The organism is Kitasatospora sp. NPDC088264 (assembly GCF_040685715.1).
GTDB lineage: Bacteria > Actinomycetota > Actinomycetes > Streptomycetales > Streptomycetaceae > Kitasatospora.
Genome location: NZ_JBFBIR010000002.1, coordinates 56036 through 112144, shown reverse-complemented (window position 1 = coordinate 112144; position 56109 = coordinate 56036). Strand labels below are relative to the sequence as shown.

General features: G+C 70.9%; 52 protein-coding genes, 3 tRNA genes, 1 other RNA gene and 1 pseudogene (2 of these 57 only partly in view). 26 read left to right on the top strand and 31 right to left on the bottom strand.

Going from position 1 to position 56109, the window contains the following annotated elements; all coding sequences use genetic code 11:
* From pelF to AB0O82_RS02405, 10 genes are all read right to left on the bottom strand, one after another.
* Positions 1-328, bottom strand: partial view of a GT4 family glycosyltransferase PelF gene (pelF, locus tag AB0O82_RS02450; protein ID WP_350876425.1) — the 5' portion only. It extends 1187 nt beyond the left edge of the window; only the first 328 of its 1515 coding nucleotides appear in the window; the start codon lies at positions 326-328; its stop codon lies beyond the left edge, outside the window.
* Between the two features lie 114 nt (positions 329-442).
* Complete coding sequence (locus AB0O82_RS02445; RefSeq protein ID WP_363579760.1) at positions 443-2794, bottom strand: hypothetical protein; 2352 nt, start codon at positions 2792-2794, stop codon at positions 443-445.
* 799 nt (positions 2795-3593) lie between these two features.
* Positions 3594-4487, bottom strand: a complete 894-nt coding sequence (locus AB0O82_RS02440) for an RNA polymerase sigma factor SigF (protein ID WP_363579759.1) — start codon at positions 4485-4487, stop codon at positions 3594-3596.
* Between the two features lie 144 nt (positions 4488-4631).
* Positions 4632-5414, bottom strand: a complete 783-nt coding sequence (locus AB0O82_RS02435) for an RNA polymerase sigma factor SigF (RefSeq protein WP_244293642.1) — start codon at positions 5412-5414, stop codon at positions 4632-4634.
* A gap of 338 nt (positions 5415-5752) precedes the next feature.
* Positions 5753-6046: a Dabb family protein gene (locus AB0O82_RS02430; RefSeq protein WP_063348630.1), complete on the bottom strand. Its 294-nt coding sequence runs from the start codon at positions 6044-6046 to the stop codon at positions 5753-5755.
* A gap of 92 nt (positions 6047-6138) precedes the next feature.
* The gene (locus AB0O82_RS02425) at positions 6139-6303 is read right to left on the bottom strand and encodes a hypothetical protein (protein WP_167745863.1); all 165 of its coding nucleotides are present in this window, start codon (positions 6301-6303) and stop codon (positions 6139-6141) included.
* A 452-nt stretch (positions 6304-6755) separates the two neighbouring features.
* Positions 6756-6842, bottom strand: a tRNA-Ser gene (locus AB0O82_RS02420).
* A 93-nt stretch (positions 6843-6935) separates the two neighbouring features.
* Positions 6936-7463 carry a tRNA adenosine(34) deaminase TadA gene (tadA, locus tag AB0O82_RS02415; protein ID WP_363579758.1) on the bottom strand — a complete coding sequence of 176 codons (528 nt, stop codon included), beginning with the start codon at positions 7461-7463 and terminating at the stop codon, positions 6936-6938.
* Positions 7464-7514: 51 nt separating this feature from the next.
* The gene (locus AB0O82_RS02410) at positions 7515-8051 is read right to left on the bottom strand and encodes a tRNA adenosine deaminase-associated protein (protein WP_363579757.1); all 537 of its coding nucleotides are present in this window, start codon (positions 8049-8051) and stop codon (positions 7515-7517) included.
* Between the two features lie 291 nt (positions 8052-8342).
* Positions 8343-8579 (bottom strand): hypothetical protein, encoded by a 237-nt coding sequence (locus AB0O82_RS02405; RefSeq protein ID WP_063348632.1) that lies wholly within the window; start codon positions 8577-8579, stop codon positions 8343-8345.
* Between the two features lie 164 nt (positions 8580-8743).
* On the opposite strand from AB0O82_RS02405, the gene upp reads away from it, so the two are divergent.
* Positions 8744-9379, top strand: a complete 636-nt coding sequence (gene upp, locus AB0O82_RS02400) for a uracil phosphoribosyltransferase (protein WP_350876411.1) — start codon at positions 8744-8746, stop codon at positions 9377-9379.
* Positions 9380-9456: 77 nt separating this feature from the next.
* On the opposite strand, the gene AB0O82_RS02395 is transcribed toward upp, so the two are convergent.
* Both AB0O82_RS02395 and AB0O82_RS02390 read right to left on the bottom strand, forming a co-directional pair.
* Positions 9457-10137 carry a LytR C-terminal domain-containing protein gene (locus AB0O82_RS02395; RefSeq protein WP_363579930.1) on the bottom strand — a complete coding sequence of 227 codons (681 nt, stop codon included), beginning with the start codon at positions 10135-10137 and terminating at the stop codon, positions 9457-9459.
* Positions 10138-10390: 253 nt separating this feature from the next.
* A complete protein-coding gene (locus AB0O82_RS02390; protein ID WP_063348635.1) occupies positions 10391-10687 on the bottom strand; it encodes a type II toxin-antitoxin system VapB family antitoxin in 297 nt (98 codons plus the stop codon).
* A gap of 202 nt (positions 10688-10889) precedes the next feature.
* On the opposite strand from AB0O82_RS02390, the gene AB0O82_RS02385 reads away from it, so the two are divergent.
* Positions 10890-12455 (top strand): helicase HerA-like domain-containing protein, encoded by a 1566-nt coding sequence (locus tag AB0O82_RS02385; RefSeq protein ID WP_363579756.1) that lies wholly within the window; start codon positions 10890-10892, stop codon positions 12453-12455.
* Positions 12456-12486: 31 nt separating this feature from the next.
* On the opposite strand, the gene AB0O82_RS02380 is transcribed toward AB0O82_RS02385, so the two are convergent.
* Positions 12487-13653 carry a hypothetical protein gene (locus tag AB0O82_RS02380; protein ID WP_363579755.1) on the bottom strand — a complete coding sequence of 389 codons (1167 nt, stop codon included), beginning with the start codon at positions 13651-13653 and terminating at the stop codon, positions 12487-12489.
* A 264-nt stretch (positions 13654-13917) separates the two neighbouring features.
* Between AB0O82_RS02380 and AB0O82_RS02375 the strand changes: the two genes are divergently transcribed.
* A complete protein-coding gene (locus AB0O82_RS02375) occupies positions 13918-14436 on the top strand; it encodes a YbhB/YbcL family Raf kinase inhibitor-like protein (protein ID WP_363579754.1) in 519 nt (172 codons plus the stop codon).
* A 542-nt stretch (positions 14437-14978) separates the two neighbouring features.
* On the opposite strand, the gene AB0O82_RS02370 is transcribed toward AB0O82_RS02375, so the two are convergent.
* Complete coding sequence (locus AB0O82_RS02370) at positions 14979-15944, bottom strand: YafY family protein (RefSeq protein ID WP_363579929.1); 966 nt, start codon at positions 15942-15944, stop codon at positions 14979-14981.
* A 123-nt stretch (positions 15945-16067) separates the two neighbouring features.
* Between AB0O82_RS02370 and AB0O82_RS02365 the strand changes: the two genes are divergently transcribed.
* A complete protein-coding gene (locus AB0O82_RS02365; protein ID WP_363579753.1) occupies positions 16068-17597 on the top strand; it encodes an MFS transporter in 1530 nt (509 codons plus the stop codon).
* 133 nt (positions 17598-17730) lie between these two features.
* Here the strand turns inward: AB0O82_RS02365 and AB0O82_RS02360 are convergent, their stop codons facing one another.
* Positions 17731-18366, bottom strand: coding sequence for an HhH-GPD-type base excision DNA repair protein (locus AB0O82_RS02360; protein ID WP_350876398.1), 636 nt, complete (start codon positions 18364-18366; stop codon positions 17731-17733).
* Positions 18367-18711: 345 nt separating this feature from the next.
* Here AB0O82_RS02360 and AB0O82_RS02355 point away from each other — a divergent pair, with 345 nt between their 5' ends.
* Together AB0O82_RS02355 and AB0O82_RS02350 are read left to right on the top strand one after the other, a co-directional pair.
* The gene (locus AB0O82_RS02355; RefSeq protein ID WP_363579752.1) at positions 18712-21114 is read left to right on the top strand and encodes a terpene synthase family protein; all 2403 of its coding nucleotides are present in this window, start codon (positions 18712-18714) and stop codon (positions 21112-21114) included.
* 140 nt (positions 21115-21254) lie between these two features.
* Positions 21255-22052 (top strand): VOC family protein, encoded by a 798-nt coding sequence (locus AB0O82_RS02350; RefSeq protein WP_363579751.1) that lies wholly within the window; start codon positions 21255-21257, stop codon positions 22050-22052.
* A 172-nt stretch (positions 22053-22224) separates the two neighbouring features.
* On the opposite strand, the gene AB0O82_RS02345 is transcribed toward AB0O82_RS02350, so the two are convergent.
* A complete protein-coding gene (locus AB0O82_RS02345) occupies positions 22225-22911 on the bottom strand; it encodes a winged helix-turn-helix domain-containing protein (protein ID WP_363579750.1) in 687 nt (228 codons plus the stop codon).
* A 182-nt stretch (positions 22912-23093) separates the two neighbouring features.
* Between AB0O82_RS02345 and AB0O82_RS02340 the strand changes: the two genes are divergently transcribed.
* The gene (locus tag AB0O82_RS02340; protein ID WP_363579749.1) at positions 23094-23255 is read left to right on the top strand and encodes a hypothetical protein; all 162 of its coding nucleotides are present in this window, start codon (positions 23094-23096) and stop codon (positions 23253-23255) included.
* Positions 23252-24025, top strand: a complete 774-nt coding sequence (locus tag AB0O82_RS02335) for an isocitrate lyase/phosphoenolpyruvate mutase family protein (RefSeq protein ID WP_363579748.1) — start codon at positions 23252-23254, stop codon at positions 24023-24025. Before AB0O82_RS02340 ends, AB0O82_RS02335 begins: the two co-directional genes overlap by 4 nt.
* Before the next feature lie 7 nt (positions 24026-24032).
* Here AB0O82_RS02335 and AB0O82_RS02330 read toward each other — a convergent pair whose 3' ends face one another.
* Positions 24033-24785, bottom strand: coding sequence for a TetR/AcrR family transcriptional regulator C-terminal domain-containing protein (locus AB0O82_RS02330; RefSeq protein WP_363579747.1), 753 nt, complete (start codon positions 24783-24785; stop codon positions 24033-24035).
* A gap of 215 nt (positions 24786-25000) precedes the next feature.
* Between AB0O82_RS02330 and AB0O82_RS02325 the strand changes: the two genes are divergently transcribed.
* Together AB0O82_RS02325 and AB0O82_RS02320 are read left to right on the top strand one after the other, a co-directional pair.
* Entirely contained in the window at positions 25001-26524 is a 1524-nt protein-coding gene (locus tag AB0O82_RS02325; RefSeq protein WP_363579746.1) for an MFS transporter, read from the top strand.
* Between the two features lie 109 nt (positions 26525-26633).
* Positions 26634-27341: a helix-turn-helix domain-containing protein gene (locus tag AB0O82_RS02320; protein ID WP_363579745.1), complete on the top strand. Its 708-nt coding sequence runs from the start codon at positions 26634-26636 to the stop codon at positions 27339-27341.
* 1 nt (position 27342) lies between these two features.
* Here the strand turns inward: AB0O82_RS02320 and AB0O82_RS02315 are convergent, their stop codons facing one another.
* On the bottom strand, positions 27343-27759 hold the full coding sequence (locus tag AB0O82_RS02315; RefSeq protein ID WP_363579744.1) for a VOC family protein: 417 nt from the start codon (positions 27757-27759) through the stop codon (positions 27343-27345).
* Positions 27760-27924: 165 nt separating this feature from the next.
* Here AB0O82_RS02315 and AB0O82_RS02310 point away from each other — a divergent pair, with 165 nt between their 5' ends.
* Positions 27925-28884 carry an aldo/keto reductase gene (locus AB0O82_RS02310; protein ID WP_363579743.1) on the top strand — a complete coding sequence of 320 codons (960 nt, stop codon included), beginning with the start codon at positions 27925-27927 and terminating at the stop codon, positions 28882-28884.
* 65 nt (positions 28885-28949) lie between these two features.
* Here the strand turns inward: AB0O82_RS02310 and AB0O82_RS02305 are convergent, their stop codons facing one another.
* Positions 28950-29441 carry a hypothetical protein gene (locus AB0O82_RS02305; RefSeq protein WP_363579742.1) on the bottom strand — a complete coding sequence of 164 codons (492 nt, stop codon included), beginning with the start codon at positions 29439-29441 and terminating at the stop codon, positions 28950-28952.
* Positions 29442-30404: 963 nt separating this feature from the next.
* Here AB0O82_RS02305 and AB0O82_RS02300 point away from each other — a divergent pair.
* A complete protein-coding gene (locus AB0O82_RS02300) occupies positions 30405-31553 on the top strand; it encodes a TerD family protein (protein ID WP_363579741.1) in 1149 nt (382 codons plus the stop codon).
* 93 nt (positions 31554-31646) lie between these two features.
* On the opposite strand, the gene AB0O82_RS02295 is transcribed toward AB0O82_RS02300, so the two are convergent.
* Together AB0O82_RS02295 and AB0O82_RS02290 are read right to left on the bottom strand one after the other, a co-directional pair.
* A tRNA-OTHER gene (locus tag AB0O82_RS02295) sits at positions 31647-31737 on the bottom strand.
* Positions 31726-32175 (bottom strand): DUF4241 domain-containing protein, encoded by a 450-nt coding sequence (locus AB0O82_RS02290; protein ID WP_363579740.1) that lies wholly within the window; start codon positions 32173-32175, stop codon positions 31726-31728. Before AB0O82_RS02290 ends, AB0O82_RS02295 begins: the two co-directional genes overlap by 12 nt.
* 222 nt (positions 32176-32397) lie before the next feature.
* On the opposite strand from AB0O82_RS02290, the gene AB0O82_RS02285 reads away from it, so the two are divergent.
* From AB0O82_RS02285 to AB0O82_RS02275, 3 genes are read left to right on the top strand one after another with little or no spacing between them, the layout of a single operon-like run.
* Positions 32398-33603 carry an AAA family ATPase gene (locus AB0O82_RS02285; protein ID WP_363579739.1) on the top strand — a complete coding sequence of 402 codons (1206 nt, stop codon included), beginning with the start codon at positions 32398-32400 and terminating at the stop codon, positions 33601-33603.
* Positions 33604-33641: 38 nt separating this feature from the next.
* On the top strand, positions 33642-34535 hold the full coding sequence (locus AB0O82_RS02280) for a hypothetical protein (RefSeq protein WP_363579936.1): 894 nt from the start codon (positions 33642-33644) through the stop codon (positions 34533-34535).
* A complete protein-coding gene (locus tag AB0O82_RS02275; RefSeq protein ID WP_363579738.1) occupies positions 34438-35154 on the top strand; it encodes a hypothetical protein in 717 nt (238 codons plus the stop codon). The genes AB0O82_RS02280 and AB0O82_RS02275 overlap by 98 nt, the downstream gene beginning before the upstream one ends.
* A 65-nt stretch (positions 35155-35219) precedes the next feature.
* On the opposite strand, the gene AB0O82_RS02270 is transcribed toward AB0O82_RS02275, so the two are convergent.
* The 8 genes from AB0O82_RS02270 to AB0O82_RS02235 all read right to left on the bottom strand — a co-directional run bounded on the left by AB0O82_RS02270 (position 35220) and on the right by AB0O82_RS02235 (position 43981).
* Complete coding sequence (locus AB0O82_RS02270) at positions 35220-35780, bottom strand: peptide deformylase (protein WP_363579737.1); 561 nt, start codon at positions 35778-35780, stop codon at positions 35220-35222.
* 100 nt (positions 35781-35880) lie between these two features.
* Positions 35881-36984: a UDP-N-acetylmuramate dehydrogenase gene (locus tag AB0O82_RS02265; RefSeq protein WP_363579736.1), complete on the bottom strand. Its 1104-nt coding sequence runs from the start codon at positions 36982-36984 to the stop codon at positions 35881-35883.
* Between the two features lie 11 nt (positions 36985-36995).
* Positions 36996-38039, bottom strand: a complete 1044-nt coding sequence (locus AB0O82_RS02260) for a serine hydrolase domain-containing protein (RefSeq protein ID WP_363579735.1) — start codon at positions 38037-38039, stop codon at positions 36996-36998.
* 2 nt (positions 38040-38041) lie between these two features.
* Entirely contained in the window at positions 38042-39346 is a 1305-nt protein-coding gene (locus AB0O82_RS02255; RefSeq protein WP_363579734.1) for a UDP-N-acetylglucosamine 1-carboxyvinyltransferase, read from the bottom strand.
* A gap of 2 nt (positions 39347-39348) precedes the next feature.
* Entirely contained in the window at positions 39349-40089 is a 741-nt protein-coding gene (locus tag AB0O82_RS02250; protein ID WP_363579733.1) for a hypothetical protein, read from the bottom strand.
* A gap of 68 nt (positions 40090-40157) precedes the next feature.
* Complete coding sequence (locus AB0O82_RS02245; RefSeq protein WP_363579732.1) at positions 40158-40361, bottom strand: hypothetical protein; 204 nt, start codon at positions 40359-40361, stop codon at positions 40158-40160.
* A 104-nt stretch (positions 40362-40465) separates the two neighbouring features.
* Positions 40466-41782, bottom strand: a complete 1317-nt coding sequence (locus tag AB0O82_RS02240) for a helix-turn-helix domain-containing protein (RefSeq protein WP_363579731.1) — start codon at positions 41780-41782, stop codon at positions 40466-40468.
* An 801-nt stretch (positions 41783-42583) separates the two neighbouring features.
* Positions 42584-43981, bottom strand: coding sequence for a DnaB-like helicase N-terminal domain-containing protein (locus AB0O82_RS02235; protein ID WP_363579730.1), 1398 nt, complete (start codon positions 43979-43981; stop codon positions 42584-42586).
* Between the two features lie 357 nt (positions 43982-44338).
* Between AB0O82_RS02235 and AB0O82_RS02230 the strand changes: the two genes are divergently transcribed.
* The 3 genes and pseudogenes from AB0O82_RS02230 (at position 44339) to AB0O82_RS02220 (ending at position 46782) form a co-directional block, all read left to right on the top strand.
* Positions 44339-44914, top strand: a complete 576-nt coding sequence (locus AB0O82_RS02230; protein ID WP_363579729.1) for an XRE family transcriptional regulator — start codon at positions 44339-44341, stop codon at positions 44912-44914.
* Between the two features lie 335 nt (positions 44915-45249).
* Entirely contained in the window at positions 45250-45552 is a 303-nt protein-coding gene (locus tag AB0O82_RS02225; RefSeq protein ID WP_363579728.1) for a helix-turn-helix domain-containing protein, read from the top strand.
* 11 nt (positions 45553-45563) lie between these two features.
* Positions 45564-46782, top strand: a pseudogene (locus AB0O82_RS02220) (tyrosine-type recombinase/integrase).
* 164 nt (positions 46783-46946) lie between these two features.
* On the opposite strand, the gene AB0O82_RS02215 reads toward AB0O82_RS02220, so the two are convergent.
* Both AB0O82_RS02215 and AB0O82_RS02210 read right to left on the bottom strand, forming a co-directional pair.
* Positions 46947-47888 carry a DUF4365 domain-containing protein gene (locus AB0O82_RS02215; protein WP_363579727.1) on the bottom strand — a complete coding sequence of 314 codons (942 nt, stop codon included), beginning with the start codon at positions 47886-47888 and terminating at the stop codon, positions 46947-46949.
* Between the two features lie 322 nt (positions 47889-48210).
* A tRNA-Ser gene (locus AB0O82_RS02210) sits at positions 48211-48295 on the bottom strand.
* 110 nt (positions 48296-48405) lie between these two features.
* Here AB0O82_RS02210 and ffs point away from each other — a divergent pair.
* From ffs to AB0O82_RS02170, 8 genes are all read left to right on the top strand, one after another.
* Positions 48406-48496, top strand: an RNA gene (ffs, locus tag AB0O82_RS02205) — signal recognition particle sRNA small type.
* A 91-nt stretch (positions 48497-48587) separates the two neighbouring features.
* The gene (locus AB0O82_RS02200; protein WP_363579726.1) at positions 48588-50768 is read left to right on the top strand and encodes a DNA polymerase III subunit gamma and tau; all 2181 of its coding nucleotides are present in this window, start codon (positions 48588-48590) and stop codon (positions 50766-50768) included.
* A gap of 121 nt (positions 50769-50889) precedes the next feature.
* On the top strand, positions 50890-51228 hold the full coding sequence (locus AB0O82_RS02195; protein ID WP_063348649.1) for a YbaB/EbfC family nucleoid-associated protein: 339 nt from the start codon (positions 50890-50892) through the stop codon (positions 51226-51228).
* 181 nt (positions 51229-51409) lie between these two features.
* The gene (gene recR / locus AB0O82_RS02190; protein ID WP_363579725.1) at positions 51410-52009 is read left to right on the top strand and encodes a recombination mediator RecR; all 600 of its coding nucleotides are present in this window, start codon (positions 51410-51412) and stop codon (positions 52007-52009) included.
* The gene (locus AB0O82_RS02185; RefSeq protein ID WP_363579724.1) at positions 52002-52751 is read left to right on the top strand and encodes a DUF5063 domain-containing protein; all 750 of its coding nucleotides are present in this window, start codon (positions 52002-52004) and stop codon (positions 52749-52751) included. Before recR ends, AB0O82_RS02185 begins: the two co-directional genes overlap by 8 nt.
* 424 nt (positions 52752-53175) lie before the next feature.
* The gene (locus AB0O82_RS02180) at positions 53176-54456 is read left to right on the top strand and encodes an aspartate kinase (protein WP_063348651.1); all 1281 of its coding nucleotides are present in this window, start codon (positions 53176-53178) and stop codon (positions 54454-54456) included.
* The gene (locus tag AB0O82_RS02175) at positions 54453-55532 is read left to right on the top strand and encodes an aspartate-semialdehyde dehydrogenase (RefSeq protein WP_363579723.1); all 1080 of its coding nucleotides are present in this window, start codon (positions 54453-54455) and stop codon (positions 55530-55532) included. Before AB0O82_RS02180 ends, AB0O82_RS02175 begins: the two co-directional genes overlap by 4 nt.
* 392 nt (positions 55533-55924) lie before the next feature.
* A protein-coding gene (locus AB0O82_RS02170; RefSeq protein ID WP_363579722.1) for a SigE family RNA polymerase sigma factor crosses the window boundary here: on the top strand, positions 55925-56109 show its start. It continues 361 nt past the right edge of the window; the window shows 185 of its 546 coding nt (coding positions 1-185); the start codon lies at positions 55925-55927; the stop codon falls past the right edge of the window.

Here is a 56109-nt window from a genome sequence, read left to right as displayed (position 1 = left end):
CGGCGAAGCCGTACAGCTCGGTGCCGAAGTGGGTGGTGTAGACCGGATCGAGGATGGAGTGGAGGAAGCGCTCGTACGCGTTGAGGAAGCGCCGCATCTCCTTGCCGCGGGGCGGTCCGGCCTCGGAGGCCGGACCCCACAGCGGTGCGGTCGTGACCGACCGCACGTTGGCGGGCAGTTCCCAGGCCAGCGGTTCCTGGCCGGTACCAGTGACGGCGATGACGTCGAAGTCGACGTCCGGCATGCCTTGAACGAGCTGGTCGCACCAGACACTCACACCGCCGTGCTGGTGCGGATACGTCCCCTCGGTGAGCAGGGTGACGCGCATCTCCTGTCCCCCCTCCTGTTCCTTGCTTCGGTGTCCGGTCTGGGTGGCCGGAACGGGACCCGAGGCAGGGCCGGACCGGGCGACCGGCCCGGCCCCGCCATCGGGTGCTGCGGGCTACCGGTTGCCGGAGCGTCCGGTGGTACTGGTGCCGAGCGAGGCCGCCCCCCCGGTGGCCTTACCGCTCTTGGCGGCAGCGGCGGTGCCGCCGCTGCCGTCGGTGGCGACGCCCTTGCCGGGCACCGGGGTTCCGCTACCGGGGACCAGGGTCGGGGCGCTGGTACGACCGGTGTCGCTCGGGCCCACCGGGACGGGAGTGGCGACGCCCTGCGGGACGACCTTCTTGTCCGCCGGGGCCGGGGCCGGGACGGACTTGGCCGCGACGCCGGGGGCGACGGCGGCCGGGGCGGCCGGGGTGCCGGCCGAGGGGAGCTGCAGGGAGACGCTGCTCTGCAGGGTGCCCGGGGACACCCAACCGGAGAGCGTACCGGCGTAGGACGAACCGAAGGCGGTCGATCCGATGACCAGCTTCTGAGAAGTTCCGGTCGGCATGGTGGCCTGGACCTGAACACCGGCCGGAGCGTTGACCGTGATGGTGTTGCCGACCCGGTAGCCGGTGACCTGGCCGGCCGAGATGGCCGAGTTCCAGGCGGCGCGGCGCTGGAACTCCAGGCCGATCTCGCGCTCGCCGAGGTTCACGATCGGGGTGTTGTCGGCGTGCAGCGACCGGTAGGTGCCGAGGATCTTCTCCAGCACCGGGTAGAGGATCCGGTCCTCGGACAGGTTCGACTGGTGGATGAAGTGTGGCCGCGGGTCGTTGCTCAGCACGTGCCCGAGGTCGATCCGGGCCTCCAGCGGCACGATGTACGACTGGAATCCGGTGTTGGCGTCCAGCGGCTGCGTCAGGCAGGTGGAGTTGGCGTTGTTCTCACAGACGCCGCTGCCGCCGTTGGCCTTGCTGGTGTAGATCCAGTTGTACTCGTCGGCCTCCTCCTTCGCCGTGCCGGCGTTGTAGAAGACGTTCATCGGGTAGCGCGGCACGGTCAGCGTGGACGAGCCGACGGTCCGCTGGGCGGGCTCGCGGGAGGCGTCGCTGCCGGTGAACTTGATGCCGTTGGCGGCCAGCGCCGGCGCCAGGTTCGGGTTGTCGCTGGTCTCCTGCGGGGCGGTCAGCAGACCGGAGTGCTCGCCGGTGACCAGGGCCTGCGGGTCGACCTTCAGGCCGTTCTTGGCGGCCCAGTCGAAGTTGTCCTTGATCTGGCCCGAGATGGTGTTCTGGTCGGTCCAGACGGTCTTGCCCGAGGAGTCCTTGGTGCAGCGCCACGGCACCACGGTGACGTCCTGGACGCAGCCCAGGTACGGGTGGGTGTAGGTGTGGTTGACCCAGCGGTAGCTGTTCTGGTCGGCGATCATCTGGTTGGCCGTGGGGTCCACCGTGGTCTGGTGGTCGGCCTTCCAGTCCTCGCTGCCGCCACCGTTGAACACCATGTCCAGGGTGAAGTTGTTGGCGGTCTGCCACTGCTTGAGGTGCTGGGCGTCGTCCGGCGTCATCCGGATCGGGCTGGCCGTGTCCGGGGTGCCGGGCGGGCAGGTGACGTCGCCGGGGGTGCACTTGAGCACGGTGTCCCAGCGGTCGTCGGCCAGGAAGACGTCGTCCACGTGGGCCGCGAAGTAGTTGCGGTCGTAGCCGAGGTGGACGCCCTGGGTGATCCAGTCGACCATGCCGCGGGCCAGCAGGCGGTACTGCTGCTGGTACTGGTTGTAGACGAACGTGACGACCAGTTCCTTGCGGCCGTCGTGGGTGTACTCGCCGACCAGCGAACCGCGCGAGGTGGTGCTCGGGATCGCGGCGTCGACCAGCGGGACGAACGAGGCGCCGGCCGGCAGGTTGGCCAGTGGCGTGGCCAGGTAACCGTAACTCTCGCTGACGGTCGGGTCGTTGTCCTCGAACGGAACGCTGCCCTTCAGGTACCCGAACGGGCCCGAAGTGCCGGCCGTGGTGGTGGCGCCCTGGAATCCGTCCAGCGTGCCGTAGTAACCGGGATTCACCGCGTAGTTCAGCCCCACCGCAGGACTGGCGAACGTGTACGCGTCGATCTGCCGGATTCCGAATGCGGCTTCGTAGCCCGCGATGGCCGTCATCTCGGCCGCACTGTTGGGGAAGGGGTTTTCGTTGGGAAGGACGATGCCCTGGTACTTCCCGCGGGGCTGGCCGTTCACCGTGTCGCTGAGGAAAGCGGAGTTGATGATGGGACGGTTGGTGTCGTTGAGGTTGACGACCTTGTACGGGGTGCCCTGGTTCTTGAGTTCGGCGGTGATCGCCGCGACCGACGGGCCTCCGTCGTCGATGACCAGGATGGTGAGGTCGATCCTGGGCGGCGTGTCGCCGTGGGCCAGGGTGGTCTGCAGGCCGCTGGCCAGCAGAACTGCCGCCGCGCACGCGGCAACTCTTCGGGTCGCTCGACCCATGGTGATCCTCCCCTTGGGTAGGCGCCTCGCTGCTCAGCGCTCGCCTGCCCTGTAGCTGTTCGCGGGCAGCAGGCTGCCCGGCGCCCATCCTGGTCGAGGGGGGCCTCTGCGAGGGACCAATTGGGCGAGAGTGCAGCGAACCTGTTACCAACGTTCATGGCGAAGCCATGAAGGCGCCGATTGTGACCGGAACCGGACCGGCCATGCAAATAATGAATTGAGAATGAAAAAGCGGAAGCTGAGAGCTACACCTGGTTACCGCCCGTGCGGCTTGGGCGGACCACCGGACACCTACACTGTCGTCGTCGCGCATGACACTCTTGCACATCTTGCCGACGCCTTGGGCAGGTTCATGCAATATCGGGCACCGCTGTGCCATGTGACAGTCCGAATATGCAATGGAGGTGCTCGTGCGGCCGATCGGCGGACCGAGTCCGGTGCAATCGGGGCCGGGCGGAAAGCGGTGCCGGAACCGGTCGAACGGCGCTGGTCGGGCGCAGTCCCGGACTGCGCGGTGCGCTCAACGACCGTGATCCCGACGGCTATTGGACGGTCGACGGGCGGGCGCCGCGGCCCTGTGCAGTGATGGCCTGAACCATGTCATTACCGACGAGTTCGGCCCGCTGCGCGCACGCCGTCGGCGCCGACCGCGGAACCGTCCTCGCCGACTACCTGCGCACCGTCGAGCGCGCCCGTCGAACGCGCCACCGCAGTGGCCGGCCCGGGCGATGGACGACGCCGTCCTGGCAGGCTGACGCGCAGCCTGCCAGGACGGCGACGGAGGGCTTCCCTGGGCTTGTCAGCCCTCGCTGATCAGGCCCTCACGGAGCTGGGTCAGCGTCCTGGTGAGCAGCCGGGAGACGTGCATCTGGGAGATGCCGATCTCCTCGCCGATCTGCGACTGGGTGAGGTTGCCGAAGAACCGCAGCATGATGATCCGGCGCTCGCGCGGCGGCAGCTTGGCCAGCAGCGGCTTCAGCGACTCCCGGTACTCGACGCCTTCCAGCGCGAGGTCCTCGTAGCCGAGCCGCTCGGCCAGCGGTCCGTCGCCGTCCTCCTCGCTGGGGCTGGAGTCGAGCGAGCTGGCGGTGTACGCGTTGCCCACCGCGAGGCCCTCGACCACGTCCTCCTCGCTGACCCCGAGGCAGGTGGCCAGCTCGGCGACGGTGGGGGAGCGGTCCAGCCGCTGGGACAGGTCGTCACCGACCTTGGTGAGCGCCAGCCGCAGCTCCTGGAGCCGCCGGGGCACCCGGACCGACCAGCTGGTGTCCCGGAAGAAGCGCTTGATCTCGCCCACCACGGTGGGCATCGCGAAGGTGGGGAACTCCACCCCGCGCTCGGGGTCGAACCGGTCGATCGCCTTGATCAGGCCGATGGTGCCGACCTGGACGATGTCCTCCATCGGCTCGTTGCGGCTGCGGAAGCGCGCCGAGGCGTACCGGACCAGCGGCAGGTTGAGCTCGATCAGGGTGTCGCGGACGTACGTGTGCTCCGCGCTGCCCGGTTCCAGGGCGGCCAGCCGCAGGAACAGCGAGCGCGACAGCGTCCGGGTGTCCAGCCCGGAGCCGGGCGGCGCCTCGGGCCCGGGCGGCGCGGCGGCCGGGACCCGCTGGAGCGGGATCCGGTCCTCGGCGACAGCCGTACCGTTGGCCTGACCAGCGTGGATCTCCGCAGTGCCCAGCTCTCCGGACATGCGCCCACCCCCTTGTGACTGACAGTTGAACGGGGGCCGTCGCACGGAGGTTCCCGGCGGGGGCCCTCCCCCTCCATACCGGAACACGGTCCACGGCAAACCCGAACGTCGCAAGATGTCACGCGAGGGTAACGCGCTGCAATCTCAGTCTTCCCAGGAGTTGCCGGTCCGAAGCCTCGTCAGGATGCGGGAGAGCAGCCGCGAGACGTGCATCTGGGACATCCCCAGCTCGGTGCTGATCTGCGACTGGGTCAGGTTGGCGAAGAACCGCAGCATCACGATCCGCCGCTCCCGCTCGGGCAGCTGGACCAGCAGGTGGCGGACCATGTCCCGGTGCTCGACCTCGGCCAGCGCGGAGTCCTCGTAGCCGAGCCGGTCCAGCAGGGCGAGCCCGCCCTCGTGCTCCTGCGCCGCTTCCAGCGAGGCCGCGTTGTAGGCCCGCCCGGCGTCCAGGCAGGCCCGGACGTCCTCCTCGGGGATCCGCAGGCTGGCGGCGATCTCCGGCACCTTGGGGGCCCGGCCGTGCAGCACCGTCAGCTCCTCCATCGCGCCGCTGACCTGGACCCACAGCTCCTGGAGCCGGCGCGGGACGTGCATGGTGCGGACGTTGTCCCGGAAGTAGCGCTTGATCTCGCCGAGGATGGTCGGCAGTGCGTAGGTGGGGAACTGGACGCCGCGGGTGGGGTCGAAGCGGTCGATCGCGTTGATCAGGCCGATGGTGCCGACCTGGACGACGTCCTCCATCGGCTCGCTGCGGCTGCGGAAGCGGGTGGCCGCGTAGCGGACCAGGGGGATGTTCACCTCGATCAGGGCGGCCCGGACCCGCTCCCGCTCGGGGGTGCCCGGGGGCAGCTCCGCGAGCCGTTCGAACAGCACCCGGGTCAGCGTCCGGACGTCCACCGCGGGGCGGCCGCCGGGGCCGCGCAGACCGTCCGGGCGGAGCTCGCCGGCCGGGCTGATGATCGACGCCAGTACCTCGTCGGACACGTCACCCCTCCCTCAGTCGATAACGAAGGGCCCTGCGGATCGGGTGTCGCGGCTGCTTCACCACCTCGCCATGTCCGGCAAAACCGGTCATAGCATCACAAGGCGGGCGCAGGTCGGGCAAGCACCCGGCGGAGGTGTGTTGGTGCGGGGTCGGGGCTTCACCGGGCTTCCCGCCCAGGCGCCGCACGGATCGTTCCGGGGCGGAGCAAGGCGCCCCGTCCGGTGGCCGGACGGGGCGCGGCGGGCCGTCCGAGGGACGGACCCGGGTGCCTCGGGTATCAGACCTCGATGTCGGCGATCACCCAGGTGGCGAATTCGCGCCACTGACCGGCCGCGGCCTGATGGGCCGGGTGGGTCAGGTACGCGTGCAGGGCGTCGCGGTCCTCGACCAGGCTGTTGATCGCGTAGTCGTGGGCGATGTCCCGCTCGGTGGTGTTCCAGCCGCACTCCCACTCGCGCAGCTCGGGGATCAGCGAACCCAGCTCGGCGAACGCCTTGGCGCCGGCGAGCGCGCGCTCGTCGTCCTTGCGGACGCCTTCGTTGAGCTTGAACAGGACCAGATGCCGGATCACGATTGCCGCTCCTCGCGGACGGGGACAGAGGGTCCCGCACACCGTAGCCGGTGCGCCGGGGCGGGACGACGGGCCCTACGCGACCGGACGGCTCACTTGATCAGCCCGGTCATGAAGGTGCCGACCGCCTTGGCCGCGTTCGAGATGCCCTCGAAGCCCAGTTGGACGAGCTGGGCGGAGCGGGCCGGCGAGCTGATGATCGAGTAGAGGACGAAGATGAGCAGGAGGGCCATGCCGATCTTCTTCGCCTGCGCCATCGGGTGTCGTCCTCTCCTGCTGTGGGCCGCCGCCATCCGGGTCCCCGAGCGGCCCTGCGGAAGCAGCTTATCCATCGGACGGGCTATCAAGTGTGCGACGCGTTCGCCCGGCGGGACGAAGGTCCCCGTGAGTGGGGCCTTTCTCCGGATGCCCGGAAACGTCCCGGGCGGCAGGATGGGAGACGTGCCGAGGATCTGGCAGGAATCCCCGGTGCGTGGATCCGGAGTTCCCCGCTGTGGGACCGGGCGCCGCGGCTTCCCCCCGACGCGGCGCCGGTTGTGGGACTCCGCCGGGGGAGCGGTCGTCCCCCCGAGCCGCTCCCCCTTTCCAGGCTCCGTACTCTCCGGGCGTTGGTGGTCATCAGCCCGGAGTACGGAGCCCTTTTCGCGTTCGAGGGTGCGCGGAAACGCCGAGGGCCCGTCCGGATCGGACGGGCCCTCGGGCTCTACAGCGGTAGCGGTGGGATTCGAACCCACGGTGGAGTTGCCCCCACACACGCTTTCGAGGCGTGCTCCTTTGGCCGCTCGGACACGCTACCGAGGGGAACTCTACCGGACGGGTGGCGCGGTCACGAAATCCGTATGGCCGGGCGGCCGACGGGGGAGCCGGCGGCGGAAGTCGGCGCCGGACGTCAGCGGTGGGACTCGAAGAACTCGCGCAGCTGCTCGCCGCACTCGTCGGCGAGGACGCCCCAGACCACCTCGGGGCGGTGGTTGAGCCGGCGGTCGCGCATCACGTCGAAGAGCGAGCCGGCCGCGCCGGCCTTCTCGTCGAGGGCGCCGTAGACCACCCGGTCGATCCGGGACAGCACGATGGCGCCGGCGCACATCGTGCAGGGCTCCAGGGTGACGACCAGGGTGCAGCCGCTGAGCCGCCACTCCCCGATCCGTTCGGCCGCCTGCCGGATCGCGACCACCTCGGCGTGCGCGGTCGGGTCGCCGACCGCCTCGCGCTCGTTGTGGCCGCGCCCGACCACCTCGCCGCCCGGGCCCAGGACGAGCGCCCCGACCGGGACGTCGCCGGTGGCCGGCGCCAGGGCGGCCTCGGCGATGGCGAGGCGCATCGGCGCCGCCCAGCGGTCACGGACCGGGTCGGGGCGGTCGGGGGCGGGCAGCGGGGCGATGCGGGGGACGGCCTGCGGGGCGGATGCGGACTGCATGGCATCCAGTGTCGGGTATCCGGCGGTGGGCACCGGCCTGGTCACCGCCCGCTACCGGACCGCCTCCAGGACCTCGCCGCAGCCGAGGGCCTCGGCGATCTCCTCCAGGGCGTCGCCCGGGACGGCGCCCTCGCCGCTGAGGGCGAGCAGCTCCTCGGCGGCCAGGCCGAACTCGGTGAGCAGGTGGGCGTCGCCGAGCGGGCCGACCGGGACGCCGCTGCGGGCGTCCTCGTCCTGCTCCTGCGTCTCCTCGTCCTCCTCCAGCTCGACGACCAGGTGGTCCAGGTCGCCGAACTCGCTCTCACCGGCCTGGTCGACCAGCTCGTCGGTGAGGACGGAGCCGTAGGAGCTGCGGGCGGCGGCGGCGCCGTCGGACACGAAGATCCGCGGGTCCTCCTCGCCGTCCACCCGGACGATGGCGAACCAGGCGTCCTCCTGTTCGATGAAGATCAGGACGCTGTCGTCGTCCTGCGTGGAGTCGCGGGCCAGTTCGGTCAGGTCGGCGAGGGTTTCGACGTCGTCGAGCTCCGTCTCGCTCACATCCCACCCGTCCTCGGTGCGAGCAAGCACTGCAGCGAAGTACGCCACCAGGGACACTCCCAAGATCTCGGTCTCGGCTGTCGGCGCGCTCGGGCAACGCGAAAATCTGGCCGCCCCCGCGCCAGAGGCGGTCCGCTCGTTCGGACCGTCCCATCGGAATCGTGACAGAAAGCCCGCCCTTGCGGGGGGTGTTCGGCAGCGCGTCTTTGCAGGTCGTGTCGGAAGGTCCGGCCGGCGGCCGGTGTGGCGCCGGCGCCACCGCCCGGGGCCCGTCGGATCCGGACCGGCCGGTCGGCGGAGCCGCGGGGGGAGCCGCGCCGGAACCGCTTCGGATGCTCGTCAGATCCGGAAGGTTCGCATCCGCATGGCTTCGCGCATCCGCCGTTCCTTGGTCCGCCGGGGCTGGACCCGCTCCCGGAGTTCGCGGGCCTCGGTGAGCTCGCGCAGGAAGACGGCCCGCCGCCTGCGGCGGTCCGCCTCGGTCTCCGGGGGGTCCTGTGGCGGGCCGGGGCGATTGCCCGACCGGCCTGCGGGCTCGTCCGCCGAGCCGTCCCCGGCGTTCGGGTTGCTCGTCATAAGACGTGACATTCCCAGATCAGCCCGGTTGATACCACAGGAGGCGCTTCCGTCCGGACATTCGCGGGGCGCCACGGCGCGGCACGGCCGGGTGCACCCCGGCGACGGGGCGGTCGGCACGCGGCGAGTCGTACAGGCGTGCAGACCCGGGCTAACCTCGATACATGCGTCTCCACGTCGTCGACCACCCCCTGGTGGCCCACAAGCTCTCCACCCTGCGCGACGAGCGCACCGACTCGCCGACCTTCCGTCGCCTGACCGACGAGCTGGTGACCCTCCTCGCCTACGAGGCCACCCGGGACGTCCGCACCGACGAGGTGGAGATCACCACCCCCGTGGCGGTCACGCTCGGCACCCGCCTCAGCTACCCCCGCCCCCTGGTCGTGCCGATCCTGCGCGCCGGTCTCGGCATGCTGGACGGGATGACCCGACTGCTGCCGACCGCCGAGGTCGGCTTCCTCGGCATGGTGCGCAACGAGGAGACCCTGGAGGCCTCCACCTACGCCACCCGGATGCCGGACGACCTCTCCGGCCGCCAGGTCTACGTGCTCGACCCGATGCTGGCCACCGGCGGCACCCTCGTCGCGGCGATCAAGATGCTGATCGAGCGCGGCGCCACCGACGTCACCGCCGTGGTGCTGCTGGCCGCCCCCGAGGGCGTCGAGGTGATGAAGCGCGAGCTGGCCGGCCTGCCGGTCACCGTCGTCACCGCCGCCCTGGACGAGCGGCTCAACGAGAACGGCTACATCGTGCCCGGCCTCGGCGACGCGGGCGACCGCCTGTACGGCACCGCCGGCTGAGCGAATCCCCCGAACGGACGAGAGCCCCCCGGCGCGGTGCCGGGGGGCTCTCCTGTTGTCGCGCGGGACGACCGGCCTCAGCAGCTGCCGGTGGCGGTCGGGGTGGGGGACGGCTTGGTCGCGAGGGCGAGGGCGGCTGCCGCCTGGGTCTCGTCCAGCAGGGCGTTGTAGCTGTCGCCGACCACGAAGTCCACGGTGCCGTCGGTGCGGGCGTCGGCGGTGGTGGTGGCGCCGGCGATCTGCGAGCCGAGCAGGGTGGCGGCGCCGGCGCCGGCCGGGCCGGCGATCACCTGGGCGGTGCCGGGCACCTTCTTGTCCAGTTCGGCCGGGGCGTTGCCGACCTTGCCGATGGTGAAGCCGCGCTTCTTGAGCTCCTCGGCGGTCCGGCCGGCCAGGCCGCCCTTGGTGGTGGCGTTGTAGACGTTCACCGTGACGCCGGCCGGCTGCGGGATCGCGTGCGGGTCGCCCGGGGCAGCGGGGGCGCCGGAGGCGGTGGGAGCACCTGGCGTGGCGCCCGGGGAGGGGGCGGCCAGCGGCTTGCCCGACGGGGTCACGCAGGCCTGGGCGGAGGAGTTCTTGTTCTTCCCGCTGAAGATGTCGTAGAGCTGGACGCCGCCGAGGCCGATCAGGGCCAGGGCGAGCAGGCTCGCGAGCCCGGAGATCACCTTGCGGCTCTTCCTCGGGGGCCGGCCGAGTCGTGGATAGGCGTTGCCGGTGACGCGGTACTGCTTCCCCTTGAGGCCTTGGGGAGTCAACATGCTCACGGTTTGTCTCCCCCTCGTGCCAGGGCGGGGTCGGGATGACGGATCGGCTGGTGCGGGTGGATCCCGTGGTGCGGGCGGATCCCCTGGTCGCGGCCGTAGTCAGCAGCGTAGTGCCGTCAGGCTGCGAAGGTACTAAATGATCATCATCTGGAGTACGCCGGTACCCGAAAGGAGGTACCCGGGTACGCGCGGACCGCCCTCCGCCGGATGGCGAGGGGGCGGTCCAGGAGCCCGTGCAGAGGGTCCGTCATTCCATTTCGAGGACCCGGGCGTGCAGCACCTGGCGCTGCTGCAGCGCGGCCCGCACCGCCCGGTGCAGTCCGTCCTCCAGGTACAGGTCGCCGCGCCACTTCACCACGTGCGCGAAGAGGTCCCCGTAGAAGGTCGAGTCCTCGGCGAGCAGGGTTTCGAGGTCGAGTTGCCCCTTGGTGGTCACCAGCTGGTCGAGCCGCACCGGGCGTGGGGCGACGTCAGCCCACTGGCGGGTGCTCGTCCGGCCGTGATCCGGGTACGGCCGCCCATTGCCGATGCGCTTGAAGATCACACGGAAAGCCTACCGTTTGGGCGGCGGATGGCGCAGCCGCCGCGACGCCGCCACGCGCTCGGGTGTGAGCTGCGGGAGGGCGATTGCGGCTGTTTGATGGGAAATGTCGCGAACATCGCCCGGTTCCGATCGGGACACGGCCCGCCCGGGACCGGGTTCCGGGCCCGCCCCGCCTCCCCGCACCGCCCAGGAGAGTGCCCCGATGTCCTCCGCCCCCACCCCGCCGGCCGTCCGGGAGATCGCCGACGGGTACGCCTTCACCGGGCCCGCCCTCGACCTCGGCGCGGTGCTGCTGGACGGCACCGCCTACCCGGACGCCCAGGTGTGCATCCCGCTCGGGGTGCTCAACCGGCACGGGCTGGTCGCCGGCGCCACCGGCACCGGCAAGACCAAGACCCTCCAGCTGATCGCCGAACAGCTCTCCGCCCAGGGCGTGCCGGTGTTCCTCGCCGACGTCAAGGGGGACGTCTCCGGCGTCGCCGCGCCCGGCGCGCCGAGCGAGCGCACCGCCGCCCGCGCGGCCGAGGTCGGGCAGCAGTGGACCCCGCAGGGCTGCCCGGTCGAGTTCTACTCGCTCGGCGGCCAGGGCGCCGGGATCCCGATCCGCGCCACCGTCACCAGCTTCGGGCCGCTGCTGCTCGCCAAGGTGCTCGACCTGAACGAGACCCAGGAGTCCTCGCTCAGCCTGGTGTTCCACTACGCCGACACCAAGGGCCTGGAGCTGTACGACCTCAAGGACCTCACCGCCGTCATCGCCTTCCTCGCCTCGCCCGAGGGCAAGGAGGAGCTGAGGACCATCGGCGGCCTCTCGTCGGCCACCGCCGGGGTGATCCTGCGCGCGCTCACCGTGCTGGAGAACGAGGGCGCCGGGGCGTTCTTCGGCGAGCCCGAGTTCGACACCGCCGAACTGCTGCGGACCGCCCCGGACGGCCGGGGCGTCGTCTCGGTGCTGGAACTGCCCGCCGTCCAGGACCGGCCGCGGCTGTTCTCCACCTTCCTGATGTGGCTGCTCGCCGACCTCTACCAGGAACTGCCCGAGATCGGCGACCTGGACAAGCCCAAGCTGGTGTTCTTCTTCGACGAGGCGCACCTGCTGTTCAAGGGCGCCTCCAAGGCCTTCCTGGAGGCCATCACCCAGACCGTCCGGCTGATCCGCTCGAAGGCCGTGGGCATCTTCTTCGTCACCCAATCCCCGCGCGACGTCCCCTCCGACGTGCTCGCGCAGCTGGGCAACCGGGTGCAGCACGCGCTGCGCGCCTTCACCCCGGACGACGCCAAGGCGCTCAAGGCCACCGTCTCGACCTTCCCGCGCTCCTCCTACGACCTCGGCGCGGTGCTCACCTCGCTCGGCACCGGCGAGGCCGTGGTGACCGTGCTCTCCGAGAAGGGCGCGCCGACGCCGGTCGCGGCCACCCGGCTGCGGGCGCCGCAGTCCCTGATGGGGCCGATCGAGGCGGGCGCGCTGCGGGCCGTCGTCGACGCCTCGCCGCTGACGGCGCGCTACCGGGACGCGATCGACCGGGAGTCGGCGTACGAGAAGCTGGCGGCGCGGGCGGCGCGGGCGCCCAGGCCGGAGGCCGCCGCACCGGCCAGGGCGCCGAAGGAGCGGGAGCCCGCCCCGCGGCGGGAGGAGCCGAAGGGGGCGGGCGGGCTGCTCGATTCGCTGCTCAGCAACCCGACGGTGAAGTCCCTGGCGCGTTCGGCCGGGAAGCAGCTCGGGCAGGAGATCTCGCGCAGCCTGTTCGGGACGTCCAAGCGGCGGCGGTAGCGGCCGGGCCCCGCACGGTGGGGGTGGGCGCCTAGCCGGCCAGGGCGGCGCCGATCCGGTCGAGCGAGGACAGCCGCATCAGGCCGTAGTTGTAGAACTCCACCTCGGGGACGCCCAGTTCGCGCAGGGTGGCGATCTTGGCGGCGAGGTTCGCCGGACCGTCGCAGTCCGAGGCCATCGGCCGCAGGATCACCGCCATGTCCTGGGGGCGGACGCCGTGCAGGGCGAACGCGGCGATCTTCTCCCGGACGGCCTCCGGGGTCTTCGCGTAGCCGAGCGTCTCGATCTGGTCGGTCGCCTTGGCGAGCGCGGGCAGGTCGATGCCGGACAGCCAGCCCTTGCCCGGGCCGGCGCCGTCCATGAAGCTCAGCCGCATGCCGTGGCGCCGGGCCTCCTCGGTCAGTTCGGCGGCCAGCGTGGTGACGGTGGTGGTGGCGGCGTCCAGGTAGGCGGCCAGGGCGCCGTCCGCGAGCGCGCTCAGGTCCGCGGGTTCGGCGGCGGCCGCCTCGTCGGCCAGCCGGCGGCGCAGCTCGGTGCGGACGGCCTCCGCGACCTCCTCCGCCGGGACGCCCGCGCGGGTGGCGGCGGCGCGGCAGTGCGGGCAGAAGCAGATGCCGAGCAGCGCCTCGGCGCCCGCGCCCAGCTCCTCGAAGTAGCGCTCGTGGTGGTAGCCGTGGCGCAGACCGTGGAAGTGCAGGGACTCGGCCCGGATCGCGTCCACGCCGTACCGGGCCAGCTCGGTGACCAGGGTCCGTGCGTACTCCCGGACCTCCGGGTGGGCCGGGCAGAGCTCGGTGAGGTGGCGGTCGCCGAAGGCGTTGGCCGGGGCGCAGTCCGGGTGGGTGAAGCCGAGCCGGTCGTTGTGGCAGAACACCGTCCAGGCGTGCAGCTTCAGCCCCCGGCGGCGGGTCTCGGCGGCGGCCTCGGCGAAGGGGTCGCGGTCGCCGATCGCGGTGGAGGGCACGGGCGCCAGCCGACGGCCCTGCCAGCGGGCCGGATCGGGGCGGAAGTAGGCCGCGCCCGGCTCCAGGTAGCGGATCACCCGGCGGGGGTTGTGCGGGAAGACGTCCCGGGCCTCGTGGTAGACCGAGGCGAGGGTGACGCCGCCGACCCCGGCGCGGTCGGTGAGGTTGCCGAAGAAGGTGTCGGCGCCCTCGTCGAGCAGGTCGGTGGCGAAGGCGAGGACGGACGACTCCACGGTGCGGCTCCGGAGCTGGGGGCGGGTGCGCTGTCCACGCTAGCCGCAGGCGCCTGATTGGTCTATACCTGGCAATTCGAGCGGACCGGGCCCGAACGAGGGGCGGCCGGATCGGGGCGGCCGGACCGGACGGGCCCCCACTACAGTGAGCCGTGTCCGTCAGGCCGTGTCCGACAGTGCGTGCCCGTCGGACCGTGTCCTTCAGCGTCCTTCAGCGTCCTTCAGCCCGAGGCCGTTCACGGCCCGTTGAGAGGTGACCACCCCATGAGCGTTCGTCCGCCGCTGCCGTACGACTTCCTGCCGCAGGTGCCGTCCTTCCCGCTGACCAGCCAGGACATCACCGACGGCGGCACACTGGCCGGGGAGTTCAGCCACGCCGGAGGCAACCGGTCGCCGCAGCTGGCCTGGTCGGGCCTGCCCGAGGGCACCCGGAGCATCGCCGTCACCTGCTACGACCCGGACGCGCCCACCGGCTCCGGCTGGTGGCACTGGCTCGCCCTCAACCTGCCCGCCGACACGGTCGAACTGCCGCGCGGCGCCGGCTCCTCGGACGACGACCTGCCCGGCGCGGCCTCCTTCCACGGCCGCAACGACTTCCCCGGCCACCAGTACGACGGCGCCGCCCCGCCGCCCGGCGCCCCGCACCGGTACGTGTTCGCGGTGCACGCCCTGGACGTCGAGAAGCTGGACGTCTCCGCCGACACCCCGGCGGCCCAGATCGGCTTCCACCTGACCTTCCACACGCTGGGGCGGGCGCTGCTCACCGCCGAGTACGGGGTCTGAGCACGGGGGCCACGATCCGGTCGAGGTCCGGCGGCTGCCCGAGGAGGCCCGGTCGGCCGGTCGCAGGGCCGTGGCCTGGACGGTCGGGCCGGCCGGGGAACCGGCCCTCCTGGTGGTGCCGGAGCAGCACCTGGCGCCGGCCGGATCCTGGCCGCCGGTCCGGCTGCCGTTCGACGGCGAGGTGGTCGTGGCCGCGCCGCAGGGGGAGTGGCGGGTGCCGCTGTCCGGCGTCTCCTGCTCGCCCGACCACCTAGGGCTGCTGCCGGGCGGCCGGGTGCTGCTGGATCGACGCGGTCGACCGGCGGTCGACCACCCTGCCGTGCCTGGTCCGGCTGCCGGTCGGCTTCGCGGTCCACGGCGGTCAGGGCGTCTTCTTGTCCAGCAGCGGCGAGTTGACCTGGTACCAGCTGATCGGCGAGGAGTGGAAGCAGACCCGGCGCCGGCAGCTGAGCGTGCCCGGCGCGCTCGACCGGGTGCGGGCGCACGGCCGGGACGGCGCGCTGTGGTTCCGCGCGGGGGACTGTCTGGTACCGGATCGAGGCCTAACCGTCTACGCGGGTGGCCCGGTCGGCGCGGGCGGCCAGGGTGCGCAGGTGGGTGATCAGCTCCGGGGGCTCGTGCACGTCGAACTCGCAGTCCAGCGTCAGCAGCCGCACCGCCGTCCACTCCAAGGAGTCCGTGCGGGAGCGCAGCCGACAGCGGTGCTCGTCGATCGGCTCGATCTCGGAGTCCCCCCGGTCGAAGTGCCGTCGGACGTTCGCGGCCGGGGCGTGCACGGTGGCGATCACGGCGCGGGCCGGTGACTGGCGGCGCAGCTTGCCCGCCACGTACGCGGCGGCGTCCTCGGCCGGGAGCGGGCGCGGGGTGAAGTGGGCGCCGGTGGCGCGGGGTTCGCTGAGCCGGTCGACGCGGAAGAGCCGCCAGTCGTCCCGGTCCAGGTCGTAGCCGACCAGGTACCAGCGGCGGCCGGCCGAGACCAGCCGCTCGGGTTCGACGTTGCGCCTGGTCTCGGCGCCGTCGCCGGCCCGGTAGGCGAAGCGCAGCCGTTCCCGGTTGGTGACGGCGCCGGCGAGCACGGTGAGGTCGTCCGGGTCGACGGTCGGGCCGTCGCCGGTGAGCAGCGGCACGGTGGCGGTGTTGAGCGCGCCCACCCGGTGCCGCAGGCGGCCCGGCAGCACCTGGAGCAGCTTGCCGAGGGCGCGGACCGAGGCCTCCTCGATGCCGACCACCGCGTGCCCGGCGGCCGCCCGCAGTCCGACCGCGATGGCGACGGCCTCCTCGTCGTCCAGCAGCAGCGGCGGCATCGCCGTCCCCGCGACCAGCCGGTAGCCGCCGACCGCGCCCATGGTGGCCTGCACCGGGTAGCCGAGGTCGCGCAGCCGGTCGATGTCGCGCCGGATCGTCCGGGGGCTGACGCCGAGCCGTTCGGCGAGTTCGCTGCCGGGCCACTCGCGCGGGGTCTGCAGCAGGGACAGCAGGTTCAGCAGCCGTGCGGGGGTGTCCGTCATGCCGTCCAGGATGCCGGACAACTGGGACAGGATCTGACCTATATGCCCCGTACCCTCGTGGACGTGCCGACGAGCAGTGCGAGCAGCGCGAGCAGGACGAGCAGGACGAATGAGGAGTACCGAATGAAGACCGCGGACGCGGACCGACGGAGGTGGATCGCGCTGGCGATCGTGATGGTCGCCTCCTTCATGGACCTGGTGGACGTCACCATCGTCAACATCGCCATCCCCAGCATCCAGGAGGACACCGGCGCCTCCTTCAGCGCCATCCAGTGGGTCACCGGCGGTTACGCGCTGGCCTTCGCGATCGGGCTGATCACCGGCGGCCGGCTGGGCGACATCTACGGCCGCAAGCGGCTGTTCCTGATCGGCATCGGCGGGTTCACCGTGGCGTCCGCGCTGTGCGGCCTGGCCTCCGGCCCCGAGATGCTGGTCGGGATGCGGGTGCTCCAGGGCGGCACGGCGGCCATGATGGTGCCGCAGGTGCTGTCGATCATCCACGCGACCTTCCCGGCGGAGGAGCGCGGCAAGGTGTTCGGCATGTTCGGAGCGGTGGTCGGGCTGGGCGCCGTCTCCGGGCCGCTGATCGGCGCGCTGCTCACCGAGTGGGACCTGTTCGGCCTGGCCTGGCGCCCGATCTTCCTGATCAACCTGCCGGTCGGCATCGCCGGGCTGCTGCTCGGGCGCCGCTTCATCGACGAGTCGAAGGCCGAGCGGGCGCTCAAGCTGGACCTGGTCGGGGTGGCGCTGGCGAGCGTCGGCCTGCTGATGCTGATCTACCCGCTGACGCACGGGCGGGAGGCCGGCTGGCCGCTCTGGGGCTACCTGTCGATGGCCGGCAGCCTGGTGGTGTTCGCGCTGTTCGTGGCGTACGAGAAGGCCAAGACGCGGCGGGACGGCTCGCCGCTGGTCGAGCTGTCGCTGTTCCGGGTGAAGAGCTTCGCGGCCGGTATCGGCGTGCAACTGGCCTTCGGGGTGGTCTGCGGGATCTTCTTCCTGGTCTGGACGCTGTACATGCAGCTGGGCCTCGGCTGGAGCCCGCTCAAGGCCGGTTCCACCGGCATCCCGTTCTCGCTCGCCGTCTCGGCCGCGGCCGGGCTGTCCGTGCAGAAGCTGGTGCCCCGGTTCGGGCGCCGGGTGCTCCAGACCGGCGCGCTGGTGATGGCGGCGGGTGTGCTGACGTACATCTGGGAGGCGGACCGGTACGGGACGGCGATCGCGCCCTGGCAGATGGCGCTGCCACTGGTGGTGATGGGCCTGGGGATGGGCCTGATCGTCGCGCCGATCACCGACGCGATCCTGGCGGAGGTGCCGCGCGCGCACGCCGGTTCGGCGTCGGGGCTGATCAACACCGTCCAGCAGATGGGGAACGCGCTGGGGCTCGCGCTGGTGTCGGTGGCCTTCTTCGGGGCGATGGACGACGTGGTCGCGCCGGAGGCGATGGGCACCGCGTTCGGCGGGGCGTTCGTCCACGCGATGTGGTGGGTCGCGGGGGCGCTGCTGGTGGTGTTCCTGCTGATGTTCGCGCTGCCGCGGCGCAAGGCGGTCGCGCAGGCCGACGCGGATGCGGTGGGTGCGGGGGATGCGGGGGATGCGCAGGCGACGGCGGGTGCGGCGGATCCGACGGACGAGCGGGAGCCCGTCCTGGCCTGACGGGCACTGGTGAGGGCCCCGGTCGCGCGGTGCGACCGGGGCCCTCGGCGCATCCTGGGAGGGCCGTGGACCGTACGGCGGTGGACTCCTCGGCGGCTCGGCAACGGCTCCCGGCCGGCCGGGCGATCGGCTTTCAGCGCGCCCCGGCCGTGCTCACCGCCGTCGTCCGGGGCGTGGTCTTCGCCGCGGACTTGGCCTCCTTCGCGGCGCGCTTCATCTCCTGCTTGAACTCCCGGACCAGGTCGAGGGATTCGGGCCCGGTGATGTCGGCGACCGAGCGGTGCGCGCCCTCCTCGCCGTACACGCCGGCCGCCTCGCGCCAGCCCTCCGGCCGCACGCCGTACTGCTTGCCGAGCAGGGCCAGGAAGATCTGCGACTTCTGTTTGCCGAAACCGGGCAGGGCGTTGAGGCGGCTGAGCAGCTCCTTGCCGGTGCGGGTGTCCTTCCAGAGTGCGGCGGCGTCGGCGTCGTACTGCGCCACCAGGAACTGGCAGAGCTGCTGGACCCGTTTGGCCATCGCGGCCGGGTAGCGGTGCACGGCGGGCTTCGCGGACAGCAGGGCGACGAACTCCTCCGGGTTGTACACGGCGATCTCCCGGGCGTCCAGGTCGTTCCGTCCGAGCCGCTGGGCGATGGTCAGCGGACCGGTGAACGCCCATTCCATCGGCACCTGTTGGTCGAGCAACATGCCGACGAGCGCGGCCAGCGCACTCCGTCCGAGCAGTTCGTCGGCCTCGGGCTGCTGTGCGAGCCGGACGGTGACGTTCATGGGCTTGCCCTCCTCGGAGTTGACGTCGGGTCGGCGCCCAGTCTGGTGGACGGGGCGGGGGCGGGGGCGGTCAACACGCCCGTAGCAGGGGAAGTCTTGGAGTTCCAGGGCCTTGGCGCAGCTGGCTTGTTCGTTGGCGGAGCGACCGCCTGGGATACCAGCTCCGGCGGTCGGGAGAGCCGACGGAATACTTTTTGCCCGCTTCGGGTGGCGAGGAGGCGGGCGGCGCGGGCGGGCTGGAGGGAGGTAGGTCATCTTGTATGACTGTTTCTGTTGCGCCGGTGCGGCGACCTGCCGGCGGGTCATTCTTGGTGCAATCGACGCGTCCAGAAAGGCTCGCCCGCCGTGACCCAGCCGTTCGAACTGCCGTCCTTCTACGTGCCGCACCCGGCACGCCTCAACCCCCACCTGGACGAGGCCCGGGCCCATTCCTCCGTCTGGGCACGGGAGATGGGCATGCTGGAGGGCTCCGGCATCTGGGACCAGGCCGACCTGGACGCCCACGACTACGGTCTGCTCTGCGCCTACACCCACCCCGACGCCTCCGCCGAGGCGCTCTCGCTGGTCACCGACTGGTACGTGTGGGTCTTCTTCTTCGACGACCACTTCCTCGACATGTTCAAGCGCACCAACGACCGCGAGGCCGGCAAGGCGCACCTCGACCGGCTGCCGCTGTTCATGCCGGCCGACCCGGCCACCCCGATGCCGGAGCCGGAGAACCCGGTCGAGGCGGGCCTGGCCGACCTGTGGCGGCGCACCGTGCCGGTGATGGGCGAGGACTGGCGGATCCGCTTCGCCGAGAGCACCCGCAACCTGCTCAACGAGTCGCTCTGGGAGCTCGCCAACATCAACGCCGGCCGGGTCTCCAACCCGGTCGAGTACATCGAGATGCGCCGCAAGGTGGGCGGTGCGCCCTGGTCCGCCCAACTGGTCGAGTACGCGGCCGGCGCCGAGGTCCCGAAGGAGGTCTCCGGCTCGCGCGCGCTGCGGGTGCTGATGGACGCCTTCTCGGACGGCGTGCACCTGCGCAACGACATCTTCTCCTACCAGCGGGAGGTGGAGGACGAGGGCGAGCTGAGCAACGGCATCCTGGTGCTGGAGAAGTTCCTGGAGTGCTCCACCCAGGAAGCCGCCGAGGCGGTCAACGACCTGCTCACCTCGCGGCTCCAGCAGTTCGAGAACACCGTGTTCACCGAACTGCCCGTGCTGTTCGCCGAGACCGGGCTCGCTCCCGAGGGCCGCGCCCGGGTGCTGGCGTACGTCAAGGGCCTCCAGGACTGGCAGTCCGGCGGCCACGAGTGGCACATGCGCTCCAGCCGGTACATGAACGGCGGTGGTGCGGCGGCCGGTTCGGGCGGCGGCGTCGCGGCGGGGACGGGCGGCGCGCTGCCCGGCACCGGCAACTGGTGGGACCCGTTCGCGATCGGCGGGGTGGGCACCTCGGCGCTGGACATCCTGCGCAGCGGGGCGATGGGCGGCGGTGGACCTGCGGCCGGTCCGGCCGGTTCGGGCGGCCCGGGCGGCGTCGGACCGGCCGTTCGGCGGGCCCGGTCGCACGGCCACGTGCCGTACCAGGCCGTCGGGCCGTCCCAACTGCCGGAGTTCAAGCTGCCGTTCGAGGCCACGCTGAGCCCGCACCTGGACGGCGCGCGGGACCGGGTGATCGAGTGGGCCGCGCGGATGGGCCTGCTGGAAGAGCAGCCCGGCATCCCCGGATCCGGCATCTGGGACGCCGAGTCCATGCGGGACTACGACCTCCCGCTCTGCGCGGCCGGCATCCACCCGGACGCCACCGCCGACCAACTCGACGTCTCCTCCGCCTGGTTGGCCTGGGGCACCTGGGCCGACGACTACTACCCGGTGGTCTTCGGCCGCACCCGCGACCTGGCCGGCGCCAAGCTCGCCACCGAGCGGCTCCCGCTGTTCATGCCGGTGGACGGCAGCCCCGCGCCCGAGCCCGCCAACGCCCTGGAACGCGGCCTCGCCGACATCTGGGAGCGCACCGCCGGCCCGATGACGGCCGACGCCCGGCGGAAGTTCCGCCAGACCGTCGAGGACATGACCGCGAGCTGGATCTGGGAGCTCAACAACCAGGTGCAGAACCGGATCCCGGACCCGGTGGACTACCTGGAGATGCGCCGCGCCACCTTCGGCTCCGACCTCACCATGAGCCTGTGCCGGCTCGCCCACGGCCAGGTCGTGCCGCCCGCGGTGTACGAGCACGGCTCGATGCGCTCGCTGGAGAACTCGGCCGCGGACTACGCGTGCATGATGAACGACCTGTTCTCGTACCAGAAGGAGATCGAGTACGAGGGCGAGGTGCACAACGCCGTCCTGGTGGTGCAGAACTTCTTCAACTGCGACTACCCGTCGGCGGTCCGGATCGTCGACGACCTGATGCACTCCCGGCTGGACCAGTTCCAGCACGTCGCGGGGAAGGAACTCCCCGTCCTGTACGACGACTTCGCGCTGGAGCCGGAGGCGAGGGAGCTGCTGGACGGGTACGTGGAGGAGCTGGAGAACTGGCTCGCGGGCATCCTGGTCTGGCACCGGGACTGCCGCCGGTACCGCGAGGAGGACCTGCTGCGGCACTTCGGCGCGGAGCGGGAGCTCAAGGCGGGGGCGGCGGTGAAGGAACTGCCCGGGCCCGCCGCCTTCCCGGTCGGCCCGACCGGCCTGGGCACGGCCTCGCTGCGCCTGCCGCGAGCCGGTGCGGCCCCGGCCGCCGGGGTGGCGGCCCTGGGCTGACCGGCGGGCGGACCAGCCCACGGCGCACCCGTGCGGGCCGATCCCGCGCGGGTGCGCCCGGTACTGGCTAGGGTGGCCGGACGGGGGCCGGGTGCGCTCCGGATCGCGGGCGCACGTCGCCAGGCGAGAGGGCGGAAGAGATGGCAGCGCCACCTGAGGGCACGCCCTGTTGGGTCGACGCGATGTTCACCGATCCGGAGGGCGCGAAGGCGTTCTACGGTGACGTCCTGGGCTGGACCTTCGGCGAGAGCTCGTCGGAGTACGGCAACTACACGCAGGCGTACTCGGACGGCAAGGCGGTCGCCGCGATCGTGCCGTCGATGCCCGGCGCGCAGGCGCAGTCCGCCTGGTGCCTGTACCTCGCCTCGCCGGACGCCGCCGCCACCGCCGGGCGGATCCGCGCCAACGGCGGCGAGGTGGTCATGGGGCCGATGCGGATCGGCGACTTCGGCACCATGGTGATCGCCAGGGACCCGGGCGGGGTCGTGTTCGGCGTCTGGCAGGGCGACCGCCACCAGGGCTTCGAGAAGCAGGGCGAGCCCGGCGCGTACAGCTGGGCCGAGGTGGTGACCCGCGAGCCCGCGAAGGCGGACGCGTTCTTCCCCGCGGTCTTCCCGTTCGGCGTGAAGCGGATGGACGCCGAGGACTTCGACTACCGGATGTTCCAGGTCGACGGCCGCCCCGTGCTGGGCCGGATGGGGGCGGAGGGCGACTTCCTGCCACCCGAGGCGCCCTCGTACGTGAGCGTGTACTTCGCGGTCGACGACACCGACGCCGCGCTCGAACGGCTGCGGGCGCGCGGCGGCACGGTGCACTTCGGGCCGATGGACAGCCCGTTCGGCCGGTTCGCCGCTGTCGGCGACCAGCAGGGCGCGGCCTTCGGGATCATCGACCTCGGCCGGACCTCGGGCGAGCCGCCCGAGGTTGCGGACGCCTGAGGGGGGAGCGGGAGGAACTCGTCGAGCCGCTGGACGGGTATCGCGATCTGCCGCGCTGGACGGGGCGAAGTCGACGGCTGAGGTCGCCCGGGGCCGAGGGGTGTCCGGGGCCGAGGAGCGTCCGGTCCTGAGGTCCGGCTGATGCCGAGGCCCGCCCCGGCGGGCCGATCGCTCAGAGCTCGACGCCGAGCAGCTCGCGCAGTGCGCGGTCGCCGTCCGGGGTGACCCGCAGGGCCCGGCCGGAGCCGATCCGCTCCACCCAGGACCGGTCCAGCGCCGTCCGGCAGAGCGCCGCGCCCAGCGCCCCGCCGAGATGGCTGCGGCGCTCCGTCCAGTCCAGGCAGCTGCGCACCACCGGCCGCCCGCCCCGGCGGCCCGCCCGCTCGGGCAGCTCGATCGCCTGCGCGGCCAGCCAGGCCCGGCCGCGCCCGGTGACGGCGAGCCCGGCGTCGTCGGTGAGCAGGCCGCGGGCGAGCAGCGCGTCCGCGACGGCCACGCCGAGGCGGCCGGCCAGGTGGTCGTAGCAGGTGCGGGCGCGGGCCTCGGCGCTCTGCCGGGTGGCCTCGCGCAGGCCGTGCGGGGTGGGCCGGCCACCCTGGCCGGCGAAGGCGGTGAGGTCCTCGATCAGGGTGGCGACCTCCGGGGTGGCCAGCCGGACGTACCGGTGCCGCCCCTGCCGCTCCTCGGCCAGCAGCCCGCCGGCGATCAGCCGCGACAGGTGCTCGCTGGCCGTGGACGGCGCGACGCCCGCGTGCCGGGCCAGCTCGCCGGCCGTCCAGGCGCGGCCGTCGAGCAGTGCGGTGCAGAACGCGGCGCGGGTGGGGTCGGCGAGCAGGGCGGCGAAGGCGGCGAGCGACATGCCTCCATGGTCGCCCCGGCACGGTTCGGCGCGGGCCGAACCGTCGGCGTCGCGGGGCGGGGCGGGGCGGTCGGGGGCGGCGCAGTTTGGCGCGGGCCGAACCGTCGGCGTCGCGTCGCGGGGCGGTCGGGGGCGGCACGGTTCGGCGTGGGCCGAAACGAGCCGGAGCCAGGATGGCCGGTATGGGCGATCCCACGGTGTTCTCCCGCTGCGGCGAGGTGACCGCGGCCCCGGACGACTCGCCGGGCACCGGCTGGGGCTTGCGCCGACTCGTCCACCACGTCGTCGGGTCCGCGTTCTGCGCGGGCGCCGTCGGCGACCACTCCCCGGAGGTGACCCGATGACCCCCTTCGCCGCCCTGCACCACCGCCCCGGCCGGCCGCTGCTGCTGCCGAACGCCTGGGACCACGCCTCGGCAGCGGCCCTCGCCGCCGAGGGCTACGCCGCGATCGGCACCACCAGCCTGGGCGTGGCCGCCGCCGCCGGCCTGCCCGACGGCGTGGCCGTCACCCGCGCGGAGACCGTGCGGCTGGCCCGCCGGCTGGGCCGTAGCGGGTTCCTGCTGAGCGTGGACGCCGAGTCCGGGTTCAGTGACGATCCGGAGGAAGTCGCCTCCCTGGCCGTCGAGTTGGCGCAGGCCGGGGTGGTCGGCATCAACCTGGAGGACGGCCGGGCGGACGGCACCCTGGCGCCGTCCGCCGTCCTCGCGGCGAAGATCGCGGCGGTGAAGGCGGCCGTGCCGGAGCTCTTCGTGAACGCCCGTACCGACACCTGCTGGGCCGGGCGCCACGACCCCGGGCCGGAGACGGTCCGCCGCCTGGAGGTCTATCAACAGGCGGGCGCGGACGGCGTGTTCGTCCCGGGGCTGGCCGATCCGGCCGCCATCGTGGCGCTGGTCGAACGGCTGGCCGCCCCGCTCAACGTCCTCTGGACGCCGACCGGTCCGGGCTTCGCCGAGCTTGCCGCGCTGGGGGTGGCCCGGGTCAGCCTCGGCTCGCTGCTGTACCGCTCCGCGCTGGCGGCGGCGGTGGCCACGGCGGCGGCCGTCGGTGCGGGCGATGAGGTCGGTCCGGTGCCGGGCTACGCCGAGGTCCAGGAGCTGAGCAGGAAGTGACGATGCGTCATCTGCCGGGTCGGTCCTGCCGGGTGGCCTCGATGCCGGCCAGGATCAGTCGGACGCCGTTGGTGAAGCCGCTGTCGCGGCCACCGTCGGTCGCTGAGCCGACCTCGGTGGTGTAGAGGTGGTGCAGGCGCGGGAAGTCCCGGGTGGCCTCGATGACGGCGGGCACGAGCTCGTCCATCCAGCCCTGCTCGTCCCGGCCCTGCCGGGCCAGCGCGCTCAGCCAGGCGGCCTCCACGCTGGCCGTCCCGATGACGTAGCCGAGCAGGGCCCCCATCGCGTCGTTGGCCTCCGTCGGGGTGAAGCCGGCCGCATCCAGGAAGGTGAGCAGGGCCTCGGAGAGGCGCATCCAGTTGGGCCCGAAGTAGACCAGCCCCAGGTCGCCGATCACCGACACCATCCACGGGTGGCGCAGGACGACCTCACGCGTGCTGGCCGCGCACTCGGCGAGGGTGGTGCGCCAGTCCGCCGGGTCCGTGTCGGTGACCGTGGGGATCCAGATCTTGCCGAACACCTCGTCGACGACCAGGGCGAGCAGTTCGTCCTTGTTGGCGACGTGGGTGTACATCGAGGTGGCGCCGGCGTTGAGGCGGGCGCCGAGCTTGCGCATGCTCAGGGCCTCGATGCCGTCGCCGTCCAGGATGGCGAGGGCCTCCGCGACGATCTGGGTCCGGCTGAGCGCGGGCTGCTCGCGCCGGGGGCGCTCGGGGCGGCTCCACGGTGTCCCGGGCACGCCCTTCGACCTGGCCGTCATCCGGCCCTCCTCTCGGTCTTCGCCCGCCTGTGCTCGGCTCGGCTGTTCCGTTCAGCATAAGCCGCACCGCACACTGTTCGGCTTTGCGAACAGTGTGCGGTCTCCGTACAGTGTGCGGAGCGGAGCGCGCCGCCCCCGTGGGGACGGGGTGCGGCGTGCCCGCGACGACTTCTGTCCGGCTGCGGCCGGCGCGCTCACTTCGAAGGGGGACCGCGGTGGACCGTCAGCCGCGTCGCTGGCTCATCCTGGTCGTGCTCTGTCTCAGCAGCCTGGTGCTGGTGGTCGACAACATGGTGCTCACGGTGTCCATCCCGCCGATCGCGGAGGACCTCAAGGCCGGGGCTCAGGACATCCAGTGGATCATCGACTCGTACATCCTGGTCTTCGCCGGGCTGCTGCTCACCTCGGGCAGCCTCTCCGACCGGTTCGGCCGGCGGAAGGTGATGATCATCGGGCTGGTGCTGTTCGGCGCCGCCTCCCTGGTCGCGGCCGTCGCCGACAGCCCCGGCCAACTCATCGCCGGACGCGTGCTGATGGGCGTGGGCGGAGCCCTGGTCATGCCGAGCACGCTCTCCATCCTGATCACCGTCTTCGACGACGAGGAACGGCCCAAGGCGATCGCCGCCTGGAGCGCGGTGGCCATGATCGGCCTGGTCGGCGGGCCGGTGCTCGGCGGTGCGCTGATCGCGCACTTCTGGTGGGGCGCGGTCTTCCTGCTCAACGTGCCGGTCGCGGCGGTCGCCATCATCGCGGCGGTCGTGCTGATGCCGGAGTCCAAGGGGCCGTGGCGTCGGCCCGACCTGCCCGGCATGGTGCTCTCGATGGCCGGGATGACCGCGCTGGTCTGGTCGATCATCGTGCTGCCCCGGGACGGCATCACCAGCCCCGGCACGCTCGGCACGCTCGCCGTCGGGGTGCTCGCGCTGGCCGGGTTCGCCGTCCGCCAGGTCCGGACCGACTCGCCGATGGTCCCGCTCGGGCTGTTCCGCAACCGGGTGTTCACCGGCGCCAGCTTCTCGCTCGTCCTGCTGACCTTCGCCACCGGCGGCCTGATGCTGGTCCTCACCCAGTACCTGCAGTTCGTGCTGAAGTTCTCGCCCACCGACACCGGCCTGGCGTTCATCCCGCTGGCCGTCGCCTCGCTGGTGTTCAACGCCGTCGGTGCCACGCTCGGCAGGAAGGTCGCCCCGCGGGTGCTGACCTCGGTCGGCATGCTGGTCATCGCGGCCGGGTTCGGGCTGCTGGCCACGCTCTCGGTCGGCGACGGCTTCGTCAAGGTCGCCTTGGCCATGCTGGTGCTGGGCGCCGGCTCCGGCCTCGGGATGCCGGCCGCGTCCAACGCGCTGATGGGCGCGATCCCCGGCGAGCACGCCGGCGTCGGCTCCGCGCTCAACGACACCATCCAGCAGTCCGGTTCCGCGCTGGGCGTGGCCATCCTCGGCGCCGTCCTGTCCAGCACCTACACCGGCGCGATGCCCACCGACGCGCCCACGGCGGGGAAGCACGCGATCACCGACGCGCTCGCCCTCGCCGCGAGCACCGGGGACGGCGGACTGGCCGCCGCCGCCCGCGACGCGTTCAACACCGCGGCCTCCGTCACCTTCACGGCGGGCGGGATCTCCGTCCTGGCGGCCGCGGGGCTGACCCTGGTGCTGATGCGGGACGGCCGGAAGGCCGCTCCGGTGGCGGGCCCGGTGGAGGACGCGGCGGAGGCGGAGGTCGTCCAGCGGGTGGGCTGAGCCTGCTCGCCCCGGCCCCGCCCGCCCCGTGCGGCCGGGGCCGTCGGCGTGCCGCCGGTGTGTCGCCGCCCCCCGGCGACCCCCGGCGGCGGTGCGTAGCCTGGGCCCCATGTCCCCCGAGTACGCGGAGCGGGCGTCGAAGCTGCCGGGAGCGGTCGTGTGGAGGCGCCGGGCCGTCGGGAGCACGGGCGGCGGCGCGGCCGGGCTCGTCCTGCCCGACGGCTGCATGGACCTGCTCTGGACCGAGGGCCGGCTCCTCGTCGCCGGGCCGGACACCCGCGCCTTCCAACTCGGACCGGGGCTGCGCGGCCCGTGGGCGGGCGTCCGCCTCCCGCCCGGCGCCGCCCCCGCCCTGCTGGGCGTGCCCGCGTACGAACTGCGCGACCGGCGGGTCGACCTGGCGGACCTCCGGCCCGGCGCCGAGGTGCGCCGCCGTGCCGGACGCATCGACGCGGCGCCCGACCCGGTCGTGGCCCTGGAGGAGTTGGCGCTGCGCCTGGCGGCCGACGCGCGGCCGGTGGACCCGCTCGTCCTGGCGGTCGCCGATGCCCTGGCGGCCGGCCGCTCGGTCGCGGCGACCGCCGAGGCGGTCGGCCTCGGCGCGCGGCAACTGCACCGCCGCTCACTGACCGCCTTCGGTTACGGCCCCAAGACCCTGGCCCGGATCCTCCGCTTGCAGCGCGCCCTCGCGCTGGCCCGCTCCGGCGTGCCCCTCGCCGAGACGGCGGCCCGGACGGGCTACGCCGACCAGGCCCATCTGGCGCGTGACGTACGGGAGTTGGCGGGAGTGCCGGCGACCGTCCTGCTGCCCCGTTGACTCAGTCCGCGGCGTCCGGCAGCGGCGCGAACAGGTCGACGCCGTTGCCGTCCGGGTCGTGCACCACGGCGTACCGCTGGCCCCAGAAGGCGTCCCACGGCTTCAGCTCGCCGTGGTACCCGGCGCCGACCAGGTCCTCGTAGACCGCGTCCACCTGGGCGGGGTCGGCGCACCGGAACGCCAGTGCCGTCCGGCCGCCGCCCGCCGGCGGACGCCAGTCCGGGTGGAACGAGCGGATGGTGGAGTCGGGGTCGAGGGCCAGGCGCAGCCCGCCCGGCAGCACGGCCTCGACGTGCGGCTCCTGCTCGGCCCCGTCGGGGAACGCGAGTCCGAGCCGCCGGTAGAAGGCGATCGAGGCGGCCAGGTCCGAGACGGCGAGGCCCACGACGGCGAACTGCGGTGCTGGTGTGCTGTTCATGCCCGTCACGGTAGGCGGCGCCCGGACGCCCCGTCTTGAACGAATCGGACGGTCTCCCGGCCGGTCTGCACACTGGCCGAGTCGGGCATGACCGGGGTAATGATTCCGGTGACCCGATCCCGGCGCGCACCACCGTTGCCGACGACCCCCTGGGAGGGATGACTGATGCTGTACCGCAGTCTCGGAGTTGACGGACCGAAGGCCAGTGCGCTGTGCCTCGGCGCCATGACCTTCGGCACCACCGTGGACGAGCAGACCGCGACGGCGATCCTGGACCGGTTCACCGAGGCCGGCGGGACCTTCGTCGACACCTCGAACAATTACGCCTTCTGGGCCCCCGGCGGGACGGGGTACGAGAGCGAGGAACTGCTCGGCCGCTGGATCGCCCGCCGGCGCAACCGCGACGAACTGGTGCTCGCCACCAAGGCGGGAGCCCGCCCGGTGCCCGAACTCCCCTTCCCCGCGCACATGGAGGGGCTGTCCGCCGCCGCGCTGCGCAGTGCGGCCGAGGGCAGCCTGCGTCGGCTCGGCACCGACCGCGTGGACGTCTACTACGCCCACGTGACGGACCCGTCCACCCCGGTCGAGGAGACCCTCGGGGCCTTTGCCGAGCTGGTGGCCGAAGGAAAGGTCGGCCGGCTCGGCTGCAGCAACCACAGCGCCGCGGACCTGGCCGCCGCCAACGAGCTCGCCGAGCAGTGGAGTTGGCCCGGCTACCGGTGCGTCCAGCAGCGCCACAGCTACCTCCGGCCGCGGCCGGACGCGGACTTCGGCATCCAGAAGCACGCCGACGAGGAGCTGCTGTCGTACGTCGCGCGGCGGCCGGAGCTGCTGCTGCTGGCGTACTCCCCACTGCTCGGCGGCGCGTACTGCCGGCCCGACCGGCCGCTGTCCGAGAAGTACCGGTGGCCGGTGGTGCAGGCCCAGTTGGCCGCCCTGGCCGAGGTGGCGAAGGAGACCGGGGCCACCGTCAACCAGGTGGTGCTCGCCTGGCTGCTGGGCCACCCGGTGCCGACGATCCCGGTCGTGGGCGCCAGCTCCGTCGCCCAGCTGGACGAGAGCCTGGCCGCCCTGGACCTGGTGCTCGACGAGGACCAGCGCCGACGGCTGGACACCGCGGCCTGACCGCGGCGTCCGCCTCGAACCGGCTGCGCGCCGTCAGTCCTGAGCGCCGTCAGCCCTGCGCGCCGTCAGCCCTGGGCGCGGACCGCCCGCCACCGGTTGGCGGTGGTCTCGCTCACCGTGTAGAAGAACTCCGACTTGAACTCGGCGCCGTCACTGAGCGCCTCCACCCAGCTCATCGGCCAGTTCCGCCGGCCGTAGTGCTTGTGCACGACCCGGGTGAACGCGGACAGCACGCCGCGCAGCCGCTTCCGGTCCACGTCGAGCAGCTCGACCAGGGACGTGTAACTCACCCGCTCGCCGGGCTGCTTCGCCAGGATGTCGAGCACCCCGGTCACCGCCTGCACCGAGTCCAGCGGATCGGCCGTCAGCCGGCGCAGATCCTGCACGGTCCACTCGACGAACGGCCACTCGCCGTCCTCCTGCGGACCCCCCTCGGCCGGCGCCGCCACCGCGGGCCCCGCAGCGGCTCCCGAGAGCTCCGCGAGGAACGCGTACACCTGCGTGACGTACTGAGCCGGCACCGGCACCGAGATGAACTGCTGGTTGTCCTGCGTCATGTTTCTTCCCCTCCTGCGTGTCGCCTGTCTGGCGGCAGGACAGATACTTGCACGTCATGTCTCCATGTGTCCATGTACTAACCTGGACTAATTCCGGGACTAATGGATCGATTAGTCTCCCTCGCGGCGTAGCGCGGGAGGGCGGAAGCCGCTTCCGGCACCGGTCGACCGGTCGGAGCCGTGGAACCGGCGAGGGCCCGGACCGTGTGAGGCGGTCCGGGCCCTCCGCGTGGGCGGTCCAGGTCAGTGGAGGACGTCCGGGAAGTTGGTGGCGTCGTCGACGAAGTACACGGCGTCGTGGTCGAGGTCGACCGCGAGCCCGAACGGGGCGCTGGCACCGGGCGGGGGCCCGCTCGGTGCCGCCGGGGCGGGGCCCGGGCAGCTTCGCCGGGTCGATCCGGGCGAACACGCCGACGGCGCTGTCCGGGTCGACCTGGACCAGGGTGGTTCCGGTGCCCTGCTGGTTCTGTGCGTTGTTGAAGTTGCTGATGAGGACGTTGCCGCGGCGCAGACCCGCCCCCAGAACCTCGTGCGCGAAGAGTGAAGCCTCATAACTCAAAGTCATGCAGCAGTCGAACCGCCCGGCGCGCGGAGTTCACCCAGTGGTGTCCCCGCACCGCAGAACGACGAAGGCCCGGACCGTCGAAACGGTCCGGGCCTTCTGCCGGCGGAGGATACGAGATTCGAACTCGTGAGGGGTTGCCCCCAACACGCTTTCCAATTCTCCCGAACGCCGTCCGCCGGGGTTCACACCTGTCCTGAACTGCAGCTGGGCCAACCGCTGGGCGGCGGCTGAACCCTGCTGGACGGGGGTGAATGAGACCAGAAATGGGACCAGGGGACCTCCGGCGCCCATCGGTGCGGGAGACCGGTGAGTACCAAGGAGCCGATCCCTGGTTGGTCGTTCTCCTGCATGATCGAGCCACTGCCGCCACCATGGACGGATCACCACAGGAGGCTCAGATGGCCATCACGCTGCCCAAAGGCGCGAACGCCCCCCTGCCCGGCGCCCATTGCCTGGTCACCGTCGCGGCTTCGGGTGTGCCGTTCGACGTCTCCGCCGTGCTGCTCGGGTCCGACGGCAAGGTCCGCGGCGACCACGACCTGGTGTTCTACAACCACCGGTCGCAGGACGGCGTGACGGTGACCGGGCGCACCGTCACGGCGGACCTCCGACACGTCCCCGCCTCGGTGGAGCGCATCGCCGTTGTGACGAGCATCGACGTCGGCCACCCCGCTGCCCGGTTCGACGCCGGGGGCACCCCGCGCGCCGACGTCGAGTGCGGGTCCACGCGGCTCAAGTTCGTTCCGCCGCCGATGGACGGCGGGGAGACCGTGGCGGTCCTCGTCGAGCTGTACCGGCGCCAGGGCGAGTGGAAGGTCCGGGCGGTCGGACAGGGCTGGGCCAGCGGGCTGGCGGGCTTGGCGGCGGACTTCGGCATCGTCGTTGACGACCCCGCCCCCGCCCCTGCTTCGCCCCCGCCCGTGCCGCTCGGCAAGGTCACCCTCGTCAAGGGCGGCCAGGCCACGATCAGCATGCGCAAGGACGATCCGTCCCCCGTCGTCACCGCCAGCCTGGAATGGAACGGCGGCAGCGCGAACCGCCGCCGGGCCGGTGCCGACCTCGACCTCTACGCCCTCCACGTGCCCCGCAGCCTCGTCACCCCCAAGGGCCCCAGGCCGAACAGGTCCGAGGAGGTCGTGTACTACCGGCAACTCGGCTCCCCCTCCGCACCCCCGTACATCGCCCTCGACGGTGACGCTCGCACACCCGGGCGCGAAACCGTCACCATCCGCCGACCCGACCTCCAGGGCTACGTCCTGATCTGCGCCTACAGCGCGGTCGAGAACGGCACCGGCTCCTTCAAGTCCTACGGAGCCAGGGCTGTCGTCACGGACGGCCGCGGGTCCACTGTCACCGTCCCGCTGTTCAACAACCGCAACCTGTCCTACTGGGTCGCTATCGCCCTCATCGACTTCACCGCTCCCGGCGGCATCGAGATCCGCCACGTCGAGAAGTACAGCGGCAACCACCAGGAAGCCCGCCCGATGCTGTACTCCAACGGCAACTTCCGCATGAGCACCGGCCCGGTCGAGTTCAAGACCAAGTGAGGGAAGCGCCCGCCCACTCCAGCTGACACGGCGCCCGGAGGCGGAAAACGACGAAGGCCCGGGCCGCGTGATGCGGTCCGGGCCTTCTGCCGGCGGAGGATACGAGATTCGAACTCGTGAGGGGTTGCCCCCAACACGCTTTCCAATTCTCACGAACCCTGTCCGCCTGGGTTCACACCCGTCCTGACCTGGGACGGAGTGCACTGCCGAGTGGAGTCTGAACCGGGCTGGACGGGAGTGAATGAGACCGGAACTGAGACCATGATCTGGCGTTGGCGTTGGTTGCCTGGCCCTTGCTCAGGGCGAGCGTCCACTCCACGGTCGGCTTGTCGCTCACCTGCAGCCAGGAGGCGGCGACAGGCTCATCCACAGCCTCGGGGAACTCGGCTCGGGTGATCTCGACGACGGAGAGAACGATCGAGTAGGTGCCTGGATCCACCTCAGCGGTGAAGGGATCCACGTCGCTGAGGCCGATGAATGGGTCGCAGGCCGCGACCTTGCCCGAGGGCAGGGAGAGCGTGGCCTCGGGCCGTACCGCCAATGTGGCCGTCATGCCTTGGCTGCGGTCGTACGAACTGCCGGCTGTGAACAGGCGCACCACATCAGGGGCAGCAAGAGGCATCGGGGCTCAACCTCGCAGGTAGGAACGGATGGCTGGCCGGTCGGTGCTTCAACAGGACTGATCCCTTGGACACCGGAACGCATGTCACCTCTGTCCCCAGGTTGCTCGCCCTGCTGGGTCAACCTGTGACAACACGGGGTAGTCAACCAGCTGCGCGTGGGCACCCACCTCTGCCATGATGCCTAGCCAGGCGAGCAGTCCGTCAGTAACAGGGGTGGCGTAGTGTCCGGCACACCAATCGCATGGTACGTAAAGAGCATCGAAGTAGATGGGCTTGGGGGACGCAGCGAGACCTATCAGCAGAGTCTCAATCCGGACGTTAACGTATTCTTCGGCCTCAACGGGTCGGGCAAGACCACCCTGCTTAAAATCATCCATGCTGCCCTGAACGGAGAGATCTCCCCGCTAATTGGGGCACCCTTCACGCGAGCGACAGTAAAGATCGAGATCCCGGAGGATGGTGCGACAATTGAGCGAAGCATTGTCGTGCCAGATTCCGAGGCCCTTTCGGCTGATTTTAGGCGCGCACTACCGGCAAGCATTCGAAACCGTCGCGGAGCGTCACCGCGGTACGAATCACTCCTCAAAGAGGTTTTTGACTGGGAAACGTCAGTCTTTGCACAAGATCGCAAAGCAAGGGGCTTTTATTCAAACCAGCCACCGGGGGGCGTCCACTCGTTTCGGCATCGGTACCTACCGACATCACGGTTGATTGACATGCGGGAGATGCAAACTCCAGTCGGCCCGGAGTGGTCGTTTGACGAGTATTTCGCAGATTCAATTCAGCGACTTTGGGCCTCTTATTCCACAGAAGTCCTCACTGGCGTCAGAAAGGCTCAGGAGGATGGGCTGGGTCGCATCCTCACGGGCGTCATCTCACCATCAGAGGTATCTCATCCGGCCAAAGAACTCGATCCAAATCAAGCGTATCTTCGCGTAGCAAGCTTTCTCAAGCGCAGGAAGACAGAGCGGCTTGTGCAGAGCGAAGACGAGTTCCTGCGTCGATTCTCTTCCGACTCTGCATTCAAGCGAGTGGTTATTGATATTAACGAGGTGGAAGAACAGATCGAGTTGGCGCTGGAGCCGCGGACGAAGCTGGAGAAGCTGGTTCAGGGGCTAATTTCCGGACCCAAGCAAATTGATTTTGGCGACACCCAGATCCGCGTAATTGCTGCAGACAGCAGGGAAATATCGCTAGATCGCCTTTCGTCCGGAGAGAAGCAGCTTATCCGAATCCTAGTCGAGACTCTCGCCGCCCGAGGGCGTCCGATCATCATCGATGAGCCAGAATTGTCGATGCACATTGACTGGCAGAACGTGCTCATTGAGTCGATCCAAACTATGGACTCAACCGCCCAGGTGATCACTGCAACGCACTCGCCCGAGATTATGGCAGAAATCGACGACGAGAAGATCTTCCGACTTTGACTAGACTCCTCCACACTGCCGGCGGAACGATACGCCAGATGCAGATGTCCAGTATTCAGGTTTTCGTTTACGTCGAGGGGACCAACGTAGACGGGTACGTTCACGGAACCAACTGTGACCGAGCGCTCGGGCCCATGCATATTACATACCGTGTGGTTCCAGCCAAGCAACTCCCTGGCGACGCAGGGGGAAAGTCAAGGCTCGTCAACTATTTTTCATTCCTTCGCGAGAATGGGGCGCTGTCAAGCATTTTTAAAGGCAAGGCAACTGTCGCCCTATTCTTTATGGATAAGGACGTGGATGACAAATGCGGAAAATTGCTTGAATCCGACAATGTAATATACACGAAATTTTACGATGTTGAGAATCACGTGTTTCACGAGGGTGATGTCGCAGCGGCCGTAGCAGCAGCATGCAGCCTGCCTCCAAACTGGTGTCGTGACGAGTTCGGAACCTGCGGTGCTTGGCAGAAGAAGGTGGCTATGGGGTGGCGCCAGTGGACGGCGCTTTGTTTTGCCGCGCAAGCGACGAACTCAAATAAGGAAGCAAACTATGGTCGCCCCTCTCCGCTAAATCCTGTGGCGCATGAGATCCACGACCCGGCTAGCGCGGAAAGCTATGAACTGAAGGCACACAAAGCTGCTCGGGCTGCATGTGATGGTTCCTGTGACGACTGGCATGCAGCGCGCGAGTATGTAGGACAGGCATACGAGACCGGACGCTGGGATGAAGTTTTCAAAGGGAAGTGGTACGCCCCTATCCTGGAGAAACAGGTTCTCGCTAGGGCTCCACACCAAGTCGACAGTAAGCATCTAGCCGCTTCGCTGGTACGCCATGTCGCACAGACTATGCGGTTCGACGGGGATTGGGCGGAGTCGGTACAACAGACAGTCCGCCGTGTTGTTACGGCCTGTGGAGTTACAGCGACTTGACGGGCGCAGACTGAGCCCTCGGCGGAGTTGCAGCGCCGGGGCTTCGGTGAGCGAGCGATGTCACCTCAGTGACGACCTGTCCCCGAAGCACGGTCAGCTCGGGGACACCGTCGGCAACCCAGTCGGAGTCCTGACGATCGCCTTCTCGCCGGATGGCACGTTGCTCGCTACGGGAAGCAGTGATGGGACGGCGCGCCTTTGGGATGCAGCCAGTCGAACCCTGGTTGCGGAACCGATCAACGGGCACGACTCTGGCGTCTCCTCGGTGCACTTCTCATCCGATGGGCGGCTCCTCGTTACTGTGGGGAGGACGATCTGTCTGTGCGATCTCATGGATACCGAGTGTCCAAGGAAGGTCGGCAAGCCCTTTTCAAGCGCTCTGACAGCCAAACCAGCACTATCTAGCGACGGGAACCTGGCAGCCGGGCACGCGAACGGCGCTGTACAGCTATGGGATCTGTCCACCCAGACGAAGCTCGGCGGGGCACTACGAGGCCACGCGGACGCTGTCACAGCTATCGCGTTCTCTCCCGATGGCTGTCTCCTGGCCAGGGCCGGGCGCGATATTCAGCTTGAACCACTAGGCAGCCGCCGAACTCGACCGGACGGGGGTGAATGAGACCAAGAATAAGACCAGGCTGCTTGCCGTCCCGGCCTGCGGCGGGCGCTCAGATGCTTTCTCTGCTACTGCTCGTACGCCCAGGCATGGCCCGTCTGCCGGTACTCCTCGACCGGGATCGGGTGGACGTCGGGGCGCATGCGGTCGGTGTAGAGGAGGCCGTCGAGGTGGTCGATCTCGTGGGCGACGAGGCGGGCGAGGCCGAACTCATAGGTGGCGGTGGTGATGACGCCGTCGAGGGCGGTAGAGGTGACATCCATGCGGAGCGGGCGGGGGACCATGCCCCGGACGTCGAAGAAGCTGAGGCAGCCCTCGTAGCGTTCGTCGGTCTCGTCGGAGATGACGGTGATCTTGGGGTTGAGCAGGATGATCGGCTCGGCGCCGGCAGTCAGGGGTCGGACGAGGGCGGCAGCGCGGGGGATGCCGATCTGTGGGGCGGCGAGGCCCATGCCCTTGGCGAAGGTGTGGGCGCGGCCGATCTGCTCGGCGGCGGCGAACAGTTTGCCGATCACGGCCTGGGCGGTGGCGCGTTCGGCAGGGAGGTCGAAGGGTTCGGCGAGCTGGTTGAGGATGGGGGTGCCCTGCTGGACGACGCCGAAGGACTGCATCTGCTGACTGGGTCGCATCTCGATCACCTGGTCTTGTGGGTCTGTCGTGGGTTGTCGGCGGTGGCGCGAACGGCCATTCGAGGCGGATACGGGCGTGTCGCGGCTGATCGTCAGTGGATCAGGCACTGTGCTGGTGCTCGTCGTCGTGGCGGCTGACGGTGGTCTGCAGGGGTACGGTCTCAGCCGTCGGCGTCCAGGTGCCGACCGCCACCGGTTCGGGCTGCAGTGCGATCCCGGTCGCGATCTCGACCTGGGCCGAAAGCTCGGTGAGGGCCTGGGCGAAGCCCGTCGCGGTCGCTCCGTCGTGGGCGGTGAGCGTGAGGGTCCGGCGTTCTGAGCAGCGGATGCCGTCTGCGATCTTGTAGCCGGGGCGGTAGCCAGTGTGCTCCAGTAGCCAGCCGGCGCTGGCTCGGAGCTGTCCGTCGCTGTCGGTGTGGGTGGGGCATCCGGCGGCGGACAGGCGGGTGGCCTGGGTGGCGGTGACGGGCGGGTTGAGGAAGACCGATCCGGCTTGGCGGGCGGTGGGGCCGTGGGGGTCGAGGAGAAGTCCGCGGCGGTGGCGGTTGGCGAGAACGGCGGCCGTCACCTCGGCGACGGGCGGCCGGGTGCCAATGGAGGTGCCGAGTTCGTCCGCGAGCGGCTGGTAGGTGACGGGGGCGGCCGATGAGCGGGTGAGGTGGAACGTCGCCGTGAGGACGGTCCAGCGGCCGGGGTTGCTCTTGAACCTGCTGTCACGGTGGCGCAGGCGGCATGCCTCGGCGGGCAGGGTCCGCATACGGCCCATCTCCCAGTCCCACACCGTCAGGTGGTCGAGGGTGTCGGAGATCTGCTGACCGTAGGCGCCGGCGTTCTGAACGGGGGCCGCCCCGGTGGTGCCGGGTATCCCGGCCAGGCACTCGATCCCGGCCAGGTGCTCGGCGGCGGCCCAGGCGGTGAGGTCGGTGAGCGGGTGTCCTGCCTGCACGGTGACGTCGACCGTGGTGTCGTGCACGCGGGTGGCGGTGATGCCCCGGGTGTTCATGACTACGACGGTGCCGGGGTGTCCGGCGTCGGAGGCGATGACGTTGCTGCCGTGGCCCAGCACCAAGGGTGCCTGTTCGTGGCGCTGCCCGATCGTCCTGACGGCGTCGGCCCAGTCAGCGGGGATGGAGATCGTCAGAACGTGCTCGGCGGGGCCGCCGAGCCGCAGGGTGGTGAGGGACGCGAGCCAGGTGCTGGGCACGGTTGGCCCTCCTAGGGTTCGTCGGTGATCGCCTTGAGGGCGAGGGCCCGCAGCGGGGCGAGGCGGGTGCGGTTGTCCTGGTGGTGGTAGACGGCGTTGGTGCAGATGGCCAGGTAGCGGCCGGTGGCCGGGGCGAGATAGAGGCTGGTCCCGGTGAAGCCGTGGTGGTAGGCGACCCTGCCCTCGTCGGCGAGGATCCAGGCCAGGCCACGGTCGAGGCCCGGCTCGATCTCGGCCTGCGGCTGCATGCTGGCGGTGAGCCAGCGGCCCAGGGGCCAGCCGGTGGCGTGCGAGGACAGCAGGTGGGTGGCGAAGGCGGCGAGGTCGGCCGGGGTGGTGAACACCCCGGCATGGCCGGCGACTCCGCCGAGCAGGGCGGCGTTGTCGTCGTGCGGCATCCCCCACAACCGGGGCCCGCCGGTCAACCGCTGCTCGGTCGGGGCGACCTGGGCGGAGCGGGGCACCGGTCCGTAGGTCGTGCTGGTCATGCCGAGGTCCTGCCAGAGCTCGGCCGCCAGCTCGTCCAGGCGTCGGCAGCGGTAGTGGGCCAGGGCCAGGCCGAGGAGGATGAAGCCGCGGTTGATGTAGTGGTGTCCGGCTCCGGGGTCGGCGATCAGCGGCTCTCCGCAGATCAGGTGGGTAAGCGGTTCGGTGCGGTTGCGGTACTGGTCGAGGCGGGTGTCGGCCCGCAGGCCGGAGGTGTGGGCCAGGACCTGGCCAACCGTCACCTGGCCGCCGGGTGCATCGGCGGGGATGCCAGTCAGCAGTTCGCGGATCGGGGTGTCCAGGGTGAAGCCGTCCATGAGGGAGGTGCCGACCAGCGGCCAGGTGGCCAGGACCTTGGTCAGCGACGCCACGTCGTACACCGTGTCCGGCCCCGGCCGGGCGTCGCCGCACTCGGGGGCGACGACGCCGGAGGCCAGGTAGCCGGGCTCGGTGTCGAAGGTGCCGTGGGCGATGACTCCGCCGGGCACGGTGCCGTCAGCGGTCATCAGGTCCAGGCACTCGCGCAGGTCGGCGAGCGCGTTCGGCTTCCACGGCACGGTGTTGGTCACGGCTACTCCTGGTCGATCGTCAGGTCGGCACCGAGCGCGGCCAACTTCGGCAGCAGGCTGCCGTATCCGCGCCGCAGGTGATACATCCCTCGGATCGTAGAGGTGCCCTCGGCGGCCAGGGCGGCGATCACGAGAGCGGTCACCGCCCGGATGTCCTCCCCGGCCACGTCGGCACCGGTGAGGGCGGACCGGCCCCGGACGGTGATCACCGAGCCGGTCGCGTTGACCGCGGCGCCGAACGCGGCCAGGGCCAGCAGGTGGGAGTCGCGCTGAGTGTAGATCCGCTCGTCGATGCGGGAGGCGCCCTCGGCCTGGGTGAGAAAAGCGGTCAGCTGGGGCTGCACATCGGTCGGGAAGCCCGGGTGTGGGCCGGTGGCCATCTGTACCGGCCGCGGCCCGGCCGGGGTGCTGACGGCCGTTCCGCCGTCCAGCGGGTCCAACTGAATGCCGGCGTCGGCGAACACCGAGACCAGGCCGTCGGGGAACGCGGCGGCGGCGAACCCGTCCAGGTGGACGCCGCCACCCGTGATGGCGGTGGCCAGGGCCAGGGTGGCGGCCTCCAGCCGGTCCGGCGGCACGGTGAACACCCCGCCCCGGATGCGGTCGGTGCCGGTGACGTTCAGGGCCTTCCTGCCGCGCCACTCGATGCCGACGCCGGCCTGCGAGAGCAGGGCGGCGGTGTGGGTGACCTCGGGCTCCACACTGGGGTTGAGGATCGCGGAGGTGCCCGGGGTACGGGCGGCCAGCAGCATCGCGGTGACCGTCGCACCCAGGCTCGGCCCCCACGAGCGGGTCTCGGCGTCGGTGATGAACGGCAGCCGCTTGCCGGTGAAGCGGGCCCGCACCTGGCCCCGGTTCACCTCGACCTCGGCCCCGGCGGCTTCCATCGCGGCCAGGTGCCGGTCGATGTAGCGGGCGCAGAAGGCGTCCCCGCCGGGGGTGGGGAAGGTGACCTTGCCGGCGCGGGCCAGCAGGGCGGCTCCCATCACTGCGGTGGTGCGGATGCGCCGTCCGAGGTTGTCCGGGATGACGGGGAAGTAGGAGTCGGCCGGTCGGGTGGCGAACTCGTCTCCGGTCACGGTGGCGCGGGTGCCGGTGCGCTGCAGGATGTCGGCGACGACCAGGGTGTCCAGGATCTCGGGCGCACCGGCCAGGGTGAGCGGGTTGTCGGCGAGGATCGCGGCGGCGTACAGGTGCAGGGCGATGTTCTTGCTGCCCTGGACGGTGGCGGTGCCGGCCAGGCGGCGGCCTCCGGTGATCCGTACGGCCCGCTGGTCGGTCGTCGGGGTGGTATCGGTGGTGGGCATGGTCACCTTCCCTGGCTTCCGGCCGGGAAGAAGCCCCCGACCTGGGTCTTCGGGTAGAGCAGGGTGTGAGCGCCGACCAGGGTGGCGGGCTGGAGCACGGTGCCGGCGGGAACGATCACGCCGTCGCCGATCACCGCGCCGAACTTCGTCTGGCCGGTGGCGATGCGTCGGCCGTCGAGGTGGGCGCAGACTTCCTCGGTGGCCGGTTCGGTGACCGGCCAGGAGGTGACCCGCAGGCCGGTGGTCGACACGAACGCGCCGATGTTGACGCCGAGGCCGAGCACGGAGTCCCCAACGAAACTGGTGTGCTTCATGAAGACGCCACCGGTCAGCAGGGAACGGGTGACCTCGGCGCCGAAGCCGATGCGGCAGCCGGGGCCGACGACGGTGTTGTCGCGCACCCGGGCGCCGGCCTCGATCACCGCGCCGGGGCAGACCAGCACCGGGCCGGTGACGAACGCGCCTTCGGCGATGACGGCCCCGGGCGCCACGATCACGTGGCCCCGGACGCTGGCCCCGGGCTCGATGATCCCGGTCGCCTCCGGCAGCGGGATGTCCAGGTTGCCGGCGAGCAGTTCGGTGATGGCCTTCTTGATGCCGAAGACGGTCGGGCAGCAGTTCAGCAGCTCTAGCACGACCGGGTCGGTGACGTGTTCGGTGTCGAAGTAGTACTCGGGGGTGGTGCGGTAGTCGATGCGCTGCAGCTCGGTGTGCAGTGCGGGCGCGTCGGTCAGCCGGTGCATGGCTGGATCTCCTCTCGGGCGAGCGAGTGGAAGAAAGGGGCGGGGCCGTCACGGCGGGCCCCGGGGCCTCAGGAGGGAGGAAGGTCGGGCACGGTCGCCGCCTGGAGGCTGGCCTCGGCCGGGTGGTTGTGGACAGCCAGACCGAGTAGGGCGAGCACGGGTAGGTGCAGGGCGGCCCAGGAGGCGGTGAGGAAGGTGCCGAGCCGGTCGCGGTCCGGCGGGGCGGCGTGCCGCCGGCTGGCGGGCGGCGGGGAGGTGCTGGGCGTTGGCATGGGAGGGCCTTCGGCAGCAGGGGGAAGGGTGGACGTTCCCCAGTGAACCGCCGGGCGAAAGGCCGGATCCGTAGCCGGACTACGGGCCGTAGTCCGGTTACGGGTCAGATGATCTGGACGCCCGCTCGGGCGGCGAAGTCCCGGACACCGGGCAGCTTGCGGTCGTGCCGCAGCAGGGTGGTAGCGAGGTCGCGGACGGCACCCCGGCGGATCTCCTGCGGGGCGGCCCCCTCGGCGGCCAGCAGAGCCCGGTAGCACTGTTCGGGCTTGCCCCACTGGTCGAACGCGCGGGCCACGTCGGTGAAGAAGCGGGCCTGCCGCTCGGCGGTCGGCAGTGCGGTGGGGTCGATCGTGGAGGCCAGCTCGATCGCCCGGCCGGCGTCGCCGAGCTCGTAGTGCACCGACAACTCGTGCAGGGCAACTCCTTGGACGCCATCCACCCGGCCGGAGGCCCGGCTGGCGGCTGCGGCGCTGTCAGCGGCCTCGCGGATCAGCGAGTGGGCGTAGGCGCGGTCGCCGGTCTTCGCGGCGGTGTAGGCCGCGGTGGCATACAGGTCGCCGCGGGCGCCCAGACGGGCGGACTCGGGCACGGTGGTGTCGGCGAGGAGGTCTTCGGCGGCGACCACCGCGATGTCGGTTGCTCGGGCCAGGCTGCTCTGGCGGCGCCAGGCGCTGGAGACCATCCGCTGAGCCTCGGCGACCACCAGAGGGTCGCCGCCGTCCCGGGCGGCGGTGAGCGCGCGGTCGGCGGTGATGGCCACCAGGTTGTTGTCGCCGATCTTGATGCACAGCCGAACTGCGAGGTTGTAGAGCTGGGCGACGTTGCGCGCCCGCTCCTCGGTGCTGCCGACCATCTGGGCGGCAGCGATCCGGCTCGGCAGGGCCTCGGCGAGCGCGTCGTACCGGGCCGCCTTGAACTCGCGACGAGACGTCAGGAGCGAGGCGGCGACGGATTCGCGGGTCGGCTCGCTGCGGGGCGCCGGAATCCGCCCCGCTCCGTAGAGGAGCAGGTCCTCCAGGCCGGCCAGCGGCGAGGCCGTTTCGGCGTGCGCGGCCTGCCGGCCGGCGGCCGGGGTGAACAGGGCGGCAGCCGCCAGGGTCAGGAACGGGCGGCGTCGCACATCGTCCTCCTCGGCAGCGGAAGTGCTCGTCAGCGTAACGGAGGTGGACTTGCGAGGGCGGGACCTCGGGCGGTCTGAGGCTGGTTGCGGTAAGGCCATCAGCTCGCTGAGCTCGCAGCGCAGTACCTCCGCGAGGCGCCGGAGCAAGGTCAGGTCCTTCACCCGCTGCAAGTCCCGTTCGACCAGCGACATCCAGACCTCGCTGCGGTCGAGTTCAGCGGCGAGGCGGAGCTGGGTCCACTCCATCTCGGCGCGACGGAGCGCGATGAACTTGCCGAACGTGATGCCGCTGCCCCTCACGTTGGCCCCCGATACCGTGTTGAAGCCACTACGGATCGCTACCGTACCGATGGTCGGGGCCACGGTGTAGGGCTTTCGGTATCGAGCCAGCACGTCGCAGACCGGCTTGGGTCGGGCTGCGTTGCTGGTCCCTGAGGGTCATCCGTGCTGCCCTCGCACCCCTGGGTGAGGGCAACTCCATCCGCTGCGAGGTGCAGGCGGGGTAAGGACTCCTTGCCTCACAACTTGCTCCGCCTTGGCGGTGCCGGGGTAAGCATCGCTTATCCCACAACTTGCTCCGGCTTCCGGTGGTCTGACCTCGGTTCGGAATGCAGATGAGCTTTTGCAGGCCGGGCCAGTGGACGTTACGGCGTGCGGTGGAAGCTCGGCTATCTCCTCGATGGCACGGCGTTCACGACGGGGCGTACACGCGAGCCCCCTTCTAGAGGGGGGCTCGCGCGTGAACGCTGGGTCGCGTGGACGGCGTGTGCGCCTCCGTGATCGCTCTACCTGCGGTTTCTTCGCTGAGCGTGGACGGTGTGAATGGCTTTCGCAGGGCTCTGCGCGGGAGGCGTGCGTGGACGGTCTTGTGTACGGTCCACGCCGGGGGAGCGCCCAATGGCGGCGATGGTCCGCTCGTGCGCCAGCGGCCGGGTACAACGGTCGGCGCTGTCCGCTGGCCCGTGCGGTCACCTCGGTCAGTTCGGTCTACCGGCGTGACCGCAGTGACCGAACCCCGGTCACTGCGGTCGGTCAGAACGACGGACTGACCGGGGACGCGGTCACTCACGCTGCCCCCGGTCACCCCAGTCGTGGTGGCGGTCAGGAGACGGCCGTGATGTGCCGGGCAGAGGGGCGGTAACGGGCCTGCTGGCCGCCCCCGACACCACCAGCAGTGACCGCCAACCCACTCTTGACCAGGCGGTCCAGGTGGCGGCGAGCCTTCTCGATGTCGGCGCGGTCGGGGTTGGCCTCGCCGGTCACGGTGGTCGCCAGGTCACGGGCGGTCAGACCGTCCGTGGCGGTGCGCAGGAGAGTGACCGGGTCCAGGGTCGGCTCGACGTAGGTGGTTCCGCGCTGATGGTCGTGGATGACCGGCAGCGGGCCGATCTCGCCGGTCACGGTTTTGAGGTGGTGGATGGTGACCGCCGGGTCGCCGGCCTCTCCGGCGATGAAGAGGACACTGCCCGCTCCGGCGGTCAGCCAGGTCGAGCCGTACACCCGGTCCAGGGTCGGGCGCTGGCCGCGTGGCGTGTCGGCGGTGGCCTTGCGCTGGTGGTGGAACTCCATGATCTGGATGCCTGCGCGCAGGGCCCGCATGCGGGCGTTGTTGAAGGCGACGGCCAGGGAGTCGTCCACGAGGGTGCTGACCGCGTCCTTGAGGCTGTCGATGACGATGGTGTCGGCGCGGTGGGCGGCGGCGAGTTCGGCGAGGAGGTCGGGTTCCTTGTCGAGGGTGGCGGGGAGCGGTCCCTGCCACACGGTGAGGCGGTCGCGCAGGTGGGCCTCGTCGGCAGGCAGGATGCGGCGGGCCATGGCGCGGGCGATCTGTTGGGGGCGGTCCATGGCGAGATAGAGGACGCGTTCTCCCTCCGCGACGGGGAGGTCGAGGACGGCGGCCTGGAGGCCGAGGCGGGCGAGGACGACCTGGTGGGCGATAGTGGTCTTGCCGACACCCGGCGCGCCGACGATCATCAGGCTCTCGCCGGAGGCCCAGGCGGTCTGCTCCCGGGTGTCCCACAACGGTTCCTTGTCCGCGCCGGTCTTGGTGACGAAGTCCCAGCCGTTGACGATGTAGCGGGACAGACGGCTGCTGCCGGAGGCCAGCGCGCGTTCGCGCTCGGCACGGATCTCGGTCTCGACAGCCGTACGGATCTCGTCCGGGTCGGCGCCCGGAGCCAGCGCGTGCTGGACCGTGCGGATGCCGGTGGCGTGCAGGGTCCGCAGTTGGGCGTCGCGGCGCACGATCTGCGCGTAGTAGTCGGCGTTGTCCGTCGAGGGCGGCGCGACGGCGACCAGCGTGTGGAGGTAGGACGAGCCTCCGACGCGGGAGAGATCTCCCGCGCCCTGCAGGTGGTCTGCGAGGGCGATGGGGTCGGTTGGGGCGTCCTCGGCGCGCAGCGCGAGGATTGCGCGCCAGATGGTCTCGTGGGCGGGCCGGTAGAAGTCGCGTGCGTCCAACGTGCTGCGTACCTTCTCCACCGCCTGGTGGTTCACCATGCAGGCGCCGAGAACCGCCTGCTCTGCATCGACGTTGTGCGGCGGCTCCCCGGAGGGGCGGCCAGCGTGAGTGCTCGGCGCGTCGCTCGGCTGCCGGTCGTGGTGGGATGACGGCTTTGACGGCGGGGCCGTAGGCTTGTCCACAGCGGTGTCCTCACTCGGAGGCGCTGGGCGGCTACCCGGTTCCTCCGTTGTCGACTGTTCCAGGGATGGGCGGTTTCGAGGTTCTGCTTCGGCCCTCGGCGTACGTAGCGCCGGGGGCCTTTGTGTTGTCGCGGGTGCCGGGTGCCGGGTGGCTGGCCCGGCCGTCGATGCGGTTCGGCTTAGTTGCGTTTCACCTTGCATCACGTTAACGTCGTGCTCGACGCATTGCAAATGGGGTTAACGACGATGCATGGAGGGTTGACCGTGGTGGCTGGCGCGGATTCGAGACAGCGGCTGGAAGGGGAGGAGAACGTCGCCCGGCGCATCAAGATGGAGCGCGAGGCGCGCGGGTGGAGTACCGCCACGCTCGCGGAGCGCCTGACCGAGGCCGGCTATCCGCTCAACCAGTCGGCGGTGTGGCGCATCGAGAGCGGTGAACCGCGCCGGAGGGTGAACCTGGACGAGGCCATCGGCTTTGCCAAGGTCTTCGACATCTCCCTGGACAACCTGGTCGGACCACCCGAGATCGCCGCCAATGCCCACGTGAAGCGGCTGCTGGCGGAGTTCGCCGAGAGCTGGCAGAAGTCCGTCGCCGCCCGCAAGGAGATGGACCGCGCCCGCGACGCGCTCGGTGCCTACGGCGCCGCCCACCCGAACCTCACTGAACTCATCAGCGCGATGATCACTCGGGTCGCCGCTGACAAGGCTGGCGGCGACTACGGCTCGCAGAGTCTTCCTCCTGGCTCGTCCGAGACTCAAGGTCTCGCCGATCCAGGAGCCGCGACGTAACTCGTCGATCCCGAGTCCGGCCCTGGCCGCCCAAGGGCACCTGCTGCATGGTGCTGGGCCTGCACGTCGCTCCTGCCGCTGATCCGATGATGACCGGCATCATGCTGGACATTCGGTGGTTTGGTGCGGCCGGAATCAACCGCTAACGTCCCCTCCCGCCAGTCGGTCCACGGGCCTTGCCAGCCCATGGAACTTCGACCAGCCATGCCTTCCGCAACCCCTCGGCGCTACGAACGCCGGAGGTCGCAACGCGGACCCGTACAACCGAATCGCCCATCCCTGGAACATCGACAACGGCGGCGCATAGCCGAAAGCGCCGCTGGGATAGGACACCCATGCCCGAAACACCGCTGGAGCTTGCCCGAGTGGCCCACGCCCTCGGCACCACAGAGCAGGTCCTCCTGCGCCTGATCGCCGATCAGAGCAGTGCAGCCGACCCCACGCTCGTCGCCCTCACCGTCGAAGAGGCCGCCCGCCGCCTCGGTGTCGGTCGGACGACCATGTACGCCCTGGTCGCCTCCGGCGAAGTCTCGTCCGTGACGATCGGCCGTCTCCGACGCGTGCCCGCCGAGGCGCTCAAGAAGTACGTGGCCTCCCGTACGCAGGCAGCCGCTTCGACCGTCGCGCTCGCCGCCTGAGGGGGGAACCGATGGCGAACACTCGCAAGCCCAACGGCGACTCCTCGATCTACCAGGGCAGCGACGGCCGCTGGCACGGCCGCGTCACGGTCGGCGTCAAGGACGACGGCACCCCCGACCGCCGTCACTTCAGCGCCAAGACCCGTGCCGAGGTCACGGCCAAGGTTCGCAAGCTGGAGAAGCTGCGCGACAACGGCACCGTGCCCAAGGCCGGCCAGAAGTGGACGGTCGGCAAGTGGCTGACCCACTGGATCAAGGAGATCGTGCCGGGCACCGTCAGCGAGAACACGTACGCCAGATACGAGGTCGCCGTCCGGGTGCTCCTCATACCCGGCCTCGGTGCGCACCGCCTGGAGAAGCTGGAGCCCGAGCACCTGGAGCGCTTCTTAAAAGAAGATGCAGGCTGCCGGCAGCGCTGCTGGTACCGCTCACCAGGCCCACCGCACAATCCGTGTGGCCCTCGGCGAGGCTCTGCGGCGCGACCACCTCACCCGTAACGTGGCCACGATCGCCAAGGCTCCGAAGCTCGAAGAGGAGGAGATCGAGCCGTTCGAGATCGAGGAGGTCCAGGCGCTCATGGACACGGCGCGCCAGCGCCGCAACTCCGCCCGCTGGATCTTCGCTCTCGCCCTTGGCCTGCGGCAGGGCGAGGTGCTCGGACTCCACTGGAAGGACGTTGACTTCGCCCGAGGCGTCGCCTGGGTCAAGCGCGGTCGGCTGCGGCCCAAGTACCAGCACGGCTGTGGCGACCGCTGCGGCAGGAAGCCCGGCTTCTGCCCGCAGAAGGAGCCGATCCGACGCGAGACCAAGGACACCAAGTCTCGCGCCGGGCGCCGCGCGGTGCCGCTGCCCGAGCAACTCGTCGTGATCCTTCGGCAGCACAAGGAGGAGCAGGACCGCGAGCGGGCCCTCGCCCGCGACCTCTGGACCGACAAGGGCTACGTCTTCACCTCGGAGACCGGCGAGCCGCTCAACCCCAGCACCGACTACCACCATTGGAAGCGGCTCCTGCGCGAGGCCGGCATCCGTGACGGCCGCCTACACGACGCCCGTCACACTGCCTCGACTGTCCTTCTCCTGCTCGGCGTGCCGGAGCGGATCGTGATGGCGATCATGGGCTGGTCCTCGACCTCGATGGCCCAGCGCTACCAGCACGTCACCGAGCCGATACTGAACGACGTCGGCAAGAAGCTCGGCGCGGTTCTATGGGGATCCCAGCCGCGTTGGTGAGCAAGGGCTCATACGTGCTGCTGGTCAGCCCCATCGGTGATGGGGCTGACCAGATGAGTTGGCGGCCCCTGCTGACATGCGTACATGTGAAGAGGTGGCGTTCGTTCTTGACGTTGCGGTCAAGCGAAAGAGCACCCCTAAGTAGCGAACCGCTTCTGGAAGTACTAGCTGTTCTTGATGGATCCTGCGCTTGCCTTGTTCTTCACGATCTTCTGCATTCCCGGCTTTCTCGCCACCCGCTGCATCCGTCCCCAGGCCTGGAGGTCCTGGAAGTGGTCGGGCACCTCGACGCCCCGGCTGCGGGCGTACTCGATGAGGGTAGTGACGATCGCGACCATTCGGCCGCGCCCGGGAAGAGCACTCCCTGCCAGGTAGGCGGCGATCTTGTCCTCCTCGTACCCTGTTCTGGCCGAGAGGAACTCCGCACTCGGCGAACCGGCAAGGCGACGCAGCGAGCGGAGCCGGTTCGCGAACGCCGCCCGGAAGTCGCGCGACCTCGCCCCGGCGATGCCTTCCCCGGTGCTTGCCGAGAGCAGATCGATGGAGCCCGCCAGTTCGTAATCCGCGAGCCGGATGGACTTCCGCCGGGCCTCCTCCGGCCGATCCGGATTCATCGGGGAGTTGCTCGCTTCAATGTGGCGTCGTGCGGGTTCGCTGAGTGCCTCGGCGCAGGATTCGTTCAACTGCTGGGCCTCAGGGACGAAGATCTTGTAATTCTGGCCGGCGAGTTCGAGTGTCTCGCCATTGACGTGCTGCCAAAAAATCTGCTCAGTGACGGGATCGAACAGCATGATGACGACTGGGAGCGAGTGTTTGTGCCAGTACACGACGTGGCGCGTGTCGCAGTAGTACCACCAGCCGCCCTCCCCAGGAGAAGTGAACTGACTGGCCCCCGACTTGAGCTGAACGGCAAGAAGTCGACCGGTCCCAAGACCGACGTTGCCGGGGGTCAAGCTCCCGTTGTCCACCACCTCAAGGTGCGCGTCGACCCCGATGTCGCTCGTCTCCTGTTCCCGGAAGAGCCAGCCCAGTTGCGTGGACACCAGGTAGGCGGCTCGGGATACGCCGGCCCGGTCGACCAGGTGGGTGGAATGAACATTGGGCACAGAGCATCCCCATCCGACGTGCTCCGGAGTGCGGCGATGTACAAGGGCACCAAGCGTAGGCGGTCGGACCGACAGGGCCGGAACGCTCGCACCCCCTAGCGCTCCAGCAGTGGTCCGCTTTGGGCTTGTTTGGCTGGTGCCGCTCGCCGACCGTAGTCGGCTGGCCCGTGTGAAGCCCTGGCCCTTCCCGGTCCAGTGTCCTGAGGCCGCTGAATCGTGGCAGCGCCCCAGGCTCCAACTGAGACCAAAACTGAGACCACAGGACGACGATGGCCCGGACCGCTCAGCGGTCCGGGCCATCGTTTGCCCAGGTGGGCAGAGGCGGAGGATACGAGATTCGAACTCGTGAGGGGTTGCCCCCAACACGCTTTCCAAGCGTGCGCCCTAGGCCTCTAGGCGAATCCTCCGTGGGAGAGCTTAGTACATGTTCGGGGGTGGTCGCGACCAGCGATCCCGTAGGCGTGAGGGTGGGGTTGCCTGTGGATCGTCGGGGCTCGGATCCGGTAGTGTGGGGGTCAGCCCCTCGTGTGGCGTTATCTCTCTGAACCCCCCCAGGGCCGGAAGGCAGCAAGGGTAAGAGGGCTCTGGCGGGTGCACGGGGGGTCTTTGCGTTCCCGGGCGGTCGCCGGGGGGCGGTGGGGGACGGCGGTGAGGCGAGGGGCGACGCGTTTGTCGGCGCGTCCCGATATCGTCGGGGGTGTGTCCCTAGCCCTGTACCGCCGCTACCGCCCCGAGACCTTCGCGGAGGTCATCGGGCAGGAGCACGTGACCGCTCCGCTCCAGCAGGCCCTGCGTAACAACAGGGTCAACCACGCGTACCTGTTCAGCGGGCCGCGCGGCTGCGGGAAGACGACGAGTGCGCGCATCCTGGCCCGCTGTCTGAACTGTGAACAGGGGCCGACGCCGACGCCCTGCGGGGAGTGCCAGTCCTGTCGCGACCTCGCGACCGGCGGGCCCGGCTCGATCGACGTGATCGAGATCGACGCGGCCTCGCACGGTGGTGTGGACGACGCGCGCGAGCTGCGGGAGCGGGCGTTCTTCGCGCCGGTCCACAGCCGCTACAAGATCTTCATCCTGGACGAGGCGCACATGGTGACCTCGGCCGGGTTCAACGCGCTGCTCAAGGTGGTCGAGGAGCCTCCGGAGCACCTCAAGTTCATCTTCGCGACCACGGAGCCGGAGAAGGTGATCGGGACGATCCGGTCCCGGACGCACCACTACCCGTTCCGGCTGGTCCCGCCGGGCACGCTGCGCGACTACCTGGCGGAGGTCTGCGGCCGGGAGGGCATCCAGGTCGAGGACTCGGTGTTCCCGCTGGTGGTCCGGGCCGGGGCCGGGTCGGTGCGTGACTCGATGTCGGTCATGGACCAGCTGCTGGCCGGCGCCGCCGAGGGCGGCGTGACGTACCAGATGGCGACCTCGCTGCTCGGGTACACCGACTCGGCGCTGCTGGACGAGGTGGTGGACGCCTTCGCCGCGCACGACGGGGCGACGGTGTTCCAGGTGATCGACCGGGTGGTCGAGGGCGGGCACGACCCGCGTCGCTTCGTCGCCGACCTGCTGGAGCGGCTGCGCGACCTGGTGATCCTGGCCACCGTGCCGGAGGCGGGGGAGAAGGGGCTGATCGACGCCCCGGCGGACCGGGTCGCGATCATGCAGGCGCAGGCGGACGCGTTCGGCTCGGCGGAGCTGAGCCGGGCGGCGGACATCGTCAACACCGGGCTGACCGAGATGCGCGGCAACGCGGCGCCGAGGTTGCAGCTGGAGCTGATCTGCGCCCGGGTGATGCTGCCGGGCGCGTACAGCGACGAGCTGTCGTTGCAGGCGCGGCTGGACAAGCTGGAGCGCCGGGCGGCGGCCGGCGGGTTCGCCGCGCCGATGGCGGTGGGGGTGCCGGTGGCGGCGCCCATGGCCGCGCCCGTTCCGGCGCCGGCGCCGGTGGCGGAGGCCGCCCCGGTGCAGGCCGCGCCGGTCGCGACGGCCCCTGCGGCGGCTCCTGTACCGATTGCGCCAGTCGCACCGGCAGCACCGGCAGCCCCCGCGGCGCCCGCCGGGCCCGCGCCGGGTGCCTGGCCGATCCCGCGCAGCTTCCCGCCGGCGGGCGGGGCCCCGGCCGCGGCCCCTGCGCCGCAGCCGCCGACCCAGGCCGCCGAGGCCGTCGAGGCCCCGGTGTCCGCCCCCGCCCCCGCGGCGCCCGCGCCCGCCCCGGCCGGGCAGCCCGCCGAGCCGGCGTCGGCCGCCGCGCAACAGGGCGCGGCGCAGGTCCGGCAGCTGTGGCCGCAGATTCTGGAGGCGGTGAAGAACCGCCGCCGCTTCACCTGGATCCTGCTCAGCCAGAACGGCCAGGTGGCCGGGTTCGACGGCAGCGTGCTCCAGGTGTCCTTCATCAACGCGGGCGCCCGGGACAGCTTCGTCGGCAGCAACAGCGACGACGTGCTGCGCCAGGCGCTGACCGACGCGCTGGGTGTGGACTGGCGGATCGAGTGCATCGTCGACCCGTCCGGGGGCGGTTCCCTCGGTGGCGGTACGGCCATCGGTGGCGGTGGCCTGGGCGGTGCCGCCCCGAGCGGTGGCGGCTGGGGGGCCCCGGCCCGTCCGGCGGCCGCCGCGCCGCCGGTGCCGGCTCCGGCTCCGGTGCCCGCGCCGGTCCGGTCGCAGCCGTCCCCGCAGGTGCAGGCCGCCCCGGCGCCCGCGCCGGTCCAGGCCCCGCCGCCGGTGGCCGCGCCGCCGGCCCGTCCGGTGCGCGCGGTGGCGCCGGAGGACGACATCCCGGAGGAGGACGACCCGGACCTCAACGAGGAGGCGTTCTCCGGTCAGGAGCTGATCATCCGGGAGCTGGGCGCGACGGTTCTGGAGGAGATCCACCACCGCGGCAACTGAGCGACGGCCCGCCCCGGCAGCACGTAGGCTCGGCCGTGACGACGCGAGCGGGACTGCAAGCGGACGTGACCGCAGGCAGGACGGCGACGCAGGACAGCAAGCACGAAGCGAGGAGTGAGCCGTGTTCCCCGGTGGTGGCCAGCCCAACATGCAGCAGCTGCTGAAGCAGGCGCAGAAGATGCAGCAGGATCTCGCGCAGGCGCAGCAGGAGCTGGCGGAGACGAAGGTGAGCGGTTCGGCGGGCGGTGGCCTGGTCGAGGCCACGGTGACCGGTGCCGGTGAGCTGGTGGCGCTGACCATCGCCCCGGCGGCCGTCGACCCGGAGGACACCGAGACCCTGGCCGACCTGGTCCTGGCGGCCGTGCGGGACGCCAACCAGTCGGCGCAGAAGATGCAGGCCGAGCGCATGGGCCCGCTGACCCAGGGCCTGGGTGGGGGCATCCCCGGTCTGCCGTTCTGACCTGGGGGAGCTCCCGGACGGGGGCTCCGACCAGGCAGGTCTGAGGTCCTGAAGTTCTGAAGTTCAGACAACGGACCCATGTGATTTATGTGGGAGTCGGGCGTCGGGCGGTGTGTCCGGCGCCCGATTCGTTGGATGATGGCACCGGAGCACCACCGACCATCCGAGGGAAGGCGCGACGTTGTACGAGGGCGTGGTTCAGGACCTGATCGACGAACTGGGCAGGCTGCCCGGCGTCGGGCCCAAGAGCGCCCAGCGGATCGCCTTCCACATCCTGCAGTCCGACCCGACCGACGTGCGCCGCCTCGCGCACGCGCTGCTGGAGGTCAAGGACAAGGTCCGGTTCTGCGCGGTCTGCGGCAACGTCGCGGAGGCCGAACGGTGCCGGGTCTGCCTGGACCCGCGCCGCGACCTCGGAGTCATCTGCGTGGTCGAGGAGTCCAAGGACGTCGTCGCCATCGAGCGCACCCGCGAGTTCCGCGGCCGCTACCACGTGCTGGGCGGCGCGATCAGCCCCATCGAGGGCGTCGGCCCGGACGACCTGCGGATCCGCGAGCTGCTGGCGCGCCTCGCGGACGGCACGGTCACCGAGCTGATCCTGGCCACCGACCCCAACCTGGAGGGGGAGGCGACCGCCACCTATCTGGCCCGGCTCTGCAAGCCGATGGGCCTGAAGGTGACCCGGCTGGCGAGCGGCCTGCCCGTCGGCGGGGATCTGGAGTACGCGGACGAGGTCACCCTCGGTCGCGCCTTCGAAGGGAGACGACTTCTCGATGTCTGACCGGACGCTCGACCAGCAGCCCCACACGCCCCACCAGCCGTCCCACGGGCAGGCCCACCAGCCGGCCCCCGGACAGCCGCACGGGGAGCCGCAGAGCCACACCCCGCACATCCACGCGCACGGTTCGGAGCCGGACGACTTCGCCGTGCAGATCGCCGACTCGGTGGAGAGCTTCGTGCTCGCCGTCACCGAGGTCGCCAAGGGCGACGAGCCGGGCAGCGCGGTCTCGCTGCTGCTCCTGGAGGTCTCGCAGGTGCTGCTGGCCGGTGGCCGGCTGGGCGCCATCGAGGACGTCGTCCCGGAGGACCGCTTCGAGCCCGACGCGGGGCCGGAGCCGGACGGCGAGCAGCTGCGCGAGCGACTGGCCGAGCTGCTCGCGCCGATCGACGTCTACCACGAGGTCTTCGACCCGTACGGCCCGCCGGAGAAGCCGAACGCCTTCCGGATCTCGGACGACCTGGCCGGCGTGGTCGGCGAGCTGCAGCACGGGCTGACCCACTACCGCGAGGGCCGGGTCAGCGAGGCGCTGTGGTGGTGGCAGTTCTCGTACCTCTCCAACTGGGGCACGACCTGCACGGCGGTGCTGCGGGCGCTGCAGTCGCTGATCGCGCACGTCCGGCTGGACAGTCCGATCGGCGCGGTGCCGGACGGAGCCGACACCGACGACGACGGGCTCACCGACGAGCAGCTGGAGCAGCAGGCCGGCGACCTGATGGCGGCGGAGCTGGGCCTCGGGCGGTAGCGCCGCCCTCCGCTGCCCGTGCCATTCCGGCACGTCCGCGCGATTCCGGCACGCCCGAACGTCGCCCCCGGCGCGCACCGGTTTTCGGTGCGCCCCCGGCGGTCGTCGGCCCGGCATCTGCCGGGCATCGGCCGGTCGTCGGCTGATTGTGACGAATGCCTCAGCATTCCGCGCGGAAAAGAAATCCCGCCGGATCACCGTCCGTTGATCCGCCGATTCTTCGGGGCGGTGGCGAATTGCCCGCAGACCTGCCGGTGGTGCCGCCCGTTTCGCCGACCACCTGCTGAAACGGGCGTCTCATCATATGGAAAGCGCCGGTTGTGGCACCCCTGCTCGGTAGACTGGCGCCGACCGCACAGCCCCTTTTCCCCGGGGGTGCGGGGGCCTAGTGCCCCCGGAAGACGACACAAGTCGAGGAGCGCACGTGGGCCTTGTCGTGCAGAAGTACGGCGGCTCATCCGTTGCGGATGCCGAAGGCATCAAGCGCGTTGCCCGCCGAATCGTTGATGCCAAGAAGGCCGGCCATGAGGTCGTCGTCGTGGTGTCCGCAATGGGCGACACGACGGACGAGCTCATCGAACTCGCGGAGCAGGTGTCACCGCTTCCTGCCGGCCGTGAGTTCGACATGCTGCTGACCGCTGGAGAGCGCATCTCCATGGCGCTGCTGGCCATGGCGATCAAATCGCTGGGGCACGAGGCGCAGTCCTTCACGGGCAGCCAGGCCGGCGTCATCACCGACTCCGTCCACAACAAGGCGCGCATCATCGACGTGACGCCTGGTCGCATCCGCACCGCCCTGGACGAGGGCAACATCGCGATCGTGGCCGGCTTCCAGGGCGTGTCGCAGACCAGCAAGGACATCACCACGCTGGGCCGCGGCGGCTCGGACACCACCGCCGTCGCCCTCGCCGCCGCGCTCAAGGCCGAGGTCTGCGAGATCTACACCGACGTGGACGGCGTGTTCACCGCCGACCCGCGCGTGGTGGCGAAGGCCCGCAAGATCGACTGGATCGCGTACGAGGACATGCTGGAGCTGGCGTCGTCCGGCTCCAAGGTGCTGCTCGACCGCTGCGTGGAGTACGCCCGGCGCTACAACATCCCGATTCACGTACGCTCGTCCTTCTCGGGTCTTCCCGGGACGATCGTCAGCAACGAGAACCCGCACAAGCCCGAAGGGGGCGAGATGGAGCAGGCCATCATCTCCGGAGTCGCCCACGACACGTCCGAGGCCAAGGTCACGGTCGTCGGCGTGCCCGACAAGCCGGGCGAGGCGGCCCGCATCTTCCGCGCCATCGCGGACGCCGAGGTCAACATCGACATGGTGGTGCAGAACGTCTCCGCCGCGTCGACCGGGCTGACCGACATCTCCTTCACCCTGCCCAAGGCGGAGGGCCAGAAGGCCATCGACGCGCTCGGCCGGGTCAAGGAGGGCATCGGCTACGAGTCGCTGCGCTACGACGACGCGATCGGCAAGATCTCCCTGGTCGGCGCGGGCATGCGCTCCAACCCGGGTGTCACGGCGGCCTTCTTCGAGGCGCTGTCCGCCGCGGGCGTCAACATCGAGCTGATCTCCACCTCGGAGATCCGCATCTCGGTCGTCACCCGCGCCGAGGACGTGCCGGAGGCCGTCCGCGCCGTGCACAGCGCCTTCGGACTGGACAGCGAGACGGACGAGGCCGTCGTCTACGGAGGCACCGGGCGATGACCCGGCGGCCGAACCTCGCCGTCGTCGGCGCCACCGGCGCGGTCGGCGAGGTGCTGCTCGGCCTGCTCTCCCTGCGCCAGGACGTCTGGGGCGAGATCCGACTCGTCGCCTCCCCGCGTTCGGCCGGCCGCAAGCCGGTCGTGCGCGGGGTGCCGGTCGAGGTCGTCCCGCTGGCCGAGGAGGCCTTCGAGGGGATCGACGTCGCCGTGTTCGCCGTCCCCGACGAGGTCTCCGCCCAGTGGGCGCCGATCGCGGCCGCCAAGGGCGTCGTGGTGGTCGACGACTCCGCCGCCTTCCGCACCGCCGAGGACGTGCCGCTGGTCGTCCCCGAGGTCAACGCGGCCGCGCTGCGGCTGCGCGCCCGCGGCATCGTCGCCAGCCCCGCCAGCACCACCCTCGCGATGATCGCGGCCGTCGGCGCCCTGCACGCCGAGTACGGGCTCGTTCAACTCGTCGTCGCCTCCTACCAGGCCGCCTCCGGCGAGGGCCGGATCGGCGAGGCGGCGCTGCGCGAGCAGACCGCCCTGGTGGCCGGCACCGAGGTCGGCCGACAGGCCGGCGACCTGCGCGCGGTGATCGCCGACCACGGGCCGTTCGCCGCCCCGCTCGCGCTCAACGCGGTGCCCTGGACCGGCTCCCTGGTGGACGGCGGCTGGTCCTCCGAGGAGGTCGGCATCCGTGCCGAGGCCCGCAAGATCCTCGGCCTGCCCGCCCTCAAGGTCTCCGCGACCTGCGTCCGCATCCCGGTCGTCCGCACCCACGCGCTGGCCGTGCACGCGCTCTTCGAACGCGAGGTCACCCAGGAGCACGCGCAGCAGATCCTCCGCGACGCCCCCGGGGTCGTGCTGTACGACGATCCGGCGGCCGGCGAGTTCCCCACGCCGAACGACGTGGTCGGGACGGACCCGGTCTGGGTCGGACGGGTGCGCCGGGCCCTCGACGAGCCGGCCGCGCTCGACCTCTTCCTCTGCGGCGACAACCTGCGCAAGGGTGCGGCGCTCAACCTGCTGCAGATCGCGGAGCTGGTGGCGGGTGAGCTGACGGTGACGCAGGAAGGCGCGCCGGGAGCGGCGTAGGAGAAGGCGCGGGAAGAGGCCTGGCAGGAAGCCCGGGAGAGACGCGGGAAGAGGCCTGGGAGAGGGCGCAGGAAGAGGCCTGGTAGGAGGCCTGGGAGATGGCCCGGGAAGGCCTGGAGCCGCCCGCTCCCGGGCCCGCGCGGCCCCCGATCCGGGGAGGACGTGTCCGCTCCTCGACACAATCTGTCCGGAATCCCGATGGAATCCCCTGGAGGCCTCTTCCGCCGATGCGGAAGAATGGCCCCCGGGCTGGGCAACCATGACAGGGGATCGAGTGTCCAACGGGCGTGGCGAACGTGATGGTGGGAGCAGGGGCGGGCATCCCGGCGAGAGCCGTGGTGGCCTTCCCCTCGCGCGCCCCGTGGCCGGCGAGTAGGCCGGAAGACGACCAGATGACCGCGGTCGCACCCGGTGCGGCGGGCTCCGGTGCCGGTACCGACGCGGGTACCAGCGAGGACCTGCTCACCGAGACCTACCAGGCCCACTACGGCTCCCTGCTGCGGCTCGCCGCGCTGCTCCTGGACGACCTCTCGACCTGCGAGGACGTCGTCCAGGAGGCGTTCATCCGGGTGCACGC

Coding starts and splice junctions, on each gene's coding strand:
- upp (WP_350876411.1), top strand. CDS start 8,744: ATGCGTCTCCACGTCGTCGACCACCCCCTGGTGGCCCACAAGCTCTCC.
- AB0O82_RS02300 (WP_363579741.1), top strand. CDS start 30,405: ATGGCCATCACGCTGCCCAAAGGCGCGAACGCCCCCCTGCCCGGCGCC.
- AB0O82_RS02305 (WP_363579742.1), bottom strand. CDS start 29,441: ATGACGCAGGACAACCAGCAGTTCATCTCGGTGCCGGTGCCGGCTCAG.
- AB0O82_RS02175 (WP_363579723.1), top strand. CDS start 54,453: ATGACCCGGCGGCCGAACCTCGCCGTCGTCGGCGCCACCGGCGCGGTC.
- AB0O82_RS02235 (WP_363579730.1), bottom strand. CDS start 43,981: ATGGTGAACCACCAGGCGGTGGAGAAGGTACGCAGCACGTTGGACGCA.
- AB0O82_RS02385 (WP_363579756.1), top strand. CDS start 10,890: ATGTCCTCCGCCCCCACCCCGCCGGCCGTCCGGGAGATCGCCGACGGG.
- AB0O82_RS02275 (WP_363579738.1), top strand. CDS start 34,438: ATGTCGCACAGACTATGCGGTTCGACGGGGATTGGGCGGAGTCGGTAC.
- AB0O82_RS02405 (WP_063348632.1), bottom strand. CDS start 8,579: ATGACGAGCAACCCGAACGCCGGGGACGGCTCGGCGGACGAGCCCGCA.
- AB0O82_RS02360 (WP_350876398.1), bottom strand. CDS start 18,366: ATGAACGTCACCGTCCGGCTCGCACAGCAGCCCGAGGCCGACGAACTG.
- AB0O82_RS02290 (WP_363579740.1), bottom strand. CDS start 32,175: ATGCCTCTTGCTGCCCCTGATGTGGTGCGCCTGTTCACAGCCGGCAGT.
- AB0O82_RS02255 (WP_363579734.1), bottom strand. CDS start 39,346: ATGCCCACCACCGATACCACCCCGACGACCGACCAGCGGGCCGTACGG.
- AB0O82_RS02320 (WP_363579745.1), top strand. CDS start 26,634: ATGTCCCCCGAGTACGCGGAGCGGGCGTCGAAGCTGCCGGGAGCGGTC.
- tadA (WP_363579758.1), bottom strand. CDS start 7,463: ATGCAGTCCGCATCCGCCCCGCAGGCCGTCCCCCGCATCGCCCCGCTG.
- AB0O82_RS02330 (WP_363579747.1), bottom strand. CDS start 24,785: ATGACGGCCAGGTCGAAGGGCGTGCCCGGGACACCGTGGAGCCGCCCC.
- AB0O82_RS02280 (WP_363579936.1), top strand. CDS start 33,642: ATGCAGATGTCCAGTATTCAGGTTTTCGTTTACGTCGAGGGGACCAAC.
- AB0O82_RS02365 (WP_363579753.1), top strand. CDS start 16,068: ATGAAGACCGCGGACGCGGACCGACGGAGGTGGATCGCGCTGGCGATC.
- AB0O82_RS02350 (WP_363579751.1), top strand. CDS start 21,255: ATGGCAGCGCCACCTGAGGGCACGCCCTGTTGGGTCGACGCGATGTTC.
- AB0O82_RS02245 (WP_363579732.1), bottom strand. CDS start 40,361: ATGCCAACGCCCAGCACCTCCCCGCCGCCCGCCAGCCGGCGGCACGCC.
- AB0O82_RS02345 (WP_363579750.1), bottom strand. CDS start 22,911: ATGTCGCTCGCCGCCTTCGCCGCCCTGCTCGCCGACCCCACCCGCGCC.
- AB0O82_RS02425 (WP_167745863.1), bottom strand. CDS start 6,303: ATGGCGCAGGCGAAGAAGATCGGCATGGCCCTCCTGCTCATCTTCGTC.
- AB0O82_RS02310 (WP_363579743.1), top strand. CDS start 27,925: ATGCTGTACCGCAGTCTCGGAGTTGACGGACCGAAGGCCAGTGCGCTG.
- AB0O82_RS02445 (WP_363579760.1), bottom strand. CDS start 2,794: ATGGGTCGAGCGACCCGAAGAGTTGCCGCGTGCGCGGCGGCAGTTCTG.
- AB0O82_RS02185 (WP_363579724.1), top strand. CDS start 52,002: ATGTCTGACCGGACGCTCGACCAGCAGCCCCACACGCCCCACCAGCCG.
- AB0O82_RS02340 (WP_363579749.1), top strand. CDS start 23,094: ATGGGCGATCCCACGGTGTTCTCCCGCTGCGGCGAGGTGACCGCGGCC.
- AB0O82_RS02395 (WP_363579930.1), bottom strand. CDS start 10,137: ATGTTGACTCCCCAAGGCCTCAAGGGGAAGCAGTACCGCGTCACCGGC.
- AB0O82_RS02250 (WP_363579733.1), bottom strand. CDS start 40,089: ATGCACCGGCTGACCGACGCGCCCGCACTGCACACCGAGCTGCAGCGC.
- AB0O82_RS02335 (WP_363579748.1), top strand. CDS start 23,252: ATGACCCCCTTCGCCGCCCTGCACCACCGCCCCGGCCGGCCGCTGCTG.
- AB0O82_RS02270 (WP_363579737.1), bottom strand. CDS start 35,780: ATGCGACCCAGTCAGCAGATGCAGTCCTTCGGCGTCGTCCAGCAGGGC.
- AB0O82_RS02440 (WP_363579759.1), bottom strand. CDS start 4,487: ATGTCCGGAGAGCTGGGCACTGCGGAGATCCACGCTGGTCAGGCCAAC.
- AB0O82_RS02370 (WP_363579929.1), bottom strand. CDS start 15,944: ATGACGGACACCCCCGCACGGCTGCTGAACCTGCTGTCCCTGCTGCAG.
- AB0O82_RS02315 (WP_363579744.1), bottom strand. CDS start 27,759: ATGAACAGCACACCAGCACCGCAGTTCGCCGTCGTGGGCCTCGCCGTC.
- AB0O82_RS02375 (WP_363579754.1), top strand. CDS start 13,918: ATGAGCGTTCGTCCGCCGCTGCCGTACGACTTCCTGCCGCAGGTGCCG.
- AB0O82_RS02225 (WP_363579728.1), top strand. CDS start 45,250: ATGCCCGAAACACCGCTGGAGCTTGCCCGAGTGGCCCACGCCCTCGGC.